Raw genomic sequence first — 57,671 nt, 5'->3', positions numbered from 1 at the left:
GAGGCCGTCGAGCGCGTGATGGTGGTCCGTCAGCACGGCGACCGTACGCAGATCGGCGTCCTGGAGGACGGCGTGCTCGTCGAGCACTACGTCAACAAGGAGCAGTCCACCTCGTACGTCGGCAACGTCTACCTGGGCAAGGTCCAGAACGTGCTGCCCTCGATGGAGGCCGCCTTCATCGACATCGGCAAGGGCCGCAACGCGGTGCTGTACGCCGGTGAGGTGAACTTCGAGGCGCTCGGCATGGCCAACGGACCGCGCCGCATCGAGTCCGCCCTGAAGTCCGGCCAGTCCGTCCTCGTGCAGGTCACGAAGGACCCGATCGGGCACAAGGGCGCGCGTCTGACCAGCCAGGTCTCCCTGCCGGGCCGCTACCTCGTGTACGTCCCCGAGGGCTCGATGACCGGCATCAGCCGCAAGCTGCCCGACACCGAGCGGGCCCGGCTGAAGACCATCCTCAAGAAGATCGTCCCCGAGGACGCGGGCGTGATCGTGCGCACCGCCGCCGAGGGCGCGAGCGAGGACGAGCTGCGCCGGGACGTCGAGCGGCTGCAGGCGCAGTGGGAGGAGATCCAGAAGAAGGCCAAGAACGGCGGCAACGCCCCGACGCTGCTGTACGGCGAGCCGGACATGACCGTCCGGGTCGTGCGGGACATCTTCAACGAGGACTTCTCGAAGGTCATCGTCAGCGGTGACGAGGCCTGGCAGACGATCCACGGGTACGTGTCGCACGTCGCCCCCGACCTGGCCGGCCGGCTGTCGAGGTGGACCAGCGAGGTCGACGTCTTCGCCACCTACCGGATCGACGAGCAGCTCGCCAAGGCGCTGGACCGCAAGGTCTGGCTGCCCAGCGGCGGTTCGCTGGTGATCGACCGGACCGAGGCGATGGTCGTCATCGACGTCAACACCGGCAAGTTCACAGGCCAGGGCGGCAACCTGGAGGAGACGGTCACCAGGAACAACCTGGAGGCGGCCGAGGAGATCGTGCGCCAGCTGCGGCTGCGCGACCTCGGCGGCATCATCGTGATCGACTTCATCGACATGGTCCTGGAGTCCAACCGCGACCTGGTGCTGCGCCGCCTGCTGGAGTGCCTGGGCCGCGACCGTACGAAGCACCAGGTGGCCGAGGTGACCTCGCTGGGCCTGGTGCAGATGACCCGCAAGCGGGTCGGCCAGGGCCTGCTGGAGTCCTTCTCCGAGACCTGCGTCCACTGCAACGGCCGCGGTGTCATCGTCCACATCGACCAGGCCACCGCCAACGGAGGCGGCGGCAAGCGCAAGAAGCGCGGCCGGGGTGCCGAGGCGCCGGAGCCCGTGCACGAGCACGTGCACGAGACCGCCGCCGTGGCCGTGGAGACCGGTGAGGCCGTCGAGCCCGAGGTGGAGACCGCCGCGGAGGTGGCCGCCGAGGCCGCCACCCCGGTGGCCCTGCCCGCGCCGGAGTTCGCGCCGGACGAGGAGCTGTACAGCAGCGTCGCCGAGGCGGAGGCGGCGGCCGGCCGTGGCCGTACGCGGCGCCGGGCGAGCCGCCGTGCGTCGGCTCCGGCGGGCGCGCCGAAGGCGGAGAAGGCCGAGCGGGCCCCCCGGGCCGAGCGGGCTTCCAGGGCGGAGCGGGCCGCGGAGGCCGACCAGGCCGCCGAGGCCGAGGTTCCGGCCGAGGTTCCGACCGCCCAGGACGTCACGGCCGAGGAGGCAGCCGCGCGTCCGGTGCGGCCGGAGCCGGCCGCCGAGGCGCTGGCCGAGCCCGTCGCCGTCGAGGACCAGGTGGTTCCGGCGCCGCAGGCCGAGTCCCCCGCCGCCGAGGAGGCCGCGCCCAAGGGCCGTACGCGCCGTCGGGCGACCCGGAAGGCGTCGGCCCCGGCCGGTGCTCCCGCGGGTGCCGAGGCGGCCGTGGTGACGGTGCCGGAGGCCACGCCGGCCGCCGAGGCTCCCGCTGCCGAGGCCCCCGTGGCCGAGGCGCCGGCGGAGCAGGCCGCGCCGGTCGCCGAGGCCCCGGCCGGGAAGCCGGCGGAGGCCGAGGCTGCCGCCGCTCCGGCCCGCCCGCGCCGCCGTGCGGTGCGCAAGGCCACCGCGCCGACCGCGTCCGAGGAGGCGGCCGTCGTGGTCGTCCCGTCGGCCCCGGCGACGGAGGAGACCCCCGACGCCGAGGCTCCCGTGGCGCAGACCCCGGCTGCGGAGGCCCCGGCGGGCGAGGAGGTCGCCGAGGCGACGGCTCCGGCCAAGAAGGCGGCCCGCAAGACGGCGGCCAAGAAGACCGCGGCGAAGAAGACGGCCGCCAAGAAGACCGCGGCCAAGAAGACGGCCGCCAAGAAGACGACGGCCAAGAAGGCGACGAAGACCGCCAAGACGGCCGCCGTGAAGTCGACGGCGAAGAAGACCACCACGGTCTCCACCGCCGACGACGAGGGCTGACGCCCGCGGTGTGCGGCCGGTCCACGCGACCGGCCGCGCACCGGTGGGGCCGGGAGCACTGACCGGCCGCAATCTCGTGGGGCTGGTTCGAGTGACTGACCGCACATCTCGTGGGGCTGGTTCGAGTAACTGACCGCACATCTCGTGGGGCGGGTTCGAGTGACCGGCCGCACACCCATGGGGCCCGGTTTGACCCCCTCGGTCGTGGCCCCGTAACCTTGACCGTCGGCGTGTCCACTGACACGCCACATCCCCGTAAACCTCTTCCTCCCGGGCGCAAGGCGGGCCGGGAGAGGTCGCCCGTGGTGTTCCCGGGTGACTGGCCTGCGGGGGTGCCGTTTCTTCGAGCGAAAGTGAGATCCGCGTGTACGCCATCGTGCGCAGCGGTGGTCGCCAGCACAAGGTTGCTGTCGGCGACATCGTTGAGGTTGACAAGATTTCCACTGCCAAGGTTGGCGACACGGTCGAGCTCTCGACCCTGCTCGTTGTCGACGGCGACTCCGTGACCAGCGACCCGTGGGTGCTGGCCGGCATCAAGGTCCAGGCCGAGGTCGTGGACCACCACAAGGGCCAGAAGATCGACATTCTGCGCTACAAGAACAAGACCGGCTACCGCCGTCGGCAGGGCCACCGCCAGCAGTACACGGCGATCAAGGTCACGTCGATCCCCACGGCTGCGAAGTAAGGGACTGAGGAGACATGGCACACAAGAAGGGCGCATCGTCCACCCGGAACGGTCGCGACTCCAACGCCCAGCGGCTCGGCGTGAAGCGCTTCGGCGGTCAGGTCGTGAACGCTGGTGAGATCCTGGTCCGCCAGCGCGGCACCCACTTCCACCCCGGCGCCGGTGTCGGCCGTGGCGGCGACGACACGCTGTTCGCCCTGCAGGCCGGTGCGGTGGAGTTCGGTACCCACCGTGGCCGCAAGGTCGTGAACATCGTTCCGGTCGCCTGAATCGTCTGATCGTCTGATCGCCTGATTCAGCACCGAACGCTTTCGCGAGGCGGACCTCACTTCCCGGTCGGGAAGGCGGGTCCGCCTTTCGCGTGTTAACACAGGTAGAACCCGTCATCTTTCTGGAGGCACCCCACCATGACCACCTTCGTGGACCGCGTCGAACTGCACGTCGCCGCGGGTAACGGAGGCCACGGCTGTGCCTCCGTCCACCGTGAGAAGTTCAAGCCGCTCGGCGGCCCCGACGGCGGCAACGGCGGCCGCGGCGGCGACGTCATCCTGACCGTCGACCAGTCGGTCACGACGCTCCTCGAATACCACCACTCCCCGCACCGCAAGGCCACCAACGGCAAGCCCGGCGAGGGCGGCAACCGCTCCGGCAAGGACGGCCAGGACCTGGTCCTGCCGGTGCCGGACGGCACGGTCGTCCTGGACAAGGCGGGCAACGTGCTCGCCGACCTGGTCGGCCACGGCACCTCCTACGTCGCCGCGCAGGGCGGCCGCGGCGGCCTCGGCAACGCGGCGCTGGCCTCCGCCCGCCGCAAGGCTCCCGGCTTCGCGCTGCTCGGCGAGCCCGGTGACCTCCAGGACATCGTCCTGGAGCTGAAGACGGTCGCGGACGTGGCCCTCGTCGGCTACCCGAGCGCCGGCAAGTCCTCGCTGATCTCCGTGCTCAGCGCGGCCAAGCCGAAGATCGCCGACTACCCGTTCACCACGCTGGTCCCGAACCTGGGCGTGGTGACCGCCGGTTCCACCGTCTACACGATCGCCGACGTGCCCGGCCTCATCCCCGGCGCCAGCCAGGGCCGCGGTCTGGGCCTCGAGTTCCTGCGGCACGTGGAGCGGTGCAGCGTGCTGGTGCACGTGCTGGACACCGCCACCCTGGAGTCCGACCGCGACCCGGTCTCCGACCTCGACATCATCGAGGAGGAGCTGCGGCAGTACGGCGGTCTGGACAACCGGCCCCGGATCGTCGTCCTGAACAAGGTGGACGTGCCGGACGGCAAGGACCTCGCCGAGATGGTCCGCCCCGACCTGGAGGCCCGCGGCTACCGGGTCTTCGAGGTGTCGGCCGTGGCGCACATCGGGCTGCGCGAGCTGTCCTTCGCCCTCGGCGACCTGGTCGGCCGGGCGCGCGCCGCCAAGCCGAAGGAGGAGGCGACCCGGATCGTCATCCGGCCCAAGGCCGTGGACGACGCCGGCTTCACCGTCGTGCGCGAGGAGGTCGGCGGGGAGCCGCTGTTCCGGGTGCGCGGTGAGAAGCCCGAGCGCTGGGTCCGCCAGACCGACTTCAACAACGACGAGGCCGTGGGCTACCTCGCCGACCGGCTCAACCGCCTCGGTGTGGAGGAGTCGCTGATGAAGGCGGGCGCCCGCGCGGGTGACGGCGTCGCCATCGGCCCCGAGGAGAACGCGGTCGTCTTCGACTGGGAGCCGACGGTCATGTCCGGCGCGGAGATGCTCGGCCGCCGTGGCGAGGACCACCGCTTCGACGAGCCGCGGCCCGCGGCCCAGCGCCGACGGGACAAGCAGGCGGAGCGGGACGAGTCGCTGCGCGAGTACGACGAGTTCGACCCGTTCGAGTAGGGCGTCGCGTCGGCCCGTTCACGTGAAGGGCCGACCGCATCCCACGGTGCGGCACGCGGCGGACCACGGTCCGCCGCGTGCCGCCTTTTTTACGCCCTCGTGTCTCCGCCCTCGACATGGGTCACGGCGCCCGACCACCGCTCAGGAACGGCACGGGGTTCCGGGTTCGTGCGGTAGGACGCATTCCGACCTACCGTCAGATCCCGTGCGGCGTCACGGTGTTCTCGTGCCGTAACGCGTCTCCTGTTGTCTCCCTACTTGTCATGCCCGCGATGTGCGCGGTTCAGCAGGCGGACCGTCCGGCCATGGGAACTTCCGCATGTCCGTCCCACCTGTCCAAGTGGCCACTGTGGCAAAGGGAGTCAGCGCATGACCGCACCATCGCCCGACCGCCGCCGCTTTCTGACCGTCGGGGCCGCCGTCCTCGGCGCCGCGGCCTCCGCCCAGTTGTGGCTGCCCGGCACCGCGCGCGCCGCCGAAACCCCGCTGCCCGACGGGGTGTTCACCCTCGGCGTGGCCTCCGGCGATCCGCTGCCGGACGGCATCGTCCTGTGGACCAGACTCGCGCCCGACCCGCTGAACGGCGGTGGCATGCCCGACGCGGTCTTCCCCGTGGAGTGGGAGATCGCCGAGGACGAGCGGTTCCGCCGTACCGCCCGCCGCGGCACCGCCGAGGCCCGCCCGGAACTCGGCCACAGCGTCCACGTGGACGTCCGCGGTCTGCGCCCGGACCGCCCGTACTGGTACCGCTTCCGGGCCGGCACCCAGCTCTCGCCCACCGGCCGCACCCGTACCGCGCCCCACCCGCACCAGCGGGGCGGCTCGCTGCGCGTCGCCCTCGCCTCCTGCCAGAACTGGCAGCACGGCTACTTCACGCCATACGCCGACATGCTCGCCCAGGACCCCGACGTCGTGCTCTTCGTCGGCGACTACATCTACGAGTCCGCGCCCTCGGCGACGGCCGTACGGCGGCACGAGGGCAAGGGCGAGCCGTACACCCTCGCGCAGTACCGAAACCGGTACGCCCAGTACAAGACCGATCCCGACCTCGCCGCGATGCAGGCGAACGCCCCCTGGGTCGTCACCTTCGACGACCACGAGGTGGACAACGACTGGGCCGGCGAGATCCCGCAGGACCCGGACAAGCAGCCGCACGACAAGTTCGTGGCCCGGCTGACCGCGGCCTTCCAGGCGTACTACGAGCACATGCCGGTGCGCGCCACCGCGGTCCCCACGGGCCCGCACATCCAGATGTACCGCCGGCTGGAGTTCGGCCGGCTGGCCCGGCTCAACGTCCTCGACACCCGGCAGTACCGCAGCGACCAGGCCACCACGCAGGAGGGCGCCGAGTCGCCCTCGATGACCATGCTCGGCGCCGAGCAGAAGCAGTGGCTGCTCGACGGGCTGTACGACTCCCCGGCCCGCTGGAACCTCGTCGCCTCGCAGATCATGATGGCCGAGACCGACCTGCTGCCCGGTGACGGCAAGCTCTGGTACTACGACGCCTGGGACGGCTACCAGGTCGAACGCAACGCCCTCCTGGAGGAGTTCGCCGACATCCGCAACCCGGTCGTGCTCAGCGGCGACCGCCACCTGACGATGATCAGCGACCTCAGGACGGACTACGCCGACCCCGACTCCGACGTGGTCGGCGCCGAGTTCGTCGGCACGTCCATCTCCAGCAGCGGCGACCAGGACCAGGACGCCTTCCACCGGCAGTGGGACCCGCTGATGGCGGACAACCCGCACTGGAAGTTCATCGACGCCCACCGCGGCTACCACCTGTTCGACATCCGCCGCGACGGCATCGACGCCCGGGTCCGGGCCGTCGACACGGTGCTGAAGCCCCAGGCGACGGCGAGCACCCTGGCCCGGCTGCGGGTGGAGTCGGACGAACCGGGCGTCCGCCTGGTGTGACGCTCCGTACGAGCCCGGGACCCGGACGGGTCCCGGGCTCCTCGCCGCCTGAGACCAGGCGGCACCACGCCACGGTGACCCGCGCCACACCAGGACGACCGCGAGCGGGGGGCGACCGCGACCGGGGCGGGCTGACGCGTGCCTTCGGGACGCCGCCCGGGCTGCCCGGGAATCTCCTGCGGCCGGTTCCGGACACCGCGAATCGGTCGGCGCACCCTGGCCGAGACCGAAATGCTACGGAACCTCAATGTCGAATTCCGCGGCAATGGCCTCCCCGACGCCCCGTATTCCCGCCCTGCGCGGGGCGGAGCCGTGCCGCATATGAAGAACGCGTGCGGTCCCTGTCCCGGGACGTGAAGACCCCGGCCCCCCGCTGGGCGGTGGAGGAGGCCTGCGCGACCGGCGCGGAGACGGCCCGGCGGATCGGCGTGCCGGCCGCCCGTGCCCTCGGTGACCCGGCGCCGGTACGGGCCCTCCGGCACCGTTGCCCGAGGCGGCCGAGGCGCCACTGAACCCCTCGTTCGCGGGTACCTGTGGAGTTACTCACAGCAAATTCACGGGCGTTCACAGTGCCCGCCGCCAATCACCAGGAGTGCAAGGTGAATGACAGGTAGCGCGCACATATGCAGCGAAGGTCACTCACCTTGCACTGCGGTTACCGGAAGTGGGACCATTTCACGGTTCCCTGTCGCCCCAAGGTAGGTCACCTGTGTCCCAGCACATAGCCAAGCCCCGTACCACCGCAGTGATCCTGGCCGGTGGCACCGGTCAGCGGGTGGGTCTGTCGATCCCCAAGCAGCTGCTGAAGATCGCCGGCAAGGCAGTCATCGAGCACACCCTGACCACCTTCGAGAACGCCGACTCGATCGACGACATCATCGTGCTGATGGCCCCGGGCTACGTGCCGGACATCGAGAAGATCGTCGCCAAGGCGGGCTTCACCAAGGTGAAGAAGATCATCGAGGGCGGCTCGACGCGGAACGAGACCACCGAGCGCGCCATCGCCGCCCTCGGCGAGGGCCTGGCCGAGGGCGAGGACGTCAACGTCCTCTTCCACGACGCCGTACGCCCCCTGCTCTCGCAGCGCGTCATCGACGACTGCGTGGCCGCGCTGGACCGCTACCAGGCCGTCGACGTCGCCATCCCGTCCGCGGACACCATCATCGTCACGCGCACGCACGGCGGGGACGGCGAGTTCATCACCGAGATCCCGGACCGCTCCCGGCTGCGCCGCGGCCAGACCCCGCAGGCCTTCAAGCTGTCCACCATCCGCCGCGCCTACGAGGTCGCCTCCGGCGACCCCAACTTCCAGGCCACGGACGACTGCTCGGTGGTCCTCAAGTACCTGCCGGACGTGCCGATCCACGTCGTCGCGGGCGACGAGTACAACATGAAGGTGACCCAGCCGGTCGACGTCTTCATCGCCGACAAGCTGTTCCAGCTCGCCTCCACCGCCGCGCCCGAGCAGAACGGCGAGGAGGCCTACCGCGAACTCCTCACCGGCAAGACCGTCGTCATCTTCGGGGGCTCCTACGGCATCGGCAAGGACATCGCCGAACTCGCCGGGTCCTACGGCGCGAACGTGTACGCGCTCGGCCGCTCCACCACCGGCACCCACGTGGAGAACCCGGAGGAGGTCGACGACGCGCTCTCCAAGGCGTACGCCGAGACCGGCCGGATCGACTACGTCGTCAACACCGCGGGCGTGCTGCGCATCGGCAAGCTCGCCGAGACCGACAACGCCACCATCGAGGAGGCGCTGAAGGTCAACTACCTGGCCCCGGTGCAGATCGCCCGCTCCTCCTACAAGTACCTGGCGGAGACCAACGGCCAGCTGCTGCTCTACACCTCCAGCAGCTACACCCGCGGTCGCGCCGAGTACTCCCTGTACTCCTCCACCAAGGCCGCCATGGTGAACCTCACCCAGGCGCTGTCCGACGAGTGGGCAGGCGACGGCATCCGCGTCAACTGCATCAACCCCGAGCGCACCGCCACCCCGATGCGCACCAAGGCCTTCGGCCAGGAGCCCGCGGGCAGCCTGCTGTCCTCCGAGGCCGTGGCCCGCACCTCCCTGGACGTGCTGCTGTCGGAGCTGACCGGGCACGTCATCGACGTCCGCCAGCAGGACCCGACCGCGGGCGCCGCGAAGGCCTCCGGCTTTGAACAGGCGCTGGCCACCGTGCTGGACCGTCAGGACGGCGTGTAATAATCAGAGGTAATTAAGACTTTGGGAATTCAGGCCTCTGCGGGCACCCGTTCACCGGGTATTCGCAGAGGCCTGTATCCGTACCTCACCCAATTACCGGTCCCTCCCGGCATACCTGTACAAAACCGGCACTCCCCCCTCCCAGAGCAGGTTTCTCCGTGATATCCACCGCTATTCGCGTCGCCCGGGTGGGCAGCGCGGCCGAGCTTGCCGCGGCGGCCCTCGTGATGCTGGGCTTCCCCGCGCTCATGCTGGCCGCGCTCGTCCCGAGCGTTCCCGCCTTCGCGGCCCTGGCCGCCGTGACGTACCTGGCGGATCACTATCTGCACCGCAAGGGCAGCTACCTGATCAACCGCCTCAGCAAGGTCCGCGCGGGCCTGTCGATCCGCTTCCTGATCCGGCAACTGCTGCTGATCCTGCTGCTGGCCCGGCTGTCCCTCTCGGACGACCTGCTCTTCTACGGCGCGGTCGCCTGCTTCATCGCCTTCTACGGCCTCCAGGCCCCGCACGGTGCCCTGGTCACCCTCATCCGCAACCGCCGCCGGATGCCGGTCGCCACCCGCAACATCGACCTGAAGTCCCGCATCCGCATCCCGGACGCCCCGCCGCGCGGGCTGCTGCACCGCTCCGCGGAGAAGATGCTGCACCTCGACCTGTTCGCGGTCGCCGGCATCCTCGTCTCCGCCGAACTGGGGTCGGCCGGCTTCGGCTTCCTCGGCATCGGTCTCACCGTCGGCGGGGGCGTGGGCTACATCCTGCGCCTCCTGCCGTACGTGCGCGGCCGGCGTGTCCCGCCGAAGGCCGACGTCGTCCTCGCCGCCGTCGACGACTGGCTGGCCGCCTACAAGCCCGAGACGGTCCTGTACTTCTCCGGCTCCAAGGACTCCGCGTACCAGGTCAACATGTGGCTGGAGACGATGGAGCAGCTGGACACCCGGCCGCTGATCATCCTCCGCGAGCGGGTCATCCTGAACAACCTCGCGCCCACCACGGTCCCCGTCATCTGCGTGCCCGGTGGGGTGCACCTGATGAACCTGGACCTGTCCACCGTGCGGGTCGCCCTCTACGCGGCCAACGTCGGCAAGAACATCCACCTGCTGCGCGTGCCCACCATGAAGCACGTCTTCATCGGCCACGGCGACAGCGACAAGCTCGCCAGCGTCAACCCGTACAGCAAGGTCTACGACGAGGTGTGGACCGCCGGCCGGGCCGGACGCGACCGCTACGCCATCGCCGACGTCGGCGTCCGCGACGACGACATCGTGGAGGTCGGCCGCCCCCAGCTCGCCCCCATCCAGAGCTGGCAGGGCGTGCCCGAGGGGCGCGTCCCGACCGTGCTGTACGCGCCCACCTGGGAGGGCTGGGACGGCAACCCGGGCAACACCTCGATCGTGCTCGCCGGCGAGAACATCGTGACGAAGCTGGTCACGGCCGATCCGCCGGTCCGCGTCCTGTACAAGCCGCACCCGTTCACCGGCACCGTCAGCAAGGACGCCAAGGCCGCCCACCAGCGCATCACCGCCCTGGTCGAGAAGGCCGCCGCCGAGCGCGCCGCCGACTCCCGGTTCACCGCCGACACCGCCGCGCAGGCCCAGGCCAAGGCCGAGCTGGCCCGCATCGAGGCCCGGCTCGCCGAGCTGGCCGGCGCCGGCGGCAGCAAGGGCGACGAGGCCGAGGCCACCCGCGACGGCATCGTGGACGTGCACCGGCACGAGGAGATCGCCCGGCTGCGCGCCGAGTGGAACGACGCCTACTGGCGCTCCTTCCCCTCGTACGAGCACCGCGTCATCACCGGCGCCCAGCCGCGGCTGTACGACTGCTTCAACGTCTCCGACGCGATGGTCTCCGACATCTCCTCCGTCGTCTCCGACTTCATCGCGAGCGGCAAGCCGTACGCCGTCACCGACTCCGGCGAGCTGGGTGCCGAGGAGTTCAAGCGGCAGAACACGGCCGTGCGCGCCGCGGTGATCCTCTCCAACAGCGCCGCCGAGCTGGGCGGGCTGCTGGACGCCGTGCGCGACCCGTCCGCCGACCCGCTCGCGGACGCGCGCAAGGAGCTGAAGCAGTACCTGCTCGGCCCGGACGAGCCGAAGTCGATCGACCAGTTCAACGGCGCGGTCGCCGACCTCGCCCTGAAGGCCGAGGCCCGCAACGTCGGCCAGCAGTCCCGGCTGGGCGCGGCGAACGCCGATCCCGCCGAGGCGGCCGAGCTGACCAACGCGGTCCCGGGCCAGCGCACCGCGACGGCCGGGGAGACGGACGGCGTGAACGCCGGCTGACCGTCCCAGCGTGATCACCGGGCCCCCGAGGACCTCCTCGGGGGCCCTCTTCGTGCTCCGTGCCGCCTCAATCAGGGCTCCGCTGTGAGGCGCACCACTCTTTGCCTCCCGCCGGGCAACCGCTTGCCCCAGGAGTCCGTCTAACACATTGCGATTGAGGTGATACGGGGGAAATATTCCGTGACTAGGGGGAAAAGTGACCGTCGTGACGCAGCCTGATGTGACTGTGATCATCGGGGCGTACGAAGCGATGCCGTACCTGGTGGAGTGCCTGGCATCCGTCGAGGCGCAGACCATCGGCCCGGCCCGCATGGAGGTCATCGCGGTCGACGACGGCTCGACCGACGGCACCGGCGAGTGCCTGGAGGAGTTCGCGGCCCGCGCCCCCATGTCCGTCACCGTCATCCGCCAGGAGAACTCCGGCGGCCCCAGCGGACCGCGCAACGTCGGCCTGGGCAAGGCGACCGGCCGCTACGTCTTCTTCCTCGACGCCGACGACCGGCTCGGCCCCGAGGCCCTGGAACGCATGGTCGCCATGGCCGACAAGAACGGCACGGACGTCGTCCTCGGCAAGGTGGAGGGCGTCAACCGCAGCGCCCCGAAGTCCATGTGGGGCAAGACCCTCGACCGGGCCGACGTCTTCACCTCCAACATCAAGTTCACGCTCAGCGCGCAGAAGCTCTTCCGCCGCTCTCTGCTGGAGCAGCACGGCATGCGCTTCGACGAGTCGCTGTTCACCGGTGAGGACGCCCTGTTCACGCTGGAGGCCTACCTGCGCGCCGACGGCGTCTCCGTGGTCGCCGACTACACCTGCTACTACCTGGTCGGCCGCGACGACGGCAAGCAGGTCACCAAGACCGGCAGCTACACCCTCCGCTTCGACTCCGCGCGCGCCCTGATGAAACTGATCGCCGACATGGTCCCGGCCGGCGAGAAGCGCGACCTGCTCATGGTCCGGCCGTTCCTCGTCACGCTGCTGCCGCAGTTCGGGCCCAAGTTCCTCACCGACAGCGAAGAGGTGCGCCGGCACAAGTTCGAGCTGGCCAAGCCGCTGATGGACGCCTACTGGACGCCCGGCGTGGCCCGCCGCCTCAAGGTGAACGAGCGGCTGCGGCTGCACCTGGTCGCCATGCAGGAGCCCGAGCTGCTGCTGGACGTCGTCACGTTCGTCAAGGCGAAGAAGCAGGCCGCGGCCGTGCTGGAGAAGCGCGGCACCCGCCTGTACCTGATCTACCCGCACTTCCGGTCCAGGAAGGCCGGCATCCCCGACGAGATCTACCTCGCCGACCCCCGGGAGGCCCGCCCCTTCCTCGGCTACCGGGAGGCCGCCGCCCAGTCCTTCCCGCGCCGCGCCCTGCGCAAGGCGCGGCGGATCCTGCGGCGCGTACTGCCGAAGAAGGGCTTCGGGGCGGCGGCGGCCTGAGCGGCCCGCGCCGGCGCGCGTCGTGCGCCCGGGCCCGAGCGCCCGGGGCCCCGTGACGCCGTGAGTCTGCTCCTGCTCCCGCTCGCCCGCCGGTGGCGCGCTCCGCGGGAGCAGGTCTGCTCCCGCTCCTGCTACTGCTTGCCCGCCTGCAGCGCGCGCCGCAGGGGCCGGCCCACCACGCGCCGCGCGCGCCGGTAGACGGACGCGGCCGGAGCCGGCACCGCCGCCGCGGCCTTCTGCCTCACCTTCTGCGCCTTCGCCAGCTCCCGGCGCAACTGGGCGTTGTGCCGGGTCAGTTCCGTCATCTGGCTCTGCAGCCAGCCGAACCGGCTGCTGAGCGAGGCCAGATCGGTGTCGTTCCACGGCCGTACACCCGGCGGGAACGACAGCGCACGCATCCTCTTCTCGAAGGCCGCCCCGCCGTCGCCGTGCGTGAAGGTGTTCCGCAGCCCGTTCTTGTCCAGGAACCCCACGAACCGGTCGAAGCGCTCCCCGTGGCCCCCGACCAGCCCGCTCAGATCGGCCTGCTCGTACAGCCGGGCCGGATCCGCCGTCTCCGGGTCCTTCGCGACCTTGTCCAGCCGCAGGTGCGGGATCTCGAAGTACCGGCACAGCTCCAGCGTGCGCGAGTCCCCGCACAGCACCGTCGCCGGCGTCCCCGCGAGCAGCGCCGCGATGTTGCCGTGGATGCGCGAGCCGAAGGAGAAGTCGAAGTCCCGCAGGTCGTCGATCCAGGTGACCGGGTCGACGTACACCCGCACCTTGCCCTCCCGGTACATCGGGTGGTCCGGGTGCGTCGGCATCGCCGTCACCCGCGCGTTCGGGTCCGTCAGGTCCCGCCAGTGCAGCTGCCGCGCGTCGCTGATGTTCTGCCCGACGAAGCACAGGTTCGGGTAGCGGGCGTGGGTGCGGCTGATGATCCGGTCCAGGCCCTGCTTCTGCACCGCGCTGTGCGAACCGTTCACCGCGATCCGCGCGTCGGAGGTCAGCTCCGGCAGCCGCTTCCGCACGTCGAGGTCGCGGCCGTTGAGGAACAGGGACGGGCAGCCGATGACCTCCACGTCCCGGAAGCCCAAGTCCCGCAGGTACTGCTCGGTGAACTCGCCGCGCACCCCGATCGAGGCGCTGCGGTCCAGCACCGCCGCGCAGAACTCGCGCACGGACTGCTCCATCGGCTTCAGCCGCGCGGCGTCGTAGCCCAGCCCGGTCTGCGCGCCGACGCCCAGCACCACCACGGGGATCCGCAGCTTGCTGATCAGCCGGGTCATGCGCTTCAGCCCGCCCTCGAAGGACGGCCGGAAGGCGTTGGCCAGCGGCACGACGAAAGCGTCGTACTCCTCGTTGATCCGGGCCGCCGCCGACACGTCGGTACCGATGCCGTTCGAGACGACCTCGGTGCCCGGCACCTCGAGGATCTTGTGCGCGGCGTCGCTGAAGATCAGATTGCCGGCGTTGGTGGCGATGACGTCCCGGTGGAGGGCCTCCTCGAGGGAGAGGACATCGTACGGGCTCTTGCCCGATCGCAGCAGGATGCGGTTCACAGGGGGAACAGTAGGTGACACAAACTTCAACTTATGTTGGTGAGACATTTTATTTCTACAGGCAACCAATACAACTTTTTTGCCGTATGCAAACGGTGAGCGAACGATTACGCACCGCCCGTCCGGGAGGTGGACCGGCGCGCACCGGCCGATCCACTTCGCGTAGATTGCCGGACAGGCGGCAGCACAGGCGGCCGGAACGCGCGAGGGGACGGAAGGCACCGTGGCAAGGGCAAGGCAGGCGGTGGGCGAGGCCCGCAGGATCGTCGTCAAGGTGGGCTCCTCCTCGCTGACCACCGCGGCGGGTGGCCTGGACGCCGACCGTGTCGACGCGCTCGTCGACGTCCTCGCCAAGAGCCGCAGCGGTGGCGAGCGGGAGGTCGTCCTGGTCTCCTCCGGCGCCATCGCCGCCGGCCTCGCCCCGCTCGGCCTGCGCCGCCGCCCCAAGGACCTGGCCCGCCAGCAGGCCGCCGCCAGCGTCGGCCAGGGCCTGCTCGTCGCCCGCTACACCGCCTCCTTCGCCCGCTACGGCGTCCGGGTCGGCCAAGTCCTGCTCACCAGCGACGACATGAGCCGCCGCGCCCACCACCGCAACGCCTCCCGCACCCTCGACAAGCTGCTCGCGATGGGCGCCCTCCCGATCGTCAACGAGAACGACACCGTCGCCACCGACGAGATCCGCTTCGGCGACAACGACCGCCTCGCCGCCCTCGTCGCCCACCTCGTCCACGCCGACCTCCTCGTCCTCCTCTCCGACGTCGACGGCGTCTACGACGGCGACCCCAGCAGGCCCGGCACCTCCCGGATAGCGGAGGTGAAGGGCCCGCAGGACCTCGCCGGCGTCGAGATCGGCAGCGCGGGCAAGGCGGGCGTCGGCACCGGCGGCATGGTCACCAAGGTCGAGGCCGCCCGGATCGCCGCCGCCGCCGGCATCCCGGTGGTGCTGACCAGTGCCGTCCACGCGGCCGAGGCCCTCGCCGGCGGCGACACCGGCACCTACTTCCACCCCACCGGCAAGCGCTCCGCCGACCGCCTCCTGTGGCTCCAGCACGCCTCCACTCCGCAGGGCGCGCTGATCCTGGACGACGGAGCCGTGGACGCGGTCGTCAAGCGGCGCACGTCGCTGCTGCCCGCCGGAATCGCCGCCGTGGAGGGCGAGTTCAGCGCGGGCGACCCCGTCGAACTGCGGGACGCGACGGGCCGCGCGGTGGCCCGGGGGCTCGTCAACTTCGACGCCAAGGAGATCCCCCGGCTGATCGGACGGTCGACCCGGGAACTGGCACGGGAGCTGGGCGCCGCCTACGAACGCGAGGTCGTACACAGGGACGACCTGGTGCTCCTGCACACCTGACCCTCGCAAAACAGCTCGTAAAACAGGGCGTAAGGAACGCCCCCGGTGGGGGACGTTCCGTAAAACCCCCACGCGGAGCCCGGAGGCCTGCTCAACTTTGTCTCGGGGACATGTTGATGGGAACACGTTCCGTCAAGGGGCCATGCGGCCCGTACGAGCGAGTACGAAGCCGGTACGAGCCGAGCGCGCCATGCACGCCACGCGAGCCGTGCGCGCCGGGCAAGCCATGCGAGCCGAGCGAGCCATGCGTGAAGGAGGCCGTCGTGAGACGAGTGCGCCCGGGGGCGGCGTCCCGCGGTGCTCTGACGAGCGTCGCGGCCGGGGACACCTATGAGGAGCCCAAGGACCTGCCCAGGCTGTGGCACGTCACCCTCAGCGTCTCCGGGGAGAAGGTGCCCCTGCCCGAACTGCGGCGGGCCCTGGAACAGCTCGCCCACGACCATCCCTTCCTGCTGACCAGCAGATACGCGACCGACCACGCGGAGATCCGGTACTGGGAAGAGGCCCGCGACCTGCACGACGCCGCCGCCGTGGCGCTGCGTCTGTGGGGCGAGCACCGACAGACCGCCGGCCTGCCGCGCTGGGAGATCGTCGGCCTGGAGGTCATCGACCGCGAGACCTACCACCAACGCATCGCCGAGGGCTACGGACCACCGCCGGCGACACCGGTGGGGGTGCATCCGTTCTGAGCGGGGGCGGGGGCGGGGGCGGGGGCGGGGAGTCCGGGAGCTGAGGAGCCGAGGAGTCGGGGAACCGGGAGCTGAGGAGCCGGGGAGTCGGCGATCCGGGAGCTGAGGAGCCGGGGCGGGGAGCCCGGAGATCAGGGGCTGCGGGGTCCGGGAGTCCCGGATTCCGGGAGTTCCGGGCCCTGGGCTCGGTGGCCTCGGCGGGGCTTCCACGGAGGGTGGGACGCGGGTGGAGGCCCGGGGACGGGCCGGCCGGAATGACGGCGAGGTGCGGACGGAGATCGGCGGTCGGGTCCGGTGGTCGGGTCCGACGGTCGGGTCCGGTGGTCGGGGCCGGGCCGGAGCGAGAGTCGAGGTGCGGGCCGGGGCGCGGGCCGGGGCGGCGGTTCGCCCCCTTTGAGGTGTCCCGGGGTGTCTCGGGGTGTGGGACGTCCGCTGAAGCGCCGCGTACCGCGCACTACCCTTCCTTCATGACCACGCTCTCTCCGTACGACTCGATGTCCCCGGTCACCCAGGCCGCCTACCGGGCCAAGGCCGCCGCCGCCGACCTCGCACCGCTCCCGCGCGCGGTGAAGGACGACGCGCTGCTCGCCATCGCCGACGCCCTGGAGGTCCGGACCGCCGAGATCGTCGAGGCCAACGCCAAGGACGTGGCCAGGGCCCGGGAGAACGGCACCAGCGAGGCCATCGTCGACCGGCTCACCCTCACCCCCGAGCGGGTCCGCGCCATCGCCTCCGACGTCCGCGACGTCGCCGGGCTGCCCGACCCGGTCGGTGAGGTCGTCCGCGGCTCCACCCTCCCCAACGGCATCGACCTGCGCCAGGTCCGCGTCCCGCTCGGTGTCGTCGGCATCATCTACGAGGCCCGCCCGAACGTCACCGTCGACGCCGCCGCCCTCTGCCTGAAGTCCGGCAACGCCGTCCTGCTGCGCGGCTCCACCTCCGCCTACGAGTCCAACACCGCCCTCGTCCGGGTGATCCGCGACGCCGTCGGCGGCGCCGGGCTGCCCGCCGACGCCGTCCAGCTGGTGCCGGGGGAGAGCCGCGACTCCGTCCGCGAGCTGATGCGCGCCCGCGGCCTGGTCGACGTCCTCATCCCGCGCGGCGGCGCCTCCCTGATCCAGACCGTGGTCAACGAGTCGACGGTCCCCGTGATCGAGACCGGCACCGGCAACTGCCACGTCTACGTCGACGCCCAGGCCGACATCGACACGGCCGTCGAGATCCTGATCAACTCCAAGGCCCAGCGGGTCAGCGTCTGCAACGCCGCCGAGACCCTCCTCGTCCACCAGGACATCGCCCCCGAGTTCCTGCCGCGCGCCCTGGACGCCCTCGCCGAGGCCGGCGTCACCGTCCACGCAGACGAACGGGTCATGGCCTACGCCAAGGACTCCAAGGCCACCGTCGTCGAGGCGACCGCCGAGGACTGGGAGACCGAGTACCTCTCCCACGACATCGCCGCCGCGGTGGTGGACTCGCTGGACAAGGCCGTCGAGCACATCCGGCTGTGGACCTCCGGCCACACCGAGGCCATCGTCACCACCTCCCAGCAGGCCGCCCGCCGCTTCACCCAGCTGGTCGACTCCACCACCGTCGCCGTGAACGCCTCCACCCGCTTCACCGACGGCGGCCAGTTCGGCTTCGGCGCCGAGATCGGCATCTCCACCCAGAAGCTGCACGCCCGCGGCCCGATGGGCCTGCCGGAACTGACCAGCACGAAGTACATCGTCACCGGCGACGGACACGTACGCCGCTGACCCGTTCACCCGTCCGGCCGAGCCCACCGGCGTGCGGCCGGTGCCCTGAACGCCGTCTCACCAGACAGACGAATTTCCATACCGTCTGCCCAAATTGACCCCCCAGGTCTACTCTGGACCCGTGCCGGAGGACGTGGGGGGCACGCCGTTCCCTGACGGCTGGGAGCCCGACGACGACCACGACCGCGGGGTGTCGGACGAAGAGTTCGCCTCCGTGGTCTTCGACGAGGCCTTCGTACGGGCGGCCACGGTCCATGAGCCGACCGCCGTCGAACGCCTCCTGGCCGCCGCCCAGGCCAGAGCCGAGGCCTCCGAGGCGGAGGCCCGCCGCGCCCACGCCCGCGGCGAGCACTACGACGACGGTTACGGCCCCGACGGCACCGCATTCGGCCAAGAGCAGGACGACGACGAGCTGGACGACAGGTACGTCCTCGGTGTCCGTCGCGGCGTCTTCGGCCCCTACGGCAAACAGGTCCGCTGGCACCGCCCCGTGGCCTGGGTCCTCGCCGTCGTCATGGGCATCGGCATGGTCGCCCTGGCCTTCGCCGCCGTCTACCGGGGAGGCTCCCCGGGCACCCGCGACGGGGTACCCGCTCCCGCCTCGACCGGCCTGGAACAGGGCGGTCTGGAGCAGGGCGGTGCCTCCCCGTCCGGCGCCCCCGCCGACCACACCCGGCCGGCCGCCCCGGCCATCCCGCACTCACCCTGAACGCCCACCCGCGCTTGGTGAGAACCTGTCAGAAGTTGTCGCGCAGCAGCGCGTTTATGGGGGCTCCACGAGACCTACTCTGAAGGTATGGGCGGGCCTGGAGACCCACCGGAGGGGACACCCGAGGGCGGCCCCGGAGGTGCGGAGGACGAATACCGATCCGTCGTCTTCGACGAGTCGTTCGTGCGCGCTGCCCGCCTCCAGGAGTTCTCCGCCAAGGAGCGGATGGCCGACCACACGCCCGCCGTCCGCCGCCGCCCGCCCCTGCACCGCGGACTCGGCCGGCAGGCCCTGATCCTCGTCCTGCTGATCGCCGTCGCCTTCGGCACCGCGATCTACATGGGCGTCCGCCACCCGTACGGCTCCCCGGGAACCCGGCGGCCCGTGCAATCCCTGCGGATCACGGTCATCCCGCTCGCCCCGCAGGGCAAGGTGCCCGGCGCCACCGACGCCGAGAGCCTGTACGCCCGCAGCCCCGCCGCCCCCTTCGAGGTCGGCGCCGAGGGCATACCCCTGCCGGCCTCGCGCAGCACCGCCCACTTCTCCGACAGCCAGGTGGTGGCCGCCCTCACCACCGTCAAGGACTACATCGTCCGCTCCTCGCTCTACCCGGAGGTGCTCACCGGCCGCGAGGTGCGCCCCGCCCGGTCCCTGATCGACTCCGACCAGCTCGACCAGTTCGACCAGAGCTTCGACCACCCGGCGGCCGACGGCCGGCACGCGCCCACGGGCTGGGTGATCCGCATCGACCCCGCCCGGGCCCGGCTGGCCGACGACCGGATCCGTGTGCTCGGCTCCCTGGAGGTCACCGAGGCCGATCCGGCGACGCTGGAGATCACGGCCGACCACACCTTCGTCTACGCCCTGCGCCCCACCGGCGCCGCCGACGCCCCCGCCTCCCTCTTCACCGTCCGCCGTGAGGTGACCTTCCACCTCGACCGCGACGACCTGCGTACCCACCAGGTCCAGCTGATCACTTCCTACGTCCAGGCGGGCCCCCTCGCCTGCGCCGAGGACTCCGCCGCCTACCTCCGCCCCCTCCTGGCCGGCCAGACGGCCCGCTCGGGCGCCCCCGCGGGAACCAACCCCTACGAGACGGACAGCCCCACGGCCCTGTGCGGGACGCTGGCCACGGGGGCTCAGCCGAAGGTGTGAGCGCTGCCGAGGCGGTCCCCGGCCCAGGCGTGGCCCTCGGCTACTGCTCGTCCCCGCCCGGGGTGTCCCCCTCGGCCGGCGGGGGGCTCCGGAAGCCTTCGAAGCCTCGGCGGACCCGGCCGCCGATGTCGCCCGCGCCGCCCGCGAGGTCACTGACCAGCTTCATCAGCGGGTCCTTGGAGCTCTTCACATCGCTCGCGTAGCCGGCCGCCGACTCGCGGAAGGAGTCACTGACGGAGGCGTCCTTGTCCTCGGTGCGTCGCGGGTAGTGGCCGTCCATGAGCCGCTGGTAGTCCCGGGACTCGGCCCACTTCTTCAGCTCGGCGGCCCGCACGGTGGTGAACGGGTGCGAGCGGGGCAGCACGTTCAGAATCTTCAGCACGGAGTCGCGCAGATCGCCCCCGGACTCGTACTCCTCGGCCTGCTCCAGGAACGCGTCCACGTTCATCTCGTGCAGATGGTTGCCACCCGCGATCTTCATCAGGCCCCGCATCGAGGCCCGGACGTCCTGTCCCACCAGCAGCCCCGCCCGGTCGGCGGACAGCTCCGACTTGCGGAACCACTCCCGCAGCGCCGTGATGATCGCCATGATCGCGAGGTTGCCCAGCGGGATCCAGGCGACCTTCAGCGCGAGGTTCGTCAGGAACAGCAGGATCGTGCGGTAGACCGAGTGCCCGGACAGCGCGTGCCCCACCTCGTGGCCGATGACCGCCCGCATCTCCTCCTCGTCGAGCAGCTCCACCAGCCCCGTGCTGACCACGATGATCGGCTCGTCCAGCCCGATGCACATCGCGCTCGGCTGCGGGTCCTGCGTGACGTACATCGGCGGGACCTTCTCCAGGTCCAGGATGTAGCAGGCGTCCAGCAGCATGTCGTGCAGGTGCGTGAACTGCTGCTCGGAGACCCGCACCGAGTCGGACAGGAACAGCAGCCTCAGGCTCCGCTCCGGCAGCAGCCCGCTGAGCGCCTTGAAGACGGTGTCGAACCCGCTCAGCTTGCGCAACGCGACCAGGGCCGAACGGTCGGCCGGGTGCTCGTACGCGCGCGAGGAGATCCCCGGGAAGCGCCGGCGCTGCCTGCTCGGCACCCGCTCGTACCCCGTCTGCTGGTGGCCGTCGTCGGACATGTCTTCCCCCATGCGTCTGAGTGCCCCACTGTGCCCCCGAGGCGGGACCCAGCCTAGGCGGAGATACCGTGGACGGGCAGTACACCCGAAGGAGACCCGCCATGGAGCACCACCCCGTAGCCGCCCGGCTGACCGAGGCCGCCGCCGGCGCCGTTCAGCAGCACGGAACGGGAAACCTGCTCCGCATCGTGCTGATCGTGATGGTCCTCGGCTGTGTCCTGACCGCCTGGTTCCTGCTGCGTGGCTACAAGCGGAAGGACGACTGACGAGCGGGGAAAGTTCCCCTCCGCCGGGCGCCCGACGATCCCGTGAAGCCCGCGCCGCCGGCGCCCTCCGGCCCCAACGGCGGAGTCGGCGTGATCGCCGCAGCACCGCCCGCTTACGATGAGCCGACATCTTTATTCCGCCCACACGCGATAGGTCCTGCCGAAGATGAGCTTCCACAGCGCCGCAGCCCAGTTGGTCACCCTTGCCGCCGAAGGCGGGGAGCACGGCGGAAACCACAACAGCCTGAACCCGGCCGTCACCGGTGGCGGCGCCCTGATCATCCTGCTCCTGCTGCTGTGGATCACCACGCGCTTCAACCGCGACCGCTGAGCGGGGACCCCGTCCCCGGCCGGACGCCCGAGACCGGGCCGGTAGGGTCTGCACGCATGGGAGAGCAGGACATGCCTACCGGTCCGGGGCACGAGACCGCCGACGACACGGTGAAGCATCCGCAGTACGGACCGGGCCACGGCCCCGCCCACACGGGCAAGCGGCGCCTGGGCGTCATGGGCGGAACGTTCGACCCGATCCACCACGGCCACCTCGTGGCGGCCAGCGAGGTCGCCGCGCAGTTCCAGCTGGACGAGGTGGTGTTCGTCCCCACCGGCCAGCCCTGGCAGAAGTCCCACCGCACGGTCTCCCCGGCCGAGGACCGCTACCTGATGACGGTCATCGCCACCGCCGAGAACCCGCAGTTCTCCGTCAGCCGCATCGACATCGACCGCGGCGGCCCCACCTACACCGTCGACACCCTGCGCGACCTGCGCGCCCTCAACCCCGACACCGACCTGTTCTTCATCACCGGCGCCGACGCGCTCGGCCAGATCCTCACCTGGCGGGACTCCGAGGAACTCTTCTCCCTCGCCCACTTCATCGGCGTCACCCGGCCCGGCCACCACCTGGCCGACCCCGGCCTGCCGGAGGGCGGCGTCTCGCTCGTCGAGGTGCCGGCGCTCGCCATCTCCTCAACGGACTGCCGGGCGAGAGTCGCCAAGGGAGACCCCATCTGGTACATGGTGCCGGACGGAGTCGTGCGCTACATCGCCAAGCGCGAGCTGTACTGCGGCGAGTGAGCCGAGAGGGGCACCGGTGAACGACCGATACGACGCGGGTGACGCGGGCTACGGCGCCGGCCCGTACGAAGTCGTCGGCTACGACGAGTACGGCCGGCCCGTCTACGGGCAGGTCCCGGCCCAGCAGACTCCGCAGGCCCAGCAGGCCGCCCACGATCCGTACACCCAGCAGGCCGCCCACGATCCGTACACCCAGCAGCAGGGTTACGGCTACGACCCCTACGCCACCGGCCTGCAGCAGCCGGCCCACTCCTACGACACCGGCCGGCAGACGCCCGCCTACGACCCCTACGGCTCCCAGCCCCCGTACGACCCGTACGCCACCGGCACCCAGGACGCCACGGGTTACGACCCCTACGGGCAGGCGGCGAGCAGCGGACAGCAGCCCCGCGTCGCCGAGCAGACCGCCTACATCCCGCAGCAGGCCGGACCCGCGGAGGAGGTGCGGGCCCCGCAGGAGACCGGGTCCGACCCGGGCGAACCGGACTACCACACCGAGCAGTTCGCCTTCGTCGAGGAGCCGGACGGCGACTCCGAGGACGTCATCGACTGGCTGAAGTTCACCGAGAACCGCACCGAGCGCCGTGAGGAGGCCCGCCGCCGCGCCCGCAGCCGGATCATCGCGCTCCTCGTCGTCCTCGCCCTCGTCGCGGCCGGCGGTGTCGGCTACCTCTGGTACGCCGGGAAGCTGCCCGGTTTGTCCTCCTCCGACGGCGGGACCGGAAGCGGCACCCCGGTCGCCGCCCAGAAACGGGACGTGCTCGTCGTCCACCTGCACAACACCGCCAAGGGCGGCACCTCCACGGCGCTGCTGGTCGACAACACCACCACCAAGCAGGGCACCACGGTCCTGCTGCCGAACTCGCTCGCGCTGACCGGCGACGACGGCTCCACCACGACCCTCGCCAAGTCCGTGGACGACGACGGCTCCTCCGGCACCCGCGACCAGCTCGACACGGTCCTCGGCACCAGCATCCAGGGCACCTGGCGCCTCGACACGCCCTACCTGCAGAACCTCGTCGAACTCGTCGGCAACATCGAGGTCGACACCGACACCGACGTGCCCGACCCGGACGCCAGGAAGAAGGGTGCCGCACCGCTCGTCCACAAGGGCCGGGGCCAGACCCTCAGCGGCAAGATGGCCGTCGCCTACGCCACCTACCGCGCCGCCGGCGAGTCCCAGAACGCCCAGCTGGAGCGGTTCGGCCAGGTCATGCAGAGCATGCTGCGCAAGATGTCCTCCGACCCGTCGTCCGCCACGACCACCGTGCAGACCCTCGCGCAGATCCTCGACCCGCCGCTCACCGACAAGGACCTCGGCGCCTTCCTCGCCAAGCTCGCCGACCTCGCCAAGAGCGGCGCCTACAGGACCGCCCTGCTGCCCGTGCAGGCCGACGGCACGCTCAGCGCGCAGACCAGCGACAGCGTGGTCAAGGACATCCTCGGCGGCACCGCCAAGAGCCCCGACGCCGGCTCCGCGGTCCGGGTCTCCGTGCAGAACGCCACCGGTGTGAAGGACGACACGGAGAAGGCCCGCGTCGTGCTCCTCAACGGCGGTTTCACCTTCCTGGAGGGCGGCAGCGCCTCCGGTACCCAGGCCGCCTCGAAGGTGCTCTACGCGGACGCCGCCGACAAGGCCGACGCCGCGGAGGTCGCCAAGACCCTCGGCCTGCCCGCCGGCTCCGTGACCAAGGGCAGCGTCTCCTCCGGAGCCGACGTGTCGGTGATCCTCGGCAGCGACTACAGGCCGTCCTCCTCCTGACCCCGGGCCGCCTTCCCGGCGGGAGGGCGGCCCGGGAGCCCCACGTCTGGCAGCAGCACCCGCCGAGCCGCCGTGCTGCCGTAATCACGTGGGGTGCGCCGGGCGGTCCGTGAGACCCTTGATGTCAAAAGACCGCCGACGGAAAGCCGTGTAGTGACCGCCACCGACCGTTCCCTTGAGCTCATCAACACCGCCGCCCAGGCCGCGGCCGACAAGCTCGCCCACGACGTCATCGCCTACGACGTGAGCGACGTACTGTCGATCACGGACGCCTTCCTGCTGGCGTCCGCACCGAACGACCGCCAGGTCAGGGCCATCGTCGACGAGATCGAGGAGCGCCTGCTGAAGGAACTCGGCGCCAAGCCGGTCCGCCGCGAGGGCGACCGCGAGTCCCGCTGGATCCTGCTCGACTACGTCGACATCGTCGTCCACGTCCAGCACAGCGAGGAGCGGGTCTTCTACGCCCTGGAGCGGCTGTGGAAGGACTGCCCCGAGCTTGAGCTGCCCGCCGACGCCAAGGCCACCCGTGGCAAGGCCGAGGAGCACGCCCGGACGCGGGCCGCCGAGGCCGACCAGGAGCCGGGCGGGGAGTGGTGATGAGCGCCACAGGTGAGGTGACCGACCGCAAGGGCCGGGGCCGCCGCATCATCCTGTGGCGCCACGGCCAGACCTCCTGGAACGTCGAGCGCCGCTTCCAGGGCACCACGGACGTCGAGCTGACCGAGGCGGGCCTCGAGCAGGCCCGCCGCGCAGCGCGGCTGCTGGCCTCCCTGCGGCCCGACGCGATCGTCTCCTCGGACCTGCGGCGGGCCGTGCACACGGCCGCCGAGCTCGCCGCACTCACCGGCCTCGACGTCACCCGCGACGAGAGCCTGCGCGAGACCTACGCGGGCGTCTGGCAGGGGCTGACGCACGAGGAGATCATCGCCCGGTACGGCGAGGAGTACGCCGCCTGGAAGCGCGGCGAGGCGGTCCGCCGCGGCGGCGGTGAACTGGAGACCGAGGTCGCCGACCGCGCCGCCCCCGTGGTGCTGCGGCACGCGGAGAAGCTGCCCGAGGACGGCACCTTGGTCGTCGTCAGCCACGGCGGCACCATCCGCACCACCATCGGCCGGCTGCTCGGCCTGGAGGCCCGGCACTGGGAGAGCCTCGGCGGCCTCTCCAACTGCTGCTGGTCCGTGGTCGGCCAGGGCGCCCGCGGCTGGCGCCTGCTGGAGCACAACGCGGGCACCCTCCCGGAGCCCGTCCTCGGCGACGACGACTGAGCGTCCCGTGGGCCCCCGACCCCGGATTTCACTTTCTGGCAGGTCACAGGCTAAAGTTCTTCTTGTTCGCCCCGCCGAGCGGGAAGAACACAAGGGGCTATAGCTCAGTTGGTAGAGCGCCTGCATGGCATGCAGGAGGTCAGGAGTTCAATTCTCCTTAGCTCCACTGATCGACACTCTGTTGAGTTGTCAAAGATCGGTAATGAGGATCCCGTCCCCGCAGGGGGCGGGATTTTCTGTATTCCAGCCGCGGGTTCACCCGCGGACGCCTTCGTCGACCTCCTCTCCCAGCACCGGCGGCCACGGCCGTTCCCTTCGCTCCCGCAGCAGCGCGATCTTCGTCCGCGCGTCCTCGTCGTCCGGGCTGTAGACCACGATCCGGCACTCGGGCATCCCGTCGATGGACAGCGACTGGGAGGTCATCCGCATCTCGCCGACCGCGGTGTGCCGGAACGTCTTCACCCGGGGCCCCGGAGGAACCACCTCACCGTTCGCCCACAGCTCCGCGAACCAGGGGCTCGCCGTCGACAGCCCGCGTATGTACTCGTCCCAGGCCGGCTCGCCCACGTGTCTGCCGTAGGAGGACCGCAGCGTCGCCACCATCAGCGGCAGCTCCGTCTCCCGGTGCACCAGCGGACAGACTCCGTCCGGCAGCGTGAACAGCGTCCACAGCACGTTGGGCAGCCCGGTCCTGGCGGTGTCCGGCACCAGGAACAGATCCCGGTAGGCCGCGTTGGTCGCCAGGACGTCGTACCGCGAGTTGTAGACCACCGCCAGCATCGGGTCGAGGGCGTCGATGATGCCCTGCACCGCCGGGCTGATCTGCCGGGTCAGGCCCTCCGGGTCCGGCTGGAACGGCACCTCGGCCAGCCGGTACAGGTGCTCCCGCTCCGGCGGATCCAGCCGCAGGGTCCGCGCGACCGCGTCCAGCACCTGCGGCGAGGCGTTGATCGGCCGGCCCTGCTCCAGCCAGGTGTACCAGGTCACGCCGACACCCGAGAGCTGCGCCACCTCCTCCCTGCGCAGCCCCGGCGTGCGCCGCCGCAGGCCCGGCGGCATCCCCACATCGGCCGGTGTGACCCGTGCCCGCCTGGTGCGCAGAAAGGCGGCCAGCTCCGGCCTGCGCCGCTGTGTCCTCGTCCCCATCGCGATCCCCCGTCGTCCCGACAACCCCGTCGCCCCGTCACATCGTCGGCACGCGGGCCCGTGCCTGCCAGGTGCTGGCAATACCAGCATCGGCGGGCACTCGGCACCCGTACCGCCCCGCCGTCACGCTCGACGCCATGACGACGACCTCCCGGACCGGTCCGGGTACTGAGCCCGTTCCGAATCCTGCGATCAGTGAACCACCCGCCACTGACAGTGACCCACCGACCGTCGGCCGGGCCGCATCACCCGTCACGCACAGTGAAGCACCCGCCACTGACAATCGGCCTCGGCTGCTGCTCGGCGTGCTGCTCGCCGCCCTGTTCATGGCAGCCCTCGACGTCTTCATCGTGAACGTCGCGGCCCCCACGATCGGTTCCGACCTGCAGGCCTCGGGCGCCGACCTCCAGCTGGTTATCGCCGGCTACACCATCACCTACTCCGTGCTGCTGATCACCGGCGCCCGGCTGGGCGACCGGCTCGGCCACGGCCGCGTCCACTTCGCCGGGCTGGCGCTGTTCACCGCGGCCTCGCTCGCCTGCGGACTGGCGCAGGGCTCGACCGAGCTCATCGTGTTCCGGCTGGTGCAGGGGGTCGGTTCGGCACTGATGATCCCGCAGGTGCTCAGCCTCATCCAGCGCACCTTCACCGGCGAGGCCCGGGCCCGGGCGCTCGGCGCCTACTCGGCGGTCGTGGCCGTCGGCGCGGCCGCCGGGCAGGTCGCAGGCGGCGTGCTGGTCAGCGCCGACCTGTTCGGCACCGGCTGGCGGCCGGTGTTCCTGGTCAACGTCCCGGTGGGCGCCGCGCTGCTGGTGCTGGGCCGGCGCGTCCTTCCCCGCGGCGCCGCGGGCGGGCGGGAGCGGTCCCGGGTGCTCGACCTGCCCGGTCTGGTGCTGCTCGGCGCCGCCGTTTCGCTGCTGACGGTGCCGCTGGTGCTCGGGCAGGAGGAGGACTGGCCGCTGTGGTCCTGGCTGTCGCTGGCGGGAGCGGTGGGACTGTTCGCCTTGTTCTGCGGCTACGAGTCCCGGCTGGCCCGGCGCGGCGGCACCCCGCTCATCACTCCCCGGGTGCTGCGCCACCCCGGCATCGGGACGGCCGTCTTCCGGATCCTCGCGGCGATGTCGGTCAACGCCGGCTTCCTCTTCGCCCTGACCCTGCACGTCCAGGGCGGCCTCGGCTACAGCGCCCTCAGGGCGGGACTGAGCTTCGCGCCGACCGCGGCCGTCTTCGGCGCCGTCAGTCTGACCTGGCGGAAGTGGCCGGCCGCCTGGCAGCGGGCGCTGGCGCCGGCCGGGTTCGCGCTCACCGCGGTCTCCGTCGCCGTGGTCGGGCTGGCCCTCCACGGCGGCGGTGACGGGGGAGCGGCCCTGTACGCGGGTTACGCGGGCACGGGTGCGGGCCTCGCGCTCGCCTTCAGCCCGACGCTCACCGGCGCGCTGGCCACCGTACGGCCCGAGGACGCGGCGGACGCCAGCGGTCTGCTGGCGACGGTCGCGCAACTCGGACAGCTGATCGGTGTGGCCGCGTTCGGCACACTGTTCCTGAACCGGCTTGAGTCATTCGGGGCGCTGCGCCCGTACACCTCCGCGGAGGCGTTCTCGGTGAGTGTCTGGGCGCTGGCCGCAACGGCCGCGGTGGGGAGTGTGTCCGGACTGGTACTGAGGCGTCGCTGACCGTATTGCTCCGGCCGTGGCAGAATCAAACGGCCGGAAGGGGGCGCGGCCCGACGGGAGGGAGTAGCGATGCCTGCGAGCATCCTCGAGGAGGTCGGCCACCTCCTCGGTGCGGCGTTGATACGGGGCACGACCACCCGGCTGAGCTGCCCTTCCTGCGGTTCCGCGCATGTGGCCCAGGTTCTCGGCGACAATGGCGGAATCTCCTACGTGTGCACGGCCTGCGGCCACAGCTGGAGCTGATCGATGGGTGCACACCGGCGAAAGTGCGACTGGTGCGGGAGCGGTACGCCGATCGTCCGTGACATGGAGCCGATCAATCCCGATTACCAGTACTGGTGCGAGGAATGCGCGCGGGCGCTGATCATAAAAGGCGACCCGATCGAGACGTACCGGGAACTGGAGGGCGAGCCGATCTACGGCCGCCTCCTTGAGGAGCACTGCACGCTCAAGCGGTTCTACCAGTTCGTCACGGCCTGACACGGACCTCGTCGCCGGACCTCGGCAACGATGTCCGGGCCAGTGCGAGGAAGAGCGCACCGGTCGCTGCGTACACGGCTGACAGCGCCAAGACCCCCCAGGTCAGGTGCAGTTCGGGCCGGCCTTTTCCGTGCGGCACCCACCAGGGGGCGTACGAGCAGAAGACCAGCAGGGTGCCGAGGGCCGCCGTCCGGTGCCGGCGTGTCCACAGCAGCAGCACCAGCGGCACGCACCACACCCAGTGGTGGGTCCACGACACCGGGCTGATCAGCAGGGCGGTGACCGCGCAGGCGCACACCGCCCAGGCCCGCCGCCCCCGCAACTCCGCCCGCACGGCCACCGCGAGCCCCACGACGGCCACCACGGCCGCGCAGGCCGCCCAGAGGACTCCCGGGTCGGGCGTGTGCAGGAAGCGGGCCAGGAGGCCGCGCAGGGCCTGGTTGGCGGTCTCCTCGGCGTGTCCGGCCCGGTCCGGACGGAACACCATGTCCGTCCAGAACCGCCAGGAGTCGTACGGCAGCACGGCCGCCGCCAGCAGTGTCGCCCCGGCGAACGCGACGGCCGCCCCGCGCGCGTGCCGCAGCCACGGCCCTCCGTCTCCGCCCCCGAGGCGGGCCACCAGGCCCGTGAGGAGCAGGTACACCGGGAACAGCGCGGGCGTCAGCTTGACCGCCGCGGCGAGCCCGAGGCCCACCCCTGTCCAGCGGTCGTATCCGCCGGCGGGACGGCGGGTCAGGTCCCACAGCACCAGGACGGCCAGCAGCAGGTTGATCTGGCCGTAGCGCAGGGTCGTCCACACGGGCTCGCACCACACCGCCGGCGCCGAGAGCCACCAGGTGGTCTCCACGCGCGTGTGGCCGACGAGTCTCAGGGACAGGCGTACGAACACCACCAGCAGCGCGAGGTTGCCGGCCGTCGCCAGGGGGCGCAGGAGCGCGGTGTCCGCCAGGGGGAGCGGGGTGAACAGCAGGGCCGCGAACGGCGGGTAGGTGGTGGGCAGGCGCGCGGCCGTCGCGCGCAGGGCGTACAGATCGTCGCCCGCCCGTACGGCGGTCCCCTCGGCCCGGTAGACCATCAGATCGATCATCGACACGTGCGCGGCCCGCTGGGCGGCCCAGAACGCCGTGAAGGACAGCAGGCACACCCCCACGGCGACCGGCGTCCGGCGGCGGGCGTCGGGAGACGCGATCATGGTCACGAAGCCGACATTACTGCCCTAATCGGGGCGGGCGGGAAACCGATTTGGTGCTGCACTGCGGGCCCTGTAATGTTTACGTCGTCGCCGGGGGAACCCGGGGAGACACAACAAGGGGCTATAGCTCAGTTGGTAGAGCGCCTGCATGGCATGCAGGAGGTCAGGAGTTCAATTCTCCTTAGCTCCACAGAAGTCGAAGGCGGATCATCCCACGGATGATCCGCCTTCGGCGTGTTGCGCACACATGGTGCGCGCGCACGGAACGGCGGGTCACCGGCTCGGGTGACCCGCCGTCCCCTCGCGCTCAGCGGCCCAGCGCCCGCCGGCCACGCCCCTGGGACAGAACCGGCAGGTTCCGCGACGGCGCCTGGCCGCGCGTGTCCTCCTCGATGCGCAGGGCGAGCGCCGGACAGCGGCGCACCGCGCGCAGCGCCTTCGCCTCCGCGTACCGCGGCACCTGCGCCTGGGCGACGGTCGGGAATCCGTCGGCGCCCAGCTCGAAGACCTCCGGGAGGATGTCCGCGCACAGTCCGTGGCCCCGGCACAGCGTCCAGTCGACGTAGATCTTCTGGCGGCTGGAGCCGGTCTCCTCGGGCTCTCCGCCGCCCGGGATGCCCGTGGGGGCCCTGCCCCCCTCGAAGAGCGGCAGAACGCCCTCCACGGGCCGTCCGCAGCCGTTTCCGAGGACGTGCGCGGCCAGGTCGTCGGTGAACGCCTTGATGGTCGACTCGAGGAACATCGCCGAGCCGTCCGGGTGCGAACACGCCCCGCGCCGCTTCACGTTCTTCGCGACCTGCTTGAGCGCCTCCAGGGCGGCCGGCCCGCCGCCGTTCAGGATGTCCTCCAGCCCGCGCGCGGCGGCGGGCAGTCCGAGGTAGCAGGGCCCGCACTGGCCGGCGCTCTCCTCGGCCAGCCACTGCGCGACCCGCAGCGACTCGCCCAGCGGGCACGTCTCCTGGCTGATCGGCAGGATCGCGCCCGCGCCGAGCGAACCGCCCACCGCGTCCAGCGAGTTGCGGGAGACGATCGCCTCGTTCACGGTCGCCGCGTCGATCCACTTGCCGTGATAGCCGCCGGTCAGTACGCCCTGCGGGACCGGCGGGGCGCCCGCCAGCTGCAGCACGTAGCGCAGCGGCACACCCGTGGGGACCTCGATCACCATCGGGCGGGCCACCGCGCCGGACACGGTGAGCATCACGGTGCCCGGTTCGTCGTACAGGCCGGTGTTGCCGTAGCGCTCGGGACCGATGCGGGCGGCTATGGCCAGCTGCGCGAACGTCTCCGCGTTCGACAGCAGTGTGGGTGCGCCGCCGACGCCGGTCTGCGAGGCGCTGATCTTGCGGCCGGGCGGGATCGCCGGGCCGCCGTCGATCGAGCGGACCAGCGAGGCGGCCGCACCGGTGACCATGCGGACCGGATTGCGCTGCACCCACGCGCGCAGTGCCGATCTACGACTGTTGCTCAGGCCTCGCTCGGCGAGAGCGGCCTCCATGGAGCGCTGCGTGGACTCACGGGTGACGCCGATGACGAGCGTGCGCGCGCCGAGCGCCTCGGCGCACAGCAGCGCGCCGTCCAGGATGAGGTGCGGAGCACGGTTGATCAGCACCGTGTCCTTCCGGCAGGCCGGTTCGTCCTCGCTGCCGTTGACCACGACGACCGGCCGCACCCCGCGTTTGATCGCCGACTCGGCGACGGAACGCAGCTTCTTGTGGAAGGGGAAACCGGCGCCGCCGCGCCCCTTCAGGTTGATGCGTTCGGCGAGCTGGGCGAGCTGTTCGCCGCCCAGTGGATCGAGCGGCCCGTGCACCTTGAGATGCATGGGCAGATCGAGTCGCTCCACAAGGTCGAAACCCGACGTGAGCTGCGGAAGCCCGACCACGCGGACTTCGGGGACGTCGGGCAGGGCCTCGTTCACTTAAAGCCTCCGGAAGGCGTGTTCCAAGGTTCGCCCGAACCCGGTGCCTCATAGGACGGACCGGGCAGCGTTTCGGTGGCGGGACCGCTGTTGAACGTGTCACTCGGGTTGTACGTGCCGTAGAGGCCGTTTGTCTCACCGGTGTCGTACACGTCACTTCCGCCGTATCCCGTGGCGCCCGGATTGCCATAGACCGGGATGGTGTAGCCGGTGTCCTGGAGCGGGTCGTACGCGGACGGCGGGGCCTCGCCGACCGGCGGCGGGGACGGGATCGGCCAGCTGCCCGAGGTGCTGGAGGGGCCGTCCATGCGCGGGACGGCCTGCGTGGGCTGGAGATCCAGTGGCAGGTCCATCCGGGCCGTCTGGCCGGCCGCGAAGGGCTGCTGCGGGCGGCCCGGCGTGGTGACCGCGCGGTAGGCCGCCGCGAAGCCGGAGGCGGGCTCCGCGGCCGGGGCGGCCGGGGTCTGGTACAGCGGGGACGCGGCGCTCTCGGCGGGTGACGGCCTCGGCCCCCGACGGCTCTCGAAGCCGGGCAGCGCCGACTCGGTCATCCGGGAACGGCTCGCGTCCAGCTCGTCGAGCCCGGGCCGCTCCGAGCTGCCGAACAGGGCCACCAGCCGGTCGGCGACCCTCCGCTTGACCGGGCGCGGTGCGGCGCGCAGTGCGAGGGCGCCCATCACGCCGAGCAGGGAGAGGCTGTAGAGGATCACGAAGACCGGCTTGGCCGATCGACCCGCGTAGAGGCCGTGGACCAGCGCGGCGCACCAGGCCGGGTACGCCAGCATGTGCATGGCCCGCCAGCGGGCGGCGACCGGGGCCGGCGTGGCGAAATTGCTGCGCAGGGCGCCGGTGATGCCCACGAAGATCATCAGCAGTCCCGCCAGCGATCCCAGGCCGATCAGGCCGCCGATTCCGGTGACGCCGAGCGAGAACGGGATGATCGCGGCGATCAGCTGGGTGTGGTCCAGGGCGATCTTCGTGGTGATGTGCAGCAACAGGAACGCGATCGAGGCGACCGCGGTCGTCCGGTGCACCGCCTGGCCGATGATCCGCTGCCGGGTGTTCAGGAAGATCCGGTCCTGCGCGAACAGGCCCCAGATCACCGAGCAGCTCAGCGAGACGAGGGACAGCACCCCCGCGCCGAAGTTCAGGAACTCGCGGAACTGGCTGCCTCCGACCAGCACGAGCACGGGTATGAGCAGCAGGACGACAGCGGACGCCACCCCATAGGCCGAGCGGCCGGGTTTGGGGAGCGAGCTGGTACTACGACGAGGGTTCATGGGGGCAACTCCGAGCAGTTTCGGGAAAGCGGTCCCGCTGCCGCACTCTAGGTGGCGCCATACCGATCAGTACGGGGTTTGAGTTATTGCGTTGTTATCAACAGACAATGCGACGGGGGCGGTGTCCCATAGGGGACGGTACGCGAAGTAATTGCTGACCTTTGTTCAGTTCCGGCGGGCTTCGTGACATGTCCATCAGGGATACGGAAGCGCCTCGCGGCTTGCTCAAGGGCTGCGGTACCCTAACGCCATGCGTGCCGTACGCCTTCTGCTTAGCGGGCCGCGCTGATCAGTACCGACCCCGGTCCAACCGTGAGGTCGGCATCGGCGCGGCGTCCCCTCCTGTGCGAGGGGCTTTTTCATTTCCGCAGGCAGAGACGATCGATGGAGCTTTGAGGATCATGAGCGAGACGAACCCCGCTGCCACCGCCGGCGCGTCGGCGGAGGCCGCGCCGCACCGCTACACGGCCGCCCTGGCGGCCGACATCGAGGCACGCTGGCAGGACTTCTGGGACGCCGACGGCACCTACGCGGCTCCGAACCCCACGGGCGACCTGGCGGGCGATCCCGAGGTGGCCGCCCGACCCAAGAAGTTCATCATGGACATGTTCCCGTACCCCTCCGGCGCGGGCCTGCACGTCGGCCACCCGCTGGGGTACATCGCCACCGACGTCTACGCCCGGTTCCAGCGCATGACCGGGCACAACGTCCTGCACACCCTGGGCTTCGACGCCTTCGGCCTGCCCGCCGAGCAGTACGCCGTGCAGACCGGCACGCACCCGCGCGTGTCCACCGAGGCCAACATGGAGAACATGAAGGCCCAGCTGCGCCGGCTGGGCCTGGGCCACGACAAGCGCCGGTCGTTCGCCACGATCGACCCGGAGTACTACAAGTGGACCCAGTGGATCTTCCTGCAGATCTTCAACTCCTGGTACGACGAGGAGGCGCGCAAGGCCCGCCCGATCTCCGAGCTGATCGCCCAGTTCGAGTCCGGTGAGCGCGCCATTCCGGGCTCCACGCGCGCGTGGGACCAGCTGACCGCCGCCGAGCGCGCCGAGATCCTGGGCCAGTACCGCCTGGCCTACGCCTCCGACGCGCCCGTCAACTGGTGCCCGGGCCTGGGCACCGTGCTGGCCAACGAGGAGGTCACCGCCGACGGCCGGTCCGAGCGCGGCAACTTCCCCGTCTTCAAGGCCAAGCTGCGCCAGTGGAACATGCGCATCACCGCCTACGCCGACCGGCTGCTGGAGGACCTGGAGGGGCTGGACTGGCCCGAGGCCATCAAGCTGCAGCAGCGCAACTGGATCGGCCGCAGCGAGGGCGCCCGCGTCGACTTCCCGATCGACGGCGAACGCATCACGGTCTTCACCACCCGCCCCGACACCCTGTTCGGCGCGACCTACATGGTGCTCGCGCCCGAGCACCCGCTGGTCGACAAGTTCACCCCGCAGGCCTGGCCCGAGGGCACGCACCAGGTGTGGACCGGGGGCCACGCCACCCCCGCCGACGCCGTCGCCGCCTATCGCGCGCAGGCCGCCTCGAAGTCCGACGTCGAGCGGCAGGCCGAGGCCAAGGACAAGACCGGCGTCTTCACCGGCGCGTTCGCGACCAACCCGGTCAACGGCGAGCAGGTCCCGGTCTTCATCGCCGACTACGTCCTGATGGGCTACGGCACCGGCGCGATCATGGCCGTCCCCGGACACGACAGCCGTGACTTCGCCTTCGCGCGCGCCTTCGAGCTGCCGATCCGCTGCGTGGTCGAGCCGACCGACGGCCGCGGCACCGACACGTCCACCTGGGACGACGCCTTCGTCTCCTACGACGCGAAGATCGTCAACTCCGACAGCGACGACGTGCAGCTGAACGGCCTGGGCGTGGTCGACGCCAAGGCGCGCATCACCGAATGGCTGGAGCGCGAGGGCATCGGCGAGGGCACCGTCAACTTCCGGCTGCGTGACTGGCTGTTCAGCCGCCAGCGCTACTGGGGCGAGCCCTTCCCGATCGTCTACGACGAGGACGGCGTCGCCCACGCGCTGCCCGAGTCGATGCTGCCGCTGGAGCTGCCCGAGGTCGAGGACTACAGCCCGCGCACCTTCGACCCGGACGACGCCGACACCCAGCCCGAGACGCCGCTGTCGCGCAACGAGGAATGGGTCAACGTCACCCTGGACCTGGGCGACGGTCCGAAGAAGTACCGCCGCGAGACCAACACCATGCCCAACTGGGCCGGTTCCTGCTGGTACGAGTTCCGGTACCTGGACCCGCACAACGACCGCGAGCTGGTCGACCCGGAGATCGAGCGGTACTGGATGGGCCCGCGCGAGGGCCGGCCGCACGGCGGTGTCGACCTGTACGTCGGCGGCGCCGAGCACGCCGTGCTGCACCTGCTGTACGCGCGTTTCTGGTCCAAGGTCCTCTACGACCTGGGGCACGTCTCCTCCGCGGAGCCGTTCCACAAGCTGTTCAACCAGGGCATGATCCAGGCCTACGTCTACCGCGACAGCCGTGGCATCGCGGTGCCGGCCGCCGAGGTGGAGGAGCGCGACGGCGCCTACTACTACCAGGGCGAGCAGGTCAGCCGTCTGCTGGGCAAGATGGGCAAGTCCCTGAAGAACGCGGTGACCCCGGACGAGATCGCCGCCGAGTACGGCGCCGACACGCTGCGCCTGTACGAGATGGCCATGGGCCCGCTGGACGTCTCCCGCCCGTGGGACACGCGCGCGGTGGTCGGCCAGTTCCGGCTGCTGCAGCGGCTGTGGCGCAACATCGTGGACGAGGCCACCGGCGAGGTCACCGTGACCGACGCCGAGCCGGACGAGGACACCCTGCGCGCCCTGCACAAGGCGATCGACGGCGTCCGCCAGGACCTGGAGGGACTGCGCTTCAACACCGCCATCGCCAAGGTCACCGAGCTGAACAACCACCTGACCAAGGCCGGCGGCCCGGTGCCGCGGTCCGTGGCCGAGCCGCTGGTGCTGATGGTCGCCCCGCTGGCCCCGCACATCGCCGAGGAGCTGTGGCGCAAGCTGGGCCACACCGACTCGGTCGTCCACCAGGACTTCCCGATCGCCGACCCGAACTACGTCGTCGACGAGACCGTGACCTGCGTCGTGCAGGTCAAGGGCAAGGTCAAGGCCCGGCTGGAGGTGCCGCCCGCCATCTCCGAGGAGGAGCTGGAGAAGGTGGCGCTGGCCGACGAGAAGGTCGTCGCGGCGCTGGGCGGCGCGGGCATCCGGAAGGTGATCGTGCGGGCGCCGAAGCTGGTCAACATCGTTCCCGCGTGAAACCGGGTGACCGGTCCCTCGTGACGACGGTGTGATCGGTCACCCGGACGTCACCACCGTGTGATCGGTCCTGCCCGACAGCCGTGTGATCGGTCATGTGTCACAACCCGTGTGATCGCTCCTGCGTGACGGGCGGGTGCCTTCCACCGGCTCGGGGTAGTCCCCTACGGGGAGGTCCGGGGTCCTCTGCGGGCAGGTTCGGGGTTCTTCCGGAACTCCGGGCCTGCCCGCAGCGTTTACCGTGGAGAGCACAGCGGCTCGTGCCGTACCCGGCCGGAGGAGGAGCGTCATGGAAGTAGTGACCGTGTTCGCCCTGCTCCTCCTGCTCTTCGTCGGCCTCGGCGCGTACGCCACGGTCAAGGCGGTCCGCGCCACCAAGCGCGGGGTGGACCGGACCATCGCCCAGGCCCGCCGCACGGTCGAGGACCACACCCTGCGCGCGAAGTCCTTCGCGCAGACCGGTCCGGCCGCCGAGATCGCCCAGCTGCGGCTCGCGCTGCGCACCTCCATGCGGGCCACGCAGGACGCGCTGCACGCGGGTGCGGCGGAGGACGAGTCGCTGAAGGAGTCCCTCGGCCTCTTCGAGCGGCTCAGCGTGCACGGGCACGAGCTGGACGCCGACCTCAAGCGCCTGGAGTCCGAGCCGGACCGGGCCACGCTCACCGAGCGCCTGCCCGAACTGCGCGGCCGCACCGAGCGCATCACCCGGTCCGCCGACTCCCTGCGCTGGGCCGTCCGCGACCGGGCCAGCCGCTTCGCCGACGACGATCTGGGCGCCCTCAGCGCCCAGATCGACATCGAAGCGGGTGCCCTGCGCCACTGGACGCGTGCCGAGCCCGGCCAGGCGTCTCCGCCGTGGCCCGAAGCACCCGCCCCCGCCGTGACCGACGGACAGGCCACCGAGCAGACCTGGCCGAAGACACCCGGGCCCCGCGCCGCCGACGAGCCCGCTCCCGAGGCGATCGCCCCGCCGTCATGGCGCCCCGCTTCCCCGTGGCAGAAGAAACCCCGCCCCGAGAGCACCACATGAGGGAACGGCTCCACGGCCGCAGCGCAGGGGCCGGGCTGCCGCGCGCGCACGACGACAGGTAACCTCCAGCTCATGTCCCGCCATGTCGCGATCGTCACCGATTCAACGGCCTACCTGCCGCCCCGGGCGATGGAGCGTCACGGCATCACAGCGGTCCCGCTGACCGTGGTCCTCGGCGACCAGGCCCTCGAAGAGGGCACCGAGATCTCGACCCGCTCCCTGGCCCAGGCACTGCAGAAGCGGCGCTCCGTCACCACCTCCCGGCCCAGCCCGCGGGTGTTCGCCGAGACCTACCGCAGGGTCGCCGAGTCCGGCGCGAGCGGCATCGTCTCCCTGCACCTGTCCGCCGAGTTGTCCGGCACCTACGACGCGGCGGTCCTCGCCGCGCGCGAGGCACCGGTGCCCGTGCGGGTCGTGGACACGGGCATGGTCGCGATGGCGCTCGGCTTCTGCGCCCTCGCCGCCGCCGAGACCGCCGAGGCGGGCGGCACTGTCGACGAGGCCGTCGCAGCCGCGGAGAAACGGGCCGCCGGCACCTCCGCCTACTTCTACGTCGACACCCTCGACTACCTTCGGCGCGGCGGCCGGATCGGTGCCGCGCAGGCCCTGCTGGGCTCCGCGCTCGCCGTCAAGCCGCTGCTTCAGCTGGGCGACGGCCGGATCGAGCCGCTCGAAAAGGTCCGTACGGCGTCCAAGGCGATCGCGCGCCTGGAGGAACTGGCCGCCGAGCGGGCGGGCAGCGCCGAGGTCGACATCGCCGTCCACCACCTCGCCGCCCCCGACCGCGCCGCCGCCCTCGCCGACCGACTGCGGGCCCGCGTCCCTGGCCTGGCCGATCTGCATGTCAGCGAGGTCGGAGCGGTGATCGGCGCACACACCGGGCCCGGGCTGCTGGGCGCGGTCGTCTCTCCTCGCTGACACCGGTCGTTCCGAGGACGGCCTTCCCGTCGGGTTCAGGGCCCTGACCCGTTTCACTCGTCCGGGTGGTGGAGTTTTCCACAACTGTCCGGCCGTCCACGGAAATCCACCAAGATCATCGCGATGCGGTGGAATGCCCCATCCTCGTCGCATGACACTTCGATCCCGCTCACGTACGGCAACTCCGACCAGTGGCCCCGGGCGTGGCCCCGCCTCCGACGGCCGCCTGCGGCATCGCCGCGCAGCCGGCCGTCCCCGCCGCGTCCACCACCGCCCGTCCGCACCCGCGGAGGAACTGCGTCGTCGGGCACAACTCCTCTTCGGTGAACGGGCCGTGCAGTGGAGGGAGTCCGGAAACGCGCCGCCGGCCCCGGACGGGTCCGGTGGCACACCGACGGCAGCGGCGACGGGCCTGGCCCCCGGCCTGAGGCTGGCTCCGGGTTCCAGGCGGACGGTGCAAGCGGCCGGGCCGGTGCCGCGTGAGGCCTGGCAGGGAGCGGCGACCGCTGCTGCGACTGCACTGGAACCGGGCGGTGCGTCGAGGCTGCCGGAGCCGGAATCAGGGCCGGAGTCGGAATCAGCGCCGGGGCCGGGGTTGAAGGGGAAGCCGGACGCGGAGCCCCCGGCGGCCGCGGACTGGCGGGTGCGGGCGGGACTGGCTCTGCGCGAGCGGATGCCGGTGTGGCTCCAGACCCGGTACGGAGTGGAGCGGCGGGGAGCCGTGGCGCTCACCGTGGTGCTCGTCATCGCCGCTGTCTTCGCGGTGCAGCACTTCTGGGCGGGCCGGCCCCAGCAGGTGAGCGCTCCTCAAGTGGTGCGCGCCCCGGCGCCCTTCGGGAAGAAGGGCGCGGGAGGGACCGCCGGACCGGCCGTGGGTACGTCGGAGGCACCCGGCGGGGAGATCGTCGTGGACGTCAGCGGCAAGGTCCGCGCACCGGGGATCCGGCGGCTGCCGGCCGGCGCACGGGTGGCCGACGCGCTGCGGGCGGCGGGCGGGGTCCGGCCGGGCGTGAGCACGGAAGGGCTCAACCGGGCCCGCTTCCTGGTCGACGGCGAACAGGTCGTCGTCGGCACTCCGGCCGGCTCCGCTGCCCCACCCGGCCCGGCAGCCGGTCCCCTCTCCGGGGCCACCGGCACGGGACCGACAGCGCCGGTCTCCCTCAACACGGCCACCGTGGACCAGCTCGACACCCTCCCCGGGGTGGGCCCCGTTCTCGCCCGGCACATCATCGACTACCGCACCCAGCACGGCGGTTTCCGCTCCGTGGACGAACTGCGGGAGGTCAACGGGATCGGCGACCGTCGGTTCACCGATCTGCGCGAGCTGGTACGGCCATGAACCGCGCGCTCGACAAGGCCGGCCCGCGCTCGGAACCCGAGCAAGGCGAGGCCGGGCAGGCCGGCCGAAGCACCCCCATGGACCTGCGCCTGGTCCCGCCGGCACTCACGGCGTGGGCCACGGCGGCCCTGGCCCTGGACGCGCCGGCGTCCTGGACCGCCGCGACCGCTGTCGTCTGCCTGGTCGGCGGGGTCGCCCTCCTGCTGCTGTCGGTGCGGCAGCCGGAAGCAGGCGGGCGTGGTATTCGGTCCGGTTGGGCGCGCCCAGCCGTCGCCGTGACGCTGCTCTGCGCCGCCGCGGCGGCCACGTCCGCCGGACTGCACGGGACTGACGTGCGGCGCGGGCCGGTGCCGGAGCTGGCACGGCGGTCCGCGACCGTGATGGCCGAGATCGAGGTGAGCGGCGATCCATGGCTGAGCAGGCCCCAGGTGCGAGGCGATCACGCGGCGCCCGTGGCGGTGCTGGCCCGGGCCGAGCTGCGGACCGTCGAGGAGGCCGACGGAACGCGTGCGCGGACCCGGACACCCGTGCTGGTGATCGTCGACCCGGACGTCCCGGCGCCGGACGGGGATGCGGTGGGGAGCCGGAGTGCCGGGCCGCCGCCGGTACGCGCCGGACAGGGCACCCCAGCCGGTCGGGCCGCCTGGCTCGGACTGCTGCCGTCCACACGGCTGTGGGTTGCCGGGCGCCTGGCGCCTGCCCTGACCGGAGGTGACCGGACCGCGGCCGTGCTGCGGGTGCGTGGCCGGCCGGCACCGCGGGTCGTGGCGGGACCGAGCGGAGCACAACGACTGGCGGGCCGGCTCAGAGCGGGCCTGCGGGACGCGACCGAGGGCCTGCCGGGAGACGCGCGGGCCCTGCTTCCGGGGCTGGTCGTCGGGGACACCTCGCGGATCACGCCCGAGCTGGACCACGCTTTCGAGGAGACGGACCTGGCGCACACGCTCGCCGTCTCCGGCAGCAATCTCACCGTTCTCCTCGCACTGCTCATCGGGCCGCCAGGCCTGGCGCACCGGGCCGAACGCCGCGGCCTGGCCCCACGACTGGGGCTCTCGCTGCGGGCGACGGCGCTGCTCTCCGGAGCGCTGACGCTGGGCTTCGTGGTGATCTGCCGCCCCGACCCCAGTGTGCTGCGGGCCGCCGCCTGCGGCGCGGTCGCGTTGCTGGCCCTGGCCACGGGGCGCCGCAGGTCCCTGGTACCGGCGCTGGCCACGGCCGTCCTGCTGCTGGTGCTGTACGACCCGTGGCTGGCCCGCAGTTACGGCTTCCTGCTGTCGGTGCTGGCCACCGGCGCCCTGCTGGTGCTGGCGCCCGGCTGGAGCGAGGCGCTGCGGCGACGCCGGGTGCCGCCCCGGCTCGCCGAGGCACTGGCGGCGGCGGGGGCGGCGCAGGCGGTGTGCGCACCGGTCGTGGCGGTGCTGTCGGCCCGGGTGAGCCTGGTGGCGGTGCCCTGCAACCTGCTGGCCGAGGTGGCGGTGGCGCCGGCGACGGTGCTCGGTTTCGCGGCGCTGGCGACGGCGCCGGTGGCGATGCCGGCGGCCAAGGCCCTGGCGTGGTGTGCGAGTTGGCCCGCCGGGTGGATCGCCGGGGTCGCCCGGGCCGGGGCGGCGCTGCCCGGCGCGGGAGTGGACTGGCCGGGGAGCTGGCCGGGGGCACTGGCGCTCGCGGCGGTCACCGTGGCCGTCGTCCTGGCCGGCCGGAGACTGCTGCGGCGTCCGGCGTGGTGCGGGCTGCTCGGGGTGCTGCTCGTGCTGCTGGTGACGCGGCCGGCGCCGCTGACCCGGGTGATCACGGGCTGGCCGCCTCCGGGCTGGCGGTTCGCGATGTGCGATGTCGGCCAGGGTGACGCGACGGTGCTGGCGGCGGGGGAGGGGGCCGGAGTGGTCGTGGACGCCGGACCCGATCCGGCGCTGGTCGACCACTGCCTGCGGCGGCTGGGCATCACCCGCGTCCCCCTCCTCGTCCTCACCCACTTCCACGCCGACCATGTGGCGGGCCTGCCCGGCGTCCTGCGGGGCCGCGCGGTGGCCGCGATCGAGACGACGGGGCTCCCCGAACCGGCGGACCAGGCAGCGTTCGTCCGGCGGCAGGCGGCCGGACGGCACATCCCCGTCACGACGGCCGTCGCCGGAGAGGAACGGCGCACCGGCCCTCTCACCTGGCAGGTCCTGTGGCCCCCGCCGCAGAGCACGGGTCCGCCCGGCGGGACGGCGGTGCCTCCGGTCCGTCCGGGCGCCCTGTTCGAGCCGGAAGGTCCGAACGATGCCAGTGTCGTGCTGCTCGTGCGCACGGGCGGGCTGAGACTGCTGCTGCTCGGAGACCTCGAACCCCCGTCCCAGCAAGCACTGTTGCGGTCCCCGGCGGCTGCCGAGCTGGCCGGAGTGGACGTGCTGAAGGTGGCTCATCACGGCTCGTCCTACCAGGACCCGGAGCTGATCCACCTCGCGGCACCCCGGGTGGCACTCGTCTCAGCGGGCGCAGGCAATCCCTACGGTCACCCGGCACCGACGACCATGGCCGCACTGCGAGCCGACGGCGCGGCGGTCCTGCGCACCGACCGCGACGGTGCCCTCGCCGTCACCGGGACCGGCGGAGTCAAGGGGCGGATACAGGTGGCGAGAGAGAACTGGTGAGAACCAGAGACGAGGAAAGACAACCAGGGAAGTGAGAGAGCGGCCGGCCAGAGCCCAGACTGACCCCATGACACCAGCACAGACCGATGCCTGGCCGACCGATGCCCGTCCGATCGATGCCTATCTCCGCCGACTGGGCCTCGCCCGCCCGCCCCGGCCCACCAGTGAGGCGCTGCGCGAGCTGCACCTGAGCCATCTGCGGACGGTCCCCTTCGAGAACCTGTCGGTCCATCTCGGAGAGGACATCACGCTGGAGGAGAAGCGCCTGTTGGACAAGGTGACCGAGGCGCGACGGGGCGGCTTCTGCTACGAACTGAACGGCGCGTTCGGGACGTTGCTCACCGCCCTCGGTTACGAGGTGGAACTGCTCGCGGGGCGGGTGTATGACAGCGAGGGGCGGCTCGGGATTCCCTTCGACCACCTCGCCCTGCGGGTACGGACGGCGGAAGGGGACACCTGGCTCGCCGACGTCGGGTTCGGGGCACACAGCCACTACCCGCTGGCCTATGGGGAGCGCGGGGAGCAGGACGACCCCGGAGGCAGGTTCCGGGTGGTGGAGGCCGGCCCGGATCCGGCCGGGGTGCGTGGCGGCGCTGAGCCGGGCGCCGGGGACCTGGACGTCGTACGGGACGGCGAACCGCAGTACCGGCTGGAGACCCGGGCCCGGGCGCTCGGGGACTTCGCGGCCGGAGCCTGGTGGCACAGCACCTCGCCGACGTCGCACTTCACGCGGTCGCTGGTCTGCTCTCGGATCACCGGGGACGGAGGGCGGATCACCCTCAGCGGGCGCAGGCTGAAGACGACCGCAGCGGACGGCACGCAGCAGACGTGCGAGCTGGAGACGGACGACGAGGTGCTGACGGTCTACCGGGAACGCTTCGGGATCGAGCTGAGCTGTGTACCGACCGTAAGAAACCCTGACCTGGACGACTAATCCGCCTCAGTCACCGCGTATGCACTGGATTCGCGTGGGTTCGCATGATGTAAGCCTGGGTCGCCTTGCAAGCCGCACGGCTGACCCGGGCGTCGTCCGGCACGAACGCCCCCAGGCCGCTCCTCCTACCGCCCCCCGCCTGGCCTGCCTCTTCTCTCCGTCCCCGGTGCCGGAGAATGGGCCTGTGAGTGATGTGAGACATGTGCTGGTGCTGCCCGACCGCGACGCCGCCGAGGAGGCGGCCGAGGCGCTCGGGAAGCGGTTCGGGCTCGACGAGGAGCTCCAGCTCGTCCGGGACGCCCTGGCCGGCGAGGACGACGCCGAGGACGCCCAGTGGCTGGTGGTCGTGCGCGACGAGCACGAACGCCTCGATCCCGCCGAGCTGGACGCGTTCGCGGAGGAGTGGGACGGCTGGCGCGAGGAGCCCTGACCTCGGCCCAGGCCCAGGCCCAGGCCCAGGCCCAGGCCCCGGACCCCGAATCCCGACCCCCAGACCCCAACACCCCGGACGCCGAACCCCGGACCCCGACCCTCAGACCCCGGCATCCGGCACCCGGCCCCCACACCCCGGACGCCGAACCCCGACGCCCAGACCCCGACCCTCAGACCCCGGCACCCGGCCCCCACACCCCGGACGCCGAACCCCGGCACCCGCCCCCCGGCCCCCAGCCGAACCCCGGCACCCGCCCCCCGGCCCCCAGCCGAACCCCGGCACCCGCCCCCCGGCCCCCAACCGGACCCTGGCCCCCAGCCGGACCTGCCCCCCCCAGCTCCCAGCCCCAGCCCCCCGATCCCCGACCCGCACTAAGGGTCCGCTCCGGGCCCGGTCAGGGTGGCGGGGCCGCTTCGATGTCAGTGCCGCGTGGGATGCTGTAAGCGATGGCCAGGAAGACTGCGAATGACGACCCTCTCGCCCCGGTGACCGTTGCCGTGGGCCAGGAGGACCTCCTGCTCGACCGTGCCGTGCAGGAGGTGGTGGCCGCCGCCAAGGCCGCCGACGCCGACACGGACGTACGTGACCTGACCCCGGACCAGCTGCAGCCCGGCACACTCGCCGAGCTGACCAGCCCGTCGCTCTTCGCCGAGCGCAAGGTCGTGGTCGTACGCAACGCGCAGGACCTGACCGCCGACACGGTCAAGGACGTGAAGGCGTACCTCGGTTCGCCCGCCGAGGAGATCACGCTGGTGCTGCTGCACGCGGGCGGCGCCAAGGGCAAGGGGCTGCTGGACGCCGCGCGCAAGGCGGGCGCGCGGGAGGTGGCCTGTCCGAAGATGACCAAGCCGGCGGACCGGCTGGCCTTCGTGCGGGGGGAGTTCCGCTCGTCCGGCCGGTCGGCCACCCCCGAGGCGTGCCAGACGCTCTGCGACGCCATCGGGAGCGATCTGCGGGAGCTGGCCTCTGCTGTCTCCCAGCTGGTCGCCGACGTGGAGGGCACGATCGACGAGGCGGTCGTGGGGCGGTACTACACGGGCCGTGCCGAGGCGTCCAGCTTCACGGTCGCCGACCGGGCCGTGGAGGGCCGTACGGCGGAGGCGCTGGAGGCGCTCAGATGGTCGCTGGCCACGGGCGTTGCGCCGGTGATGATCACCAGCGCGCTGGCGCAGGGCGTGCGGGCGATCGGGAAGCTGTCCTCGGCGCGCGGCGGCCGGCCGGCCGATCTGGCGCGTGAGCTGGGAATGCCTCCGTGGAAGATCGACCGGGTGCGCCAGCAGATGCGGGGCTGGACGCCCGACGGGGTCGCGGTGGCGATGCGGGCGGTCGCCGAGGCCGACGCGGGGGTGAAGGGGGGCGGGGACGATCCCGAGTACGCGCTGGAGAAGGCGGTGGTGGTGATCGCCCGGGCGGCGCGGTCGAGGGGCCGGAACTGAAGCCGGTCACCCCGGCGGTCCCGGCGAGGAACCTCGTGGGTACAAGGAACCCGTGGGTACAAGGGCCGGGGCGCGGTCATCGGGATGGTCATCGGGATGTGAGGCCGGCTCTTCCAGGAGACCGGTGACGGCTTCCGGGCGGATCCGTGCCGGGTGTATGTCGACGGCCGGGGGCACGCCGTGGCCTGCTCCGCACCACAGCGGAGCGCGTGGGCAGGCGGTTCCGAGGGGCGGCTGCATCGTTCCCCAGGACCGTCGGAGTAAGGATCACCGACATCGACGAGTGCGTCGAGGATGACGAATGCGTCGGGGACGACGAGTGCGTCGAGGACATCGGACAGCAGGGCGGGTTGCGACCAGCAGGGCTGAGCCCCGGCGCATGCCGAAGGCCCCGGCGCCTGCCTTGGGGAAAGGAGAGGTGCCGAGGCCTTCGGATCAAGCTGGTGTGAGCCCGTTCCCGCGTGGCGAACGCAGGCCGCGAACAGGCTCGGGGGTGCCGGACGGGAGCGGATGAGAGAGGGCCCGCTCTGGGTCCCTCCGGCGGTCAGATCAGAAAGGTGTTCAGCCCTTGAGGGAGGTGACCTTGGAAGCAAGCGCCGACTTCTTGTTGGCGGCCTGGTTCTTGTGGATGACGCCCTTCGAGACGGCCTTGTCGAGCGCACGCGCGGCAGCGCGCTGCAGTTCGGTGGCCTTCTCCACGTCACCCGCGGCAGCGGCCTCACGGGCCTTGCGGATCGCGGTCTTCAGGGAGGACTTGACGGCCTTGTTGCGCAGTCGAGCCTTCTCGTTGGTCTTGATCCGCTTGATCTGGGACTTGATGTTCGCCACGAAGGAGCCTTTTCAGGTTCAGGTGCGGGGCCGCGAGGGTCCCGTACCGGTGATCCAAACTTTTCAGTCGCGCCTCGCGCTGAGAGGGCATGAGGCACAGCCATCTACAGTACCAGTGGCCTTCCGGACGGCCCAAAACGGCCCCCGGTCCCTCCCCGTGGGACCATGGAGACTACGTAACGATCCGACCCGAGGCATAAGGCGCCTCAAGAGACAGGACCCTGCGTGCCCGCGACCCCTAACCATGTGCCCGAGCCGAGCCGTACCGCCCCGGCTCTGATCCGCAATTTCTGCATCATCGCGCACATCGACCACGGCAAGTCCACGCTCGCCGACCGGATGCTCCAGCTGACCGGTGTGGTCGAGCAGCGGCAGATGCGTGCTCAGTACCTCGACCGGATGGACATCGAGCGCGAGCGCGGCATCACGATCAAGTCCCAGGCGGTGCGTCTGCCCTGGGCCCCGACCGAGGGCCCCGACCAGGGCACGACCCACATCCTCAACATGATCGACACCCCGGGGCACGTCGACTTCACCTACGAGGTCTCGCGGTCGCTCGCCGCCTGCGAGGGGACCATCCTCCTCGTCGACGCCGCCCAGGGCATCGAGGCGCAGACCCTCGCCAACCTGTACCTGGCGATGGAGAACGACCTCACGATCATCCCGGTGCTGAACAAGATCGACCTGCCGGCCGCCCAGCCGGAGAAGTTCGCCGAGGAGCTGGCGAACCTGGTCGGCTGTGACCCGGAGGACGTGCTCAAGGTCTCTGCGAAGACCGGTCTCGGTGTGGACGCGCTGCTGAACAAGGTCGTCAAGGAGATCCCGGCGCCGGTCGGGGTCGCCGACGCGCCCGCCCGCGCGATGATCTTCGACTCGGTGTACGACTCCTACCGCGGTGTCGTGACGTACGTCCGTGTCATCGACGGCCAGCTCAACAAGCGCGAGCGCATCCGGATGATGTCGACCGGCGCCACCCACGAGCTGCTGGAGATCGGGACGAACTCGCCGGAGATGCTGCCCGCCGACGGCCTGGGCGTCGGCGAGGTGGGCTATCTGATCACCGGCGTGAAGGACGTGCGCCAGTCCAAGGTCGGTGACACCGTCACCAGCCAGCACAAGGGCGCCACCGAGGCGCTCGGCGGTTACAAGGACCCGAAGCCGATGGTGTTCTCGGGCCTGTATCCGCTGGACGGCTCGGACTACCCGGAGCTGCGCGAGGCCCTGGACAAGCTGCAGCTCAACGATGCCGCGCTGGTCTACGAGCCGGAGACCTCCGCGGCCCTCGGCTTCGGTTTCCGCGTCGGCTTCCTGGGCTTGCTGCACCTCGACGTGATCCGGGAGCGGCTGGAGCGCGAGTTCGGCCTCGACCTGATCGCCACCGCGCCGAACGTGGTCTACCGGGTCGTGATGGAGGACGGCAGCGAGCACACCGTCACCAACCCGAGCGAGTTCCCCGAAGGCAAGATCAACGAGGTGTACGAGCCCGTCGTACGGGCCACCATCCTCGCGCCGACCGAGTTCATCGGCTCGATCATGGAGCTGTGCCAGACCCGGCGCGGCACCCTCCTGGGCATGGACTACCTGTCCGAGGACCGGGTCGAGATCCGCTACACGCTGCCGCTCGCGGAGATCGTCTTCGACTTCTTCGACCAGCTCAAGTCCAAGACCCGCGGCTATGCCTCGCTGGACTACGAGCCCACCGGCGAGCAGACCAGCTCCCTGGTCAAGGTCGACATCCTGCTGCACGGCGACAAGGTGGACGCCTTCTCGGCGATCACCCACAAGGACCAGGCGTACGCGTACGGCGTGCGGCTCGTCGCCAAGCTCAAGGAGCTGATCCCCCGGCAGGCCTTCGAGGTCCCGGTGCAGGCCGCCATCGGCTCCCGGGTCATCGCCCGCGAGACCATCCGCGCCATCCGCAAGGACGTCCTCGCCAAGTGCTACGGCGGTGACATCTCCCGTAAGCGGAAGCTGCTGGAGAAGCAGAAGGAAGGCAAGAAGCGGATGAAGATGGTGGGTTCCGTGGAGGTTCCGCAGGAGGCCTTCATCGCGGTCCTCTCCAGCGATGACGCCGCGGGGTCGGCCAAGGGCAAGAAGTAACCGGAAGTAACGAACGGTCACGCCCGCAAACCGGGCATGCGGGGGCTCGTCGTGCGAAAGTGCGACGGGCCCCTACGCGTGCGTAGCGTCGCGCTGAGTGGAAAGTGACAGGCCGAAGCCCCTTACGCAGCGGCCGGTCGCCCCTTAACCTGATCCCTGCTCGATAGTTACTCGCGAGTTAAACAACAGCCCGAACCCCACCACCGTGAGTTAACCCAGCCGCACCGAGTCAGCCGCACCGTCGCGGGCCCCCGGAGGATGTCGTGAGCGACACACAGACCCTGATCGAGAACCGTCCGCCGTCCGTGGCAGCCCTCTTCCTGGAGCGCGTGGCGGCCACACCGGACGCCGAGGCCTACCGCTACCCGGTCCCACCGGCCTCCGGCCAGGGCCCCGACGACTGGAAGTCGCTGAGCTGGGCCGAGGCGGCCGAGCGGGTGTACGCCATCGCGGCCGGCCTCATCGAACTGGGCATCCAGCCCGAGCAGCGGGTGGCGCTCGCCTCCTCCACCCGGGTCGAGTGGATCCTCGCCGACCTCGGCATCATGTGCGCCGGCGGCGCCACCACGACCGTCTACCCGCAGACCAACGCCGACGAGTCGGCGTTCATCCTCTCCGACTCCGAGAGCCGGGTGCTGATCGCCGAGGACGCGGCCCAGCTCGCCAAGGCCCTGGAGAAGCGCGCCGAGCTGCCGGAGCTGACCAAGGTCGTGGTCATCGACCCGGCCGGCGTGGAGAGCGGCGACTGGGTGCTGACCCTCGCCGAGCTGGAGAAGCGCGGCAACGCCTACCTGGAGCAGCACCCGCAGCTCATCAAGGAACGCGTCGGCGCGATCACCAAGGACCAGCTCGCCACCCTCATCTACACCTCCGGCACCACCGGCCGCCCCAAGGGCGTGCGGCTGCCGCACGACAACTGGGCCTACATGGCCAAGGCCATCGCCGCGACCGGCCTGATCAGCGCCGACGACGTGCAGTACCTGTGGCTGCCGCTCGCGCACGTCTTCGGCAAGGTGCTCACCTCCGGCCAGATCGAGGTCGGGCACGTCACCGCCGTCGACGGCCGGGTCGACAAGATCATCGAGAACCTTCCGGTGGTCCAGCCGACGTACATGGCGGCCGTGCCGCGCATCTTCGAGAAGGTCTACAACGGCGTCGCCGCCAAGGCGCGCGAGGGTGGCGGGGCCAAGTACAAGATCTTCCAGTGGGCCGCCGAGGTCGCCCGCGAGTACGCCAAGGCCAGCCAGGACAACTTCCGCCGCACCGGCACCGCCTCCGTGCCGTTCGGGCTCGGCGCCAAGCACAAGGTCGCCGACACCCTCGTCTACGGCAAGCTCCGCGAGGCCTTCGGCGGCCGGCTGCGCGCCTGCGTCTCCGGCGCCTCAGCGCTCTCCCCGGAGATCGGCTACTTCTTCGCCGGCGCCGGCATCCACATCCTGGAGGGCTACGGCCTCACCGAGACCTCCGCCGCCTCCTTCGTCAACCCGGGTGAGGCCTACCGCACCGGCACGGTCGGCAAGCCGCTGCCCGGCACCGAGGTCCGTATCGCCGACGACGGCGAGATCCTGCTGCGCGGCCCCGGCATCATGGAGGGCTACCACCAGCAGCCCGAGAAGACCGCCGAGGTGCTGGAGTCCGACGGCTGGTTCCACACCGGCGACATCGGCGAGCTGTCCCCCGACGGCTACCTGCGCATCACCGACCGCAAGAAGGACCTCATCAAGACGTCCGGCGGCAAGTACGTCGCTCCGGCCGAGGTCGAGGGGCAGTTCAAGGCGGTGTGCCCGTACGTGTCCAACATCCTCGTGCACGGCGCCGACCGGAACTACTGCACCGCCCTCATCGCCCTGGACGAACTCGCGATCCAGGAGTGGGCGAAGGAGAACGGGCTGGACGGCAGGCCGTACGCCGAGATCGTCGCCGCGCCGCAGACGGTGGAGATGGTCGACGGGTACGTGCGGCAGCTCAACGCCGGGCTCCAGCGCTGGCAGACGATCAAGAAGTTCCGGCTGCTGCCGCGGGACCTCGATGTGGAGCACGGCGAGATCACGCCGAGCCTGAAGCTGAAGCGGCCGGTGGTGGAGCGGGAGTACAAGCACCTCATCGACGAGATGTACGCGGGGACGCGCGAGGCGTAGCGCCGTCGCGGAGGCGGTGGCGGGGAGCGCCCGGCTGTTCCGGGCCGTCCGTGAGAACTGGCGCGCCCCGCGGCGGAGCCGCTCGCCGACACCGCCCCGACCCCTGGGGAGTTTGTGACTGGGCGCCGCCGTCGCGTGCTCGGCGGCGCTCGAAAGTGTCCGCCTTCCGGCCACTTGAGTAACTCACCGCTTATACGTGCCCCCTGTCTGTCACCCTGACCGCATGGATATGGCGGCCATACCGACGCAGCGGGAGAGCGGCGCCCAGCCCGGGGAGCGGCGGGGGCGGGCCACGCTGCCCGGGAGCGCCCTCGCCCCGGGATCGGCCCGCGCGCTGGTGCGGTCGGCGCTGGCCACGGCGCCCGGGGTCTCCGCGCGGCTCGCCGACGACGCCATGGCGGTCGTCAGCGAGCTGGTCACCAACGCCGTCGTGCACGCCGGCACCGAGGTGCACGTCGAGTGGCGGCTGGAGGAGACCGGCGCGTTCGTGGTCGAGGTGTGCGACCAGCACCCGTTCCGTGCCCCGCGGGACGCCACGGCGGGCGAGGGGGCGTACGACACCCCGGAGTACGGGCGTGGCCTGCGCCTCGTCGCCACGCTCGCCGAGTCCTGGGGCGTCACCTACCGCACCGGCGCCAAGACCGTGTGGGCGCGGCTGCCCCCGGGCGACGGCGAGACCCCGGACGGACCCGCCCCCGAGCCCGCCCTGGGGATCGCCGAGGACCTCGCCCCGCAGCCGCACCGCGCCGACGGCGACCGCGACTGGCTCGGCCGGGGCGCCCTGTCCTTCCTCGCCGAGGCCTCCGACCTGCTCGCCGGACAACTGGACGAGAACCTGGTCGTCGCGCTCACCGGCCAGCTGATCGTGCCCCGGCTCGCCGACTGGTGCGCGGTCTGGCTGGAGGACGAGGCGACCGTACGCGGCGGCGCCGGCAGCGGGCCCGCCCGGGTCTGGCACGCCAGCGAGGCCCGCATCGAGGAACTGCGGTGTGCCCTGGAGAAGGAACCGCCGGGCCCGCCCGACGGGCTGCGCTCCGGCCCCGAGCCCCACCTTTGGCCCGGCCACGCGCTCGGCCCCCAGGGCGACCAGGGGACGGCGCTGTCGTACCGGCTGATCGCGGGCGGCCGGCCGCTCGGCACGCTGGTCGTCGGCCGGTGCGGGCCGGCGGGCATCCCCGACGAGGTCACCGGGCTGCTGGAGGACCTCGGCCGCAGGGTCGCGCTGGCCATCGGCGCGGCCCGCCAGTACGCCCGCCAGGCCACCATCAGCGCCGTCCTGCAGCGCGGCCTGCTGCCCGGCGCGGTCGCCGAGATCCCCGGCATGCGCAGCGCGCTCGTCTACGAGCCCTGCGACATGGGCGGCCCGAGCGGCGACTTCTACGACCTGTTCCCGGCGGGCGACGGCCGCTGGTGCTTCGCCGTCGGCGACGTCCAGGGCAAGGGGCCCGAGGCCGCCGTGGTGATCGGCCTCGCCCGCCCCTGGCTGCGCCTCCTCGCCCGCGAGGGCTACCGCGTCGCCGACGTCCTGGACCGCCTCAACCAACTCCTCCTGGACGACGCCACCGAGGCCTCCGACGCCGCCGCCCGCGCCCTGGTCGCCGCCGGCGCCCGGCCCCTGCCCGCCGGGGACGGCCCGCAGACCCGCTTCCTCTCCCTGCTCTACGGCGAGCTGCGGCCGTACGACGGCGGGGTCCGCTGCACCCTCGCCTCCGCCGGCCACCCGCTGCCGCTCGTCCTCGGCCCCGACGGCACCGTCCGCACCGCCGCCCGCCCGCAGACCCTGCTCGGCGTGGTCGAGGACGAGACCTACACCAGCGAGACCCTCGACCTGCGCCCCGGAGACAGCCTGCTGTGCGTCACCGACGGGGTGACCGAGCGGCGCTCCGGGACCCGTCAGTTCGACGACGGCGACGGGCTCGCCCGCGCCCTGTCCGGCTGCGCCGGGCTCAGCGCCGAGCAGATCGCCGAGAGGATCCGCCGCCTGGTCCACGACTTCGGCGGCGGCCTGCCCGAGGACGACCTCGCCCTCCTGGTGCTCCAGGCGGAGTAACACCGCCGGTGCTGGACAATGGAAGGCATGCCTTCCGCACTCCCCGACGGCGAGCCCGTCCCCACCGACGGCGCGCTGCCCGCGCACGCGCTCGCCGGGGCCGCCGACCGCCCGCTCGGTTTCTACCTGCACGTCCCGTACTGCGCGACCCGCTGCGGCTACTGCGACTTCAACACCTACACGGCGACCGAGCTGCGCGGCACCGGCGGAGTGCTCGCCTCCCGGGAGAACTACGCGGACACGCTGACCGACGAGATCCGGCTGGCCCGGAAGGTGCTGGGCGACGACCCGCGCGAGGTCCGTACGGTCTTCGTCGGGGGCGGCACGCCGACGCTGCTGGCCGCCGACGACCTCGTACGGATGCTGGGCGCGATCCGGGACGAGTTCGGGCTGGCACCGGACGCCGAGGTCACGACCGAGGCGAACCCGGAGTCCGTCGACCCCGCCTACCTCGCCACCCTCCGCGAGGGCGGCTTCAACCGGATCTCCCTCGGCATGCAGAGCGCCAGGCCGCACGTGCTGAGGATCCTGGACCGCACCCACACCCCCGGCCGCCCCGAGCGGTGCGTCGCCGAGGCGCGGGCGGCGGGCTTCGAGCACGTCAACCTGGACCTGATCTACGGCACCCCGGGCGAGAGCGACGACGACTGGCGGGCCTCGCTGGAGGCCGCCCTCGGCGCCGGCCCCGACCACGTCAGCGCCTACGCGCTCATCGTCGAGGAGGGCACGGGGCTCGCCCGCCGGATCCGCCGGGGCGAGGTTCCGATGACCGACGACGACGTGCACGCCGACCGGTACCTCATCGCGGAGGAGATGCTGGGCGGGGCGGGCTTCGACTGGTACGAGGTCTCCAACTGGGCCACCTCCGAGGCGGGCCGCTGCCTGCACAACGAGCTGTACTGGCGCGGCGCCGACTGGTGGGGGGCCGGGCCGGGGGCCCACTCGCACGTGGGCGGGGTCCGCTGGTGGAACGTGAAGCACCCGGGCGCGTACGCGGCGGCGCTGGCGTCGGGCAAGTCGCCGGGCGCCGGGCGTGAGCTGCTGTCCGACGAGGACCGGCGGGTGGAGCGGATCCTGCTGGAGCTGCGGCTGCGGGAGGGGGTTCCGCTGTCGCTGCTGAAGGAGGAGGGGCTCGCGGCTTCCCGTCGCGCGCTGGCGGACGGACTCCTCCAGGAGGGGCCGTACGCGCAGGGGCGGGCCGTGCTGACGCTGCGGGGGCGGCTGCTGGCGGACGCGGTCGTGCGGGATCTGGTCGACTGATCACTCCGGCGAGCGAATCCCCCGTACGAGGACGTCAGGCCCCACCGCTTCCCGTGACGAAGTCGATCAGCTCCTCCACGCGTCCCAGCAGCTCGGGCTCCAGGTCCTTGTAGGACCCCACCCGCTTCAGGATCGCCTGCCACACCGCGCCGGTGTTCTCCGCCGGCCAGCCCAGGGCCCGGCACACCCCCGTCTTCCAGTCCTGCCCCTTCGGCACCGTCGGCCAGGCCGGGATGCCCAGGGCCGCCGGTTTCACGGCCTGCCAGATGTCGATGTACGGGTGGCCGACGACCAGAGCGTGTTCGCTGGTCACCGACTCCGCGATGCGCCACTCCTTCGTGCCCGGCAGCAGGTGGTCCACCAGGACGCCGAGGCGGGCGTCGGGGCCCGGGGCGAAGTCGGAGACGATGGACGGCAGGTCGTCCACGCCCTCCAGGTACTCCACGACCACGCCCTCGACGCGCAGGTCGTCGCCCCACACCTTCTCGACCAGCTCGGCGTCGTGCCGGCCCTCGACGTAGATGCGGCCGGCGCGGGCCACGCGCGCGCGTGCCCGGGGGACGGCGACGGAGCCGGACGCCGTACGGGTGGGACGTACCGGGGCCGAGGGGGCCGGCCGTACCAGCGTCACCACGCGGCCCTCCAGCAGGAAGCCGCGCGGCTCCAGCGGGAACACCCGGTGCTTGCCGAAGCGGTCCTCCAGGGTCACCGTGCCGGCCTCGCAGCGGATCACCGCCCCGCAGAACCCGGTACCGGGCTCCTCCACCACCAGGCCCGGCTCGGCCGGCACCTCCGGCACGGGCTTCGGCTTCTTCCACGGCGGGGTCAGGTCGGCGGAGTACACACGAGGGCGCGGGCCCGAAGGGCCCTCGTCGGAGGGGTGGCGGCGGGAGACGGGTGGGCGCATTCGGATGACGATAGGAGAACCTGTACGGAGCTGCTCACGACACGCCGGAGATTCGAGCCGAAACGCCGCGCGCCCCGCGGAGGCCCGTCCGCCCCGCGCGGAACCCCCGCGAGCCCCGCACCCGACCCCCGCCGGCCCCGCCGGGGACCCGTCGCGACCTTCGCGCTGAAGGCTCGCCAGCACCGCCCCCGACCCCCCGCCGACCCCGCGCGGAACCGCCACGAGCCCCGCACCCGCCCCCCCCGCTCACCCCGCACCCGCCCCCCGGCTCACCCCACCCCGAACCGCCTCGCCAGCTCGTCCCGCTGTCCGCGTACGAAGCCCGCGTCCACCACCGCCCCGTGACCGGGCACGTACAGTGCGTCCTCGCCGCCCAGGGCCAGGAGGCGGTCGAGGGCGTCCGGCCAGCGGGACGGGACCGCGTCCGGGCCCGCCTGGGGTTCGCCGGACTCCTCCACCAGGTCGCCGCAGAAGACCACCTCCGGATCGCCCGGCACCAGTACCGCCAGGTCGTACGCGGTGTGGCCGGGGCCCACGTTGGCCAGCAGTGCCTGGCGGCCGCCGCCGAGGTCGAGGGTCCACTCGCCGGAGACCAGGTGGCGGGGCGGGACCAGCGCGTCCACGGCCTCGTCCGCGTCGGCCACCGGCAGCCCGTTGCGGACCGCGTCCAGACGCAGCTCGTCGCGCTCGTACGTCAGCGCCGCGTCCGCGCCCACCGCCCCGTACAGCTCCGCCCCCGCGAACGCCGGCGTGCCGAACACGTGGTCGAAGTGGGGATGGGTGAGCGCGAGATGGGTCACACGTCCGCCCGCCAGCTCCTCGGCCCGCGCGCGCACCCGGGCCCCCTCCGCCAGGCTCGAACCGGCGTCCACGAGGAGGGTCGTGCCCTCCCCCAGGACCAGCCCCACCGTGCAGTCCCAGCCGGGCAGCCGGCACCGCCCCACCCCGGCGGTCAGCCGTTCCCACCCCAGCTCTTCCCAAGTCACGGTCATACCCGCGACGCTAGCGGTACGACCCGGTACCGCGGCCCGACCTTGCCCAGTGTGTACCCGACAGCCGTACACTGGGCCGGGGATCGCTGGCACTCGCGTGGGAAGAGTGCCAGGCGACAGGACCCGAAGGGACGAGGGGACGACATGCTGGAGGTGCGCGCGGATGCTGAGTGAACGCAGGCTTCAGGTACTGCGCGCCATCGTCCAGGACTATGTGGGCACCGAGGAGCCGGTCGGGTCGAAGGCCCTGACCGAGCGGCACAACCTCGGCGTCTCCCCGGCGACCGTCCGCAACGACATGGCGGCCCTGGAGGACGAGGGGTACATCGCCCAGCCGCACACCAGCGCGGGGCGCATCCCCACCGACAAGGGCTACCGGCTGTTCGTGGACAAGCTCGCGGGCGTGAAGCCGATGACCGCGCCCGAGCGTCGCGCCATCCAGAACTTCCTGGAGGGCGCCGTCGACCTCGACGACGTCGTGGCGCGGACCGTACGGCTGCTCGCGCAGCTCACCCGGCAGGTCGCCGTCGTGCAGTACCCGTCGCTGACCCGGTCCACGGTCCGGCACGTCGAGCTGCTCTCGCTCGCTCCGGCGCGCGTGATGCTCGTGCTGATCACGGACACCGGCCGGGTCGAGCAGCGCATGGTCGACTGCCCGGCGCCGTTCGGCGAGGCCTCGCTGGCGGATCTGCGGGCGCGGCTGAACAGCCGGGTCGCCGGCCGCCGGTTCGCGGATGTGCCGAAGCTGGTCGAGGACCTGCCGGACGCCTTCGAGCCGGAGGACCGCGGTACGGTCTCCACGGTGCTCTCCACTCTTCTGGAGACACTCGTGGAGGAGAACGAGGAGCGGTTGATGATCGGCGGCACCGCCAATCTGACCCGCTTCGGACATGACTTCCCCCTCACGATCCGGCCCGTCCTGGAGGCACTGGAGGAGCAGGTCGTGCTCCTCAAGCTCCTCGGCGAGGCGAAGGAACCGGGCGTGACCGTGCGCATCGGCCACGAGAACGCCCATGAGGGACTCAACTCAACCTCCGTCGTGTCGGTCGGCTACGGTTCGGGCGGCGAGGCGGTTGCCAAGCTCGGCGTGGTCGGACCGACCCGCATGGACTACCCGGGAACGATGGGAGCGGTACGCGCAGTGGCACGGTACGTCGGACAGATCCTGGCGGAGTCGTAAGTGGCCACGGACTACTACGCCGTTCTCGGCGTGCGCCGCGACGCGTCGCAGGATGAGATCAAGAAGGCGTTCCGTCGGCTCGCGCGCGAGCTGCACCCGGACGTCAACCCCGACCCGAAGACCCAGGAGCGGTTCAAGGAGATCAACGCCGCTTACGAGGTGCTGTCGGACCCGCAGAAGAAGCAGGTCTACGACCTCGGCGGCGATCCGCTCTCCCAGTCGGGCGGGGCCGGCGCGGGCGGTTTCGGCGCCGGCGGCTTCGGCAACTTCTCCGACATCATGGACGCGTTCTTCGGTACGGCGTCGCAGCGCGGGCCGCGCTCGCGCACCCGGCGCGGCCAGGACGCGATGATCCGGATCGAGGTGGAGCTGGACGAGGCGGCCTTCGGGACCACCAAGGACATCCAGGTCGACACCGCGATCGTCTGCAACACCTGCAACGGCGAGGGTGCCGCCCCCGGCACCTCCGCGCAGACGTGTGACATGTGCCGCGGCCGGGGTGAGGTCTCCCAGGTCACCCGGTCCTTCCTGGGCCAGGTCATGACCTCCCGCCCGTGCCCCCAGTGCCAGGGCTTCGGCACGGTCGTGCCGACCCCGTGCCCGGAGTGCGCCGGCGACGGCCGGGTCCGCTCGCGGCGGACCCTGACCGTGAAGATCCCGGCCGGTGTCGACAACGGCACCCGGATCCAGCTCGCCGGCGAGGGCGAGGTCGGCCCCGGCGGCGGTCCGGCCGGCGACCTGTACGTCGAGATCCACGAGCTGCCGCACCCCACGTTCCAGCGGCGCGGCGACGACCTGCACTGCACGGTCACCATCCCGATGACGGCGGCGGCCCTCGGCACCAAGGTGCCGCTGGAGACGCTGGACGGCATGGAGGAGGTCGACATCCGGCCCGGCACCCAGTCCGGCCAGTCGATCCCGCTGCACGGCCGTGGCGTCACGCATCTGCGCGGCGGCGGCCGGGGTGACCTGATCGTGCACGTGGAGGTGACCACCCCGACCAAGCTGGACCCCGAGCAGGAGCGACTGCTGCGCGAGCTGTCCAAGCTG

Annotated in this window: 45 protein-coding genes and 2 tRNA genes (2 of these 47 cut by a window edge); 38 read left to right on the top strand and 9 right to left on the bottom strand. The window is 71.7% G+C overall.

Going from position 1 to position 57,671, the window contains the following annotated elements; all coding sequences use genetic code 11:
• The 8 genes from ACZ7N4_RS03885 to ACZ7N4_RS03850 all read left to right on the top strand — a co-directional run.
• Nucleotides 1–2,412 carry the 3' portion of an Rne/Rng family ribonuclease gene (locus tag ACZ7N4_RS03885; RefSeq protein WP_471353423.1) on the top strand. Its footprint begins 2,247 nt before the window's first position, so 2,412 of the gene's 4,659 nt are visible here — the last part of the coding sequence; its start codon lies off the left edge, out of view; the stop codon is at nucleotides 2,410–2,412.
• 364 nt (nucleotides 2,413–2,776) lie between these two features.
• Complete coding sequence (gene rplU, locus ACZ7N4_RS03880) at nucleotides 2,777–3,097, top strand: 50S ribosomal protein L21 (RefSeq protein ID WP_028422127.1); 321 nt, start codon at nucleotides 2,777–2,779, stop codon at nucleotides 3,095–3,097.
• Nucleotides 3,098–3,111: 14 nt separating this feature from the next.
• Complete coding sequence (rpmA, locus tag ACZ7N4_RS03875) at nucleotides 3,112–3,366, top strand: 50S ribosomal protein L27 (protein WP_023550764.1); 255 nt, start codon at nucleotides 3,112–3,114, stop codon at nucleotides 3,364–3,366.
• 138 nt (nucleotides 3,367–3,504) lie between these two features.
• The gene (gene obgE, locus ACZ7N4_RS03870) at nucleotides 3,505–4,953 is read left to right on the top strand and encodes a GTPase ObgE (RefSeq protein ID WP_471353420.1); all 1,449 of its coding nucleotides are present in this window, start codon (nucleotides 3,505–3,507) and stop codon (nucleotides 4,951–4,953) included.
• 369 nt (nucleotides 4,954–5,322) lie between these two features.
• A complete protein-coding gene (locus tag ACZ7N4_RS03865; protein WP_471353418.1) occupies nucleotides 5,323–6,870 on the top strand; it encodes an alkaline phosphatase D family protein in 1,548 nt (515 codons plus the stop codon).
• Nucleotides 6,871–7,579: 709 nt separating this feature from the next.
• Entirely contained in the window at nucleotides 7,580–9,076 is a 1,497-nt protein-coding gene (locus ACZ7N4_RS03860; RefSeq protein WP_471353416.1) for a D-ribitol-5-phosphate cytidylyltransferase, read from the top strand.
• A 188-nt stretch (nucleotides 9,077–9,264) separates the two neighbouring features.
• Nucleotides 9,265–11,355, top strand: coding sequence for a hypothetical protein (locus ACZ7N4_RS03855; protein ID WP_471354262.1), 2,091 nt, complete (start codon nucleotides 9,265–9,267; stop codon nucleotides 11,353–11,355).
• Nucleotides 11,356–11,605: 250 nt separating this feature from the next.
• Entirely contained in the window at nucleotides 11,606–12,778 is a 1,173-nt protein-coding gene (locus tag ACZ7N4_RS03850; protein WP_471354259.1) for a glycosyltransferase family 2 protein, read from the top strand.
• A 131-nt stretch (nucleotides 12,779–12,909) separates the two neighbouring features.
• Here ACZ7N4_RS03850 and ACZ7N4_RS03845 read toward each other — a convergent pair whose 3' ends face one another.
• Complete coding sequence (locus ACZ7N4_RS03845; RefSeq protein ID WP_471353414.1) at nucleotides 12,910–14,319, bottom strand: polysaccharide pyruvyl transferase family protein; 1,410 nt, start codon at nucleotides 14,317–14,319, stop codon at nucleotides 12,910–12,912.
• A gap of 244 nt (nucleotides 14,320–14,563) precedes the next feature.
• Between ACZ7N4_RS03845 and proB the strand changes: the two genes are divergently transcribed.
• From proB to ACZ7N4_RS03820, 5 genes are all read left to right on the top strand, one after another.
• Nucleotides 14,564–15,670 carry a glutamate 5-kinase gene (proB, locus tag ACZ7N4_RS03840; protein WP_471354257.1) on the top strand — a complete coding sequence of 369 codons (1,107 nt, stop codon included), beginning with the start codon at nucleotides 14,564–14,566 and terminating at the stop codon, nucleotides 15,668–15,670.
• Nucleotides 15,671–15,933: 263 nt separating this feature from the next.
• Nucleotides 15,934–16,359 (top strand): hypothetical protein, encoded by a 426-nt coding sequence (locus ACZ7N4_RS03835; RefSeq protein WP_471353411.1) that lies wholly within the window; start codon nucleotides 15,934–15,936, stop codon nucleotides 16,357–16,359.
• A gap of 467 nt (nucleotides 16,360–16,826) precedes the next feature.
• Entirely contained in the window at nucleotides 16,827–18,113 is a 1,287-nt protein-coding gene (locus ACZ7N4_RS03830; protein WP_471353409.1) for a glutamate-5-semialdehyde dehydrogenase, read from the top strand.
• A 121-nt stretch (nucleotides 18,114–18,234) separates the two neighbouring features.
• On the top strand, nucleotides 18,235–18,822 hold the full coding sequence (locus ACZ7N4_RS03825) for an SCO2584 family spore wall biosynthesis protein (protein ID WP_471353407.1): 588 nt from the start codon (nucleotides 18,235–18,237) through the stop codon (nucleotides 18,820–18,822).
• A gap of 87 nt (nucleotides 18,823–18,909) precedes the next feature.
• On the top strand, nucleotides 18,910–19,977 hold the full coding sequence (locus tag ACZ7N4_RS03820) for an SCO2583 family membrane protein (RefSeq protein WP_471353405.1): 1,068 nt from the start codon (nucleotides 18,910–18,912) through the stop codon (nucleotides 19,975–19,977).
• 40 nt (nucleotides 19,978–20,017) lie between these two features.
• On the opposite strand, the gene ACZ7N4_RS03815 is transcribed toward ACZ7N4_RS03820, so the two are convergent.
• Nucleotides 20,018–21,103 carry a M48 family metallopeptidase gene (locus tag ACZ7N4_RS03815; protein ID WP_471354255.1) on the bottom strand — a complete coding sequence of 362 codons (1,086 nt, stop codon included), beginning with the start codon at nucleotides 21,101–21,103 and terminating at the stop codon, nucleotides 20,018–20,020.
• A gap of 101 nt (nucleotides 21,104–21,204) precedes the next feature.
• On the opposite strand from ACZ7N4_RS03815, the gene ACZ7N4_RS03810 reads away from it, so the two are divergent.
• The 7 genes from ACZ7N4_RS03810 (at nucleotide 21,205) to ACZ7N4_RS03780 (ending at nucleotide 25,636) form a co-directional block, all read left to right on the top strand.
• The gene (locus ACZ7N4_RS03810) at nucleotides 21,205–21,369 is read left to right on the top strand and encodes a hypothetical protein (protein ID WP_467925339.1); all 165 of its coding nucleotides are present in this window, start codon (nucleotides 21,205–21,207) and stop codon (nucleotides 21,367–21,369) included.
• Between the two features lie 166 nt (nucleotides 21,370–21,535).
• A complete protein-coding gene (locus ACZ7N4_RS03805) occupies nucleotides 21,536–21,700 on the top strand; it encodes a hypothetical protein (protein WP_393598561.1) in 165 nt (54 codons plus the stop codon).
• A gap of 56 nt (nucleotides 21,701–21,756) precedes the next feature.
• Nucleotides 21,757–22,443 (top strand): nicotinate-nucleotide adenylyltransferase, encoded by a 687-nt coding sequence (gene nadD, locus ACZ7N4_RS03800; protein ID WP_471353402.1) that lies wholly within the window; start codon nucleotides 21,757–21,759, stop codon nucleotides 22,441–22,443.
• A 16-nt stretch (nucleotides 22,444–22,459) separates the two neighbouring features.
• Entirely contained in the window at nucleotides 22,460–24,205 is a 1,746-nt protein-coding gene (locus ACZ7N4_RS03795; protein WP_471353401.1) for an LCP family protein, read from the top strand.
• 153 nt (nucleotides 24,206–24,358) lie between these two features.
• Nucleotides 24,359–24,802, top strand: coding sequence for a ribosome silencing factor (gene rsfS, locus ACZ7N4_RS03790; protein ID WP_471353398.1), 444 nt, complete (start codon nucleotides 24,359–24,361; stop codon nucleotides 24,800–24,802).
• Nucleotides 24,802–25,470, top strand: coding sequence for a histidine phosphatase family protein (locus tag ACZ7N4_RS03785; protein WP_471353396.1), 669 nt, complete (start codon nucleotides 24,802–24,804; stop codon nucleotides 25,468–25,470). Before rsfS ends, ACZ7N4_RS03785 begins: the two co-directional genes overlap by 1 nt.
• Nucleotides 25,471–25,563: 93 nt before the next feature.
• Nucleotides 25,564–25,636: transfer RNA gene (locus tag ACZ7N4_RS03780), tRNA-Ala, on the top strand.
• Between the two features lie 89 nt (nucleotides 25,637–25,725).
• Here the strand turns inward: ACZ7N4_RS03780 and ACZ7N4_RS03775 are convergent.
• Nucleotides 25,726–26,616 (bottom strand): helix-turn-helix transcriptional regulator, encoded by an 891-nt coding sequence (locus ACZ7N4_RS03775; protein WP_471353394.1) that lies wholly within the window; start codon nucleotides 26,614–26,616, stop codon nucleotides 25,726–25,728.
• Between the two features lie 308 nt (nucleotides 26,617–26,924).
• On the opposite strand from ACZ7N4_RS03775, the gene ACZ7N4_RS03770 reads away from it, so the two are divergent.
• The 3 genes from ACZ7N4_RS03770 to ACZ7N4_RS03760 all read left to right on the top strand — a co-directional run bounded on the left by ACZ7N4_RS03770 (nucleotide 26,925) and on the right by ACZ7N4_RS03760 (nucleotide 28,769).
• Entirely contained in the window at nucleotides 26,925–28,289 is a 1,365-nt protein-coding gene (locus ACZ7N4_RS03770) for an MFS transporter (RefSeq protein WP_471354253.1), read from the top strand.
• 69 nt (nucleotides 28,290–28,358) lie between these two features.
• Nucleotides 28,359–28,532 carry a hypothetical protein gene (locus tag ACZ7N4_RS03765; RefSeq protein WP_351020352.1) on the top strand — a complete coding sequence of 58 codons (174 nt, stop codon included), beginning with the start codon at nucleotides 28,359–28,361 and terminating at the stop codon, nucleotides 28,530–28,532.
• Between the two features lie 3 nt (nucleotides 28,533–28,535).
• Complete coding sequence (locus tag ACZ7N4_RS03760; RefSeq protein WP_030653820.1) at nucleotides 28,536–28,769, top strand: hypothetical protein; 234 nt, start codon at nucleotides 28,536–28,538, stop codon at nucleotides 28,767–28,769.
• Here ACZ7N4_RS03760 and ACZ7N4_RS03755 read toward each other — a convergent pair.
• Nucleotides 28,759–29,961, bottom strand: a complete 1,203-nt coding sequence (locus tag ACZ7N4_RS03755; RefSeq protein WP_471354250.1) for a glycosyltransferase 87 family protein — start codon at nucleotides 29,959–29,961, stop codon at nucleotides 28,759–28,761. The two genes, ACZ7N4_RS03760 and ACZ7N4_RS03755, sit on opposite strands and share 11 nt — an antisense overlap.
• A gap of 117 nt (nucleotides 29,962–30,078) precedes the next feature.
• Here ACZ7N4_RS03755 and ACZ7N4_RS03750 point away from each other — a divergent pair.
• Nucleotides 30,079–30,151: transfer RNA gene (locus ACZ7N4_RS03750), tRNA-Ala, on the top strand.
• A 117-nt stretch (nucleotides 30,152–30,268) separates the two neighbouring features.
• On the opposite strand, the gene ACZ7N4_RS03745 is transcribed toward ACZ7N4_RS03750, so the two are convergent.
• Complete coding sequence (locus tag ACZ7N4_RS03745) at nucleotides 30,269–31,879, bottom strand: NADH-ubiquinone oxidoreductase-F iron-sulfur binding region domain-containing protein (RefSeq protein WP_471353391.1); 1,611 nt, start codon at nucleotides 31,877–31,879, stop codon at nucleotides 30,269–30,271.
• Nucleotides 31,876–33,159 carry a cytochrome b/b6 domain-containing protein gene (locus ACZ7N4_RS03740; RefSeq protein ID WP_471353389.1) on the bottom strand — a complete coding sequence of 428 codons (1,284 nt, stop codon included), beginning with the start codon at nucleotides 33,157–33,159 and terminating at the stop codon, nucleotides 31,876–31,878. The genes ACZ7N4_RS03745 and ACZ7N4_RS03740 overlap by 4 nt, the downstream gene beginning before the upstream one ends.
• 401 nt (nucleotides 33,160–33,560) lie before the next feature.
• Here ACZ7N4_RS03740 and leuS point away from each other — a divergent pair, with 401 nt between their 5' ends.
• From leuS to holA, 8 genes are all read left to right on the top strand, one after another.
• Nucleotides 33,561–36,443: a leucine--tRNA ligase gene (gene leuS / locus ACZ7N4_RS03735; protein WP_471353387.1), complete on the top strand. Its 2,883-nt coding sequence runs from the start codon at nucleotides 33,561–33,563 to the stop codon at nucleotides 36,441–36,443.
• A gap of 289 nt (nucleotides 36,444–36,732) precedes the next feature.
• A complete protein-coding gene (locus ACZ7N4_RS03730) occupies nucleotides 36,733–37,473 on the top strand; it encodes a hypothetical protein (protein ID WP_471353385.1) in 741 nt (246 codons plus the stop codon).
• A 72-nt stretch (nucleotides 37,474–37,545) separates the two neighbouring features.
• Nucleotides 37,546–38,391 carry a DegV family protein gene (locus ACZ7N4_RS03725; protein ID WP_471353383.1) on the top strand — a complete coding sequence of 282 codons (846 nt, stop codon included), beginning with the start codon at nucleotides 37,546–37,548 and terminating at the stop codon, nucleotides 38,389–38,391.
• Between the two features lie 151 nt (nucleotides 38,392–38,542).
• Nucleotides 38,543–39,730 (top strand): ComEA family DNA-binding protein, encoded by a 1,188-nt coding sequence (locus tag ACZ7N4_RS03720; RefSeq protein WP_471353381.1) that lies wholly within the window; start codon nucleotides 38,543–38,545, stop codon nucleotides 39,728–39,730.
• A complete protein-coding gene (locus tag ACZ7N4_RS03715; protein ID WP_471353378.1) occupies nucleotides 39,727–42,363 on the top strand; it encodes a ComEC/Rec2 family competence protein in 2,637 nt (878 codons plus the stop codon). Before ACZ7N4_RS03720 ends, ACZ7N4_RS03715 begins: the two co-directional genes overlap by 4 nt.
• 67 nt (nucleotides 42,364–42,430) lie before the next feature.
• Complete coding sequence (locus tag ACZ7N4_RS03710) at nucleotides 42,431–43,297, top strand: arylamine N-acetyltransferase family protein (protein WP_471353376.1); 867 nt, start codon at nucleotides 42,431–42,433, stop codon at nucleotides 43,295–43,297.
• 184 nt (nucleotides 43,298–43,481) lie between these two features.
• The gene (locus tag ACZ7N4_RS03705) at nucleotides 43,482–43,727 is read left to right on the top strand and encodes a hypothetical protein (protein ID WP_471353373.1); all 246 of its coding nucleotides are present in this window, start codon (nucleotides 43,482–43,484) and stop codon (nucleotides 43,725–43,727) included.
• A 449-nt stretch (nucleotides 43,728–44,176) separates the two neighbouring features.
• Nucleotides 44,177–45,166, top strand: a complete 990-nt coding sequence (gene holA / locus ACZ7N4_RS03700; protein ID WP_471353370.1) for a DNA polymerase III subunit delta — start codon at nucleotides 44,177–44,179, stop codon at nucleotides 45,164–45,166.
• Nucleotides 45,167–45,727: 561 nt separating this feature from the next.
• On the opposite strand, the gene rpsT is transcribed toward holA, so the two are convergent.
• Complete coding sequence (gene rpsT, locus ACZ7N4_RS03695; RefSeq protein ID WP_067006864.1) at nucleotides 45,728–45,994, bottom strand: 30S ribosomal protein S20; 267 nt, start codon at nucleotides 45,992–45,994, stop codon at nucleotides 45,728–45,730.
• A gap of 225 nt (nucleotides 45,995–46,219) precedes the next feature.
• Here rpsT and lepA point away from each other — a divergent pair, with 225 nt between their 5' ends.
• From lepA to hemW, 4 genes are all read left to right on the top strand, one after another.
• Nucleotides 46,220–48,094: a translation elongation factor 4 gene (gene lepA, locus ACZ7N4_RS03690; RefSeq protein WP_471353368.1), complete on the top strand. Its 1,875-nt coding sequence runs from the start codon at nucleotides 46,220–46,222 to the stop codon at nucleotides 48,092–48,094.
• A 263-nt stretch (nucleotides 48,095–48,357) separates the two neighbouring features.
• The gene (locus ACZ7N4_RS03685) at nucleotides 48,358–50,232 is read left to right on the top strand and encodes an AMP-dependent synthetase/ligase (protein WP_471353366.1); all 1,875 of its coding nucleotides are present in this window, start codon (nucleotides 48,358–48,360) and stop codon (nucleotides 50,230–50,232) included.
• A 229-nt stretch (nucleotides 50,233–50,461) separates the two neighbouring features.
• Nucleotides 50,462–52,282: a SpoIIE family protein phosphatase gene (locus ACZ7N4_RS03680; RefSeq protein ID WP_471354248.1), complete on the top strand. Its 1,821-nt coding sequence runs from the start codon at nucleotides 50,462–50,464 to the stop codon at nucleotides 52,280–52,282.
• Nucleotides 52,283–52,309: 27 nt separating this feature from the next.
• Nucleotides 52,310–53,542, top strand: a complete 1,233-nt coding sequence (gene hemW / locus ACZ7N4_RS03675) for a radical SAM family heme chaperone HemW (protein ID WP_471353364.1) — start codon at nucleotides 52,310–52,312, stop codon at nucleotides 53,540–53,542.
• A 34-nt stretch (nucleotides 53,543–53,576) separates the two neighbouring features.
• Here hemW and ACZ7N4_RS03670 read toward each other — a convergent pair whose 3' ends face one another.
• Both ACZ7N4_RS03670 and ACZ7N4_RS03665 read right to left on the bottom strand, forming a co-directional pair.
• Complete coding sequence (locus ACZ7N4_RS03670; RefSeq protein ID WP_471353362.1) at nucleotides 53,577–54,449, bottom strand: DUF3097 domain-containing protein; 873 nt, start codon at nucleotides 54,447–54,449, stop codon at nucleotides 53,577–53,579.
• A 269-nt stretch (nucleotides 54,450–54,718) separates the two neighbouring features.
• Nucleotides 54,719–55,441 (bottom strand): MBL fold metallo-hydrolase, encoded by a 723-nt coding sequence (locus tag ACZ7N4_RS03665; protein ID WP_471353360.1) that lies wholly within the window; start codon nucleotides 55,439–55,441, stop codon nucleotides 54,719–54,721.
• A gap of 163 nt (nucleotides 55,442–55,604) precedes the next feature.
• Here ACZ7N4_RS03665 and hrcA point away from each other — a divergent pair, with 163 nt between their 5' ends.
• Nucleotides 55,605–56,621, top strand: coding sequence for a heat-inducible transcriptional repressor HrcA (gene hrcA, locus ACZ7N4_RS03660; RefSeq protein WP_471353358.1), 1,017 nt, complete (start codon nucleotides 55,605–55,607; stop codon nucleotides 56,619–56,621).
• A protein-coding gene (gene dnaJ, locus ACZ7N4_RS03655; protein WP_471353356.1) for a molecular chaperone DnaJ crosses the window boundary here: on the top strand, nucleotides 56,622–57,671 show its 5' portion. The gene runs 87 nt beyond the window's last position; only the first 1,050 of its 1,137 coding nucleotides appear in the window; its start codon is at nucleotides 56,622–56,624; the stop codon falls past the right edge of the window.

This window comes from Streptomyces sp. NPDC107654 (assembly GCF_055639035.1).
This window is presented reverse-complemented; position numbering and strand designations above follow the sequence as displayed.

What these genes read in the sequence shown, in the direction of transcription:
- rpmA (WP_023550764.1), top strand. Translation starts at nt 3,112, where the DNA reads ATGGCACACAAGAAGGGCGCATCGTCCACCCGGAACGGTCGCGACTCC.
- obgE (WP_471353420.1), top strand. Translation starts at nt 3,505, where the DNA reads ATGACCACCTTCGTGGACCGCGTCGAACTGCACGTCGCCGCGGGTAAC.
- ACZ7N4_RS03865 (WP_471353418.1), top strand. Translation starts at nt 5,323, where the DNA reads ATGACCGCACCATCGCCCGACCGCCGCCGCTTTCTGACCGTCGGGGCC.
- ACZ7N4_RS03850 (WP_471354259.1), top strand. Translation starts at nt 11,606, where the DNA reads ATGCCGTACCTGGTGGAGTGCCTGGCATCCGTCGAGGCGCAGACCATC.
- ACZ7N4_RS03830 (WP_471353409.1), top strand. Translation starts at nt 16,827, where the DNA reads ATGACCACGCTCTCTCCGTACGACTCGATGTCCCCGGTCACCCAGGCC.
- ACZ7N4_RS03820 (WP_471353405.1), top strand. Translation starts at nt 18,910, where the DNA reads ATGGGCGGGCCTGGAGACCCACCGGAGGGGACACCCGAGGGCGGCCCC.
- ACZ7N4_RS03815 (WP_471354255.1), bottom strand. Translation starts at nt 21,103, where the DNA reads ATGTCCGACGACGGCCACCAGCAGACGGGGTACGAGCGGGTGCCGAGC.
- ACZ7N4_RS03810 (WP_467925339.1), top strand. Translation starts at nt 21,205, where the DNA reads ATGGAGCACCACCCCGTAGCCGCCCGGCTGACCGAGGCCGCCGCCGGC.
- ACZ7N4_RS03805 (WP_393598561.1), top strand. Translation starts at nt 21,536, where the DNA reads ATGAGCTTCCACAGCGCCGCAGCCCAGTTGGTCACCCTTGCCGCCGAA.
- nadD (WP_471353402.1), top strand. Translation starts at nt 21,757, where the DNA reads ATGGGAGAGCAGGACATGCCTACCGGTCCGGGGCACGAGACCGCCGAC.
- ACZ7N4_RS03785 (WP_471353396.1), top strand. Translation starts at nt 24,802, where the DNA reads ATGAGCGCCACAGGTGAGGTGACCGACCGCAAGGGCCGGGGCCGCCGC.
- ACZ7N4_RS03775 (WP_471353394.1), bottom strand. Translation starts at nt 26,616, where the DNA reads ATGGGGACGAGGACACAGCGGCGCAGGCCGGAGCTGGCCGCCTTTCTG.
- ACZ7N4_RS03765 (WP_351020352.1), top strand. Translation starts at nt 28,359, where the DNA reads ATGCCTGCGAGCATCCTCGAGGAGGTCGGCCACCTCCTCGGTGCGGCG.
- ACZ7N4_RS03760 (WP_030653820.1), top strand. Translation starts at nt 28,536, where the DNA reads ATGGGTGCACACCGGCGAAAGTGCGACTGGTGCGGGAGCGGTACGCCG.
- ACZ7N4_RS03755 (WP_471354250.1), bottom strand. Translation starts at nt 29,961, where the DNA reads ATGATCGCGTCTCCCGACGCCCGCCGCCGGACGCCGGTCGCCGTGGGG.
- ACZ7N4_RS03740 (WP_471353389.1), bottom strand. Translation starts at nt 33,159, where the DNA reads ATGAACCCTCGTCGTAGTACCAGCTCGCTCCCCAAACCCGGCCGCTCG.
- leuS (WP_471353387.1), top strand. Translation starts at nt 33,561, where the DNA reads ATGAGCGAGACGAACCCCGCTGCCACCGCCGGCGCGTCGGCGGAGGCC.
- ACZ7N4_RS03730 (WP_471353385.1), top strand. Translation starts at nt 36,733, where the DNA reads ATGGAAGTAGTGACCGTGTTCGCCCTGCTCCTCCTGCTCTTCGTCGGC.
- ACZ7N4_RS03725 (WP_471353383.1), top strand. Translation starts at nt 37,546, where the DNA reads ATGTCCCGCCATGTCGCGATCGTCACCGATTCAACGGCCTACCTGCCG.
- ACZ7N4_RS03720 (WP_471353381.1), top strand. Translation starts at nt 38,543, where the DNA reads ATGACACTTCGATCCCGCTCACGTACGGCAACTCCGACCAGTGGCCCC.
- ACZ7N4_RS03715 (WP_471353378.1), top strand. Translation starts at nt 39,727, where the DNA reads ATGAACCGCGCGCTCGACAAGGCCGGCCCGCGCTCGGAACCCGAGCAA.
- ACZ7N4_RS03710 (WP_471353376.1), top strand. Translation starts at nt 42,431, where the DNA reads ATGACACCAGCACAGACCGATGCCTGGCCGACCGATGCCCGTCCGATC.
- holA (WP_471353370.1), top strand. Translation starts at nt 44,177, where the DNA reads ATGGCCAGGAAGACTGCGAATGACGACCCTCTCGCCCCGGTGACCGTT.
- ACZ7N4_RS03680 (WP_471354248.1), top strand. Translation starts at nt 50,462, where the DNA reads ATGGCGGCCATACCGACGCAGCGGGAGAGCGGCGCCCAGCCCGGGGAG.
- hemW (WP_471353364.1), top strand. Translation starts at nt 52,310, where the DNA reads ATGCCTTCCGCACTCCCCGACGGCGAGCCCGTCCCCACCGACGGCGCG.
- ACZ7N4_RS03670 (WP_471353362.1), bottom strand. Translation starts at nt 54,449, where the DNA reads ATGCGCCCACCCGTCTCCCGCCGCCACCCCTCCGACGAGGGCCCTTCG.
- ACZ7N4_RS03665 (WP_471353360.1), bottom strand. Translation starts at nt 55,441, where the DNA reads ATGACCGTGACTTGGGAAGAGCTGGGGTGGGAACGGCTGACCGCCGGG.
- hrcA (WP_471353358.1), top strand. Translation starts at nt 55,605, where the DNA reads ATGCTGAGTGAACGCAGGCTTCAGGTACTGCGCGCCATCGTCCAGGAC.